This window comes from Flavobacterium cheonhonense, from assembly GCF_035671315.1.
GTDB lineage: Bacteria > Bacteroidota > Bacteroidia > Flavobacteriales > Flavobacteriaceae > Flavobacterium > Flavobacterium cheonhonense.
This window is the reverse complement of the sequence record NZ_JAXAVY010000003.1, coordinates 115344-173014: the sequence shown is the minus strand read 5'-3', so window position 1 is coordinate 173014 and position 57671 is coordinate 115344. Positions and strand designations below refer to the sequence as shown.

The window sequence follows — 57671 nt, the reverse complement described above, 5'->3', positions numbered from 1 at the left end:
TTTTCAGATTAACAAAAGTATTGTCGTCTTTCTCTTGATTGATATCAAGCAATACTGCTGATTTTTTCGAACTTAAATAAGACGATTTACAGGAAACTAAAACTAAAGCAACTAGTATTAAAAGAAGTTTCTTCATGGTTAAATTTCATCGCTGGTAAAGGTGGTAAAACTTCTTTTTTTGTACGGCCGTACAATTAATCTGCCTTCGCGGTCAAAACGAATGTAATTGTATACCCAATTCATAAAAACAACCGCTTTGTTTTTAAAACCGATTAAAGAAAACAGATGCACAAACATCCAAACAAACCAAGCAAAAATGCCGTTAAAATGGTATTTGGGCAAATCTACTACGGCCAAATTCCTGCCGATGGTTGCCATCGAACCTTTGTCGTGGTATTGAAAAGGTGTCATGATTCGGCCACCAATCAATCGGATTAAATTGTCTCCGAGAAGTTGGCCTTGCTGAATAGCCGGCTGAGCCATCATGGGATGTCCTAGCGGATAATCGGGTGTTTCCATCAGCGCGATATCACCTATGGCAAAAATATCTTCATATCCTTTCACTTGATTGAATTCGTTTACCTTAATGCGTTCTACTTTTTCGAGTAAAGCCTCTGCTTTTAAACCGCGAATAGCGGCACCCTGTACTCCGGCAGTCCAAATTACGGTAGCGGTTTCAAAAGTCACATCGGAATTGGTGGTAACTGTCCGTCCGTCGTAATTAGTTACTCGTACATTTTTCCATACTTTCACGCCCAAACCGGTTAAAAAAGCTTCGGATGCGGCCGATGATTTTTCGCTCATCGTGTTCAGAATTCGGTCGCCACTTTGAATCAAATTGATTTCCATCTTGGAGATGTCTAAATCGGGGTAATCTTTTTGCAATATGGCTTTTTTCATTTCGGCCAAAGCACCGGCTAATTCGACTCCGGTTGGCCCGGCACCTACCAATACAAAGTTCATCAATAAACGCTTTTCGCTATCTTCCCGTTGCAAAACAGCTTGTTCAAAATTTTCCAAAATCAAACTGCGAATATTTAACGATTGCGGAATGGTTTTCATAGACATGGCGTTGCGCTCAATCTCTTTATTCCCGAAATAATTGGTTTTGGAACCGGTGGCAATCACCAAATAATCGTAATGCAAATCGCCTATCTCGGAAATGACTTTCTTTTCTTGGGTATCTATTTCTTTGATAGCTGTAAGCCTGAAATAAAAATCAGGGTATTCTTGAATTACCTTTCGAATCGGATAGGCAATAGATCCGGCTTCCAAGCCTCCTGTGGCAACCTGATACAACAACGGCTGAAAAGTATGGTAATTGTGTTTGTCCAGCAAAACCACTTGAACGTTTTTATTCTTGAGTTTTTTGGCCAAAGCTAAACCGGCAAAACCGCCGCCGATTATTACCACTCTAGGTTTATTTGAAGCCGGGATATTCATAGGTTAGTCTTCGTTTGAAAAAGCCACATCGCCTTTCCAATTCATAAAACCACCATCAAGATTATAGGTGTTTTCAAATCCCATTTGATTCATAATCTGACAAGCTTGTGCACTACGCCCTCCGGCTTTACAATACACATAATAGTTTTTGGATTTATCCAATTCGTCTACCGCATAAATAAAGCCTTGTCCTTTATATATATCAATATTGATGGCTTTGGGAATATATCCTTCGCTACATTCTTCTGCTGTTCTGACATCTAAAATAACGGCATCCGGATCTCTATCCAATTGCGTCTTCCAATCTTGCTGTGATAAGTTCATCATTATAAAATATTAACTTAACAAAGATAAAGCATTTCTTGGTTGAGCAAAAACCATTTCTCGCCTATTCCGTTGGGTGTTTTTAAAAATTAACAAAAAAATAACAAAACACTTGTATATACAAATAAAAATGTTTTTACATTTGTACCTACAAATATTGTAATAGTAATTATGAAAATCGAGGAAGTCATAAAATCAAATGTAGCGTTGAAAAATGCCAAAAAGGTGATTTTAAATGTCATGTACACCCAAAACGTGGTTAATGACAAGTTCAACGAAATTCTGAAACCTTACGATTTATCAGGCGAACAATACAATGTATTGCGTATTTTAAGAGGACAAAAAGGGAATCCGGCCAATATGTGTATTATACAAGAGCGCATGTTAGCCAAAAACAGCAACACTACCCGATTGATTGACAAACTCTTATTGAAGGATTTGGTAACCCGTAATGTATGTCCGGATAACCGTCGTAAAATAGAAGTCCTCATCACCCAAAAAGGCTTAGACTTACTAACCGAATTGGATCCGAAAGTAGACGAACACGAAAAGTTATTCGCTAACAATCTTACCGAAGATGAAATAATTCTATTGAATACACTATTAGAAAAATACAGAACTTTAATTTAATTATATATTGCTATGAGTAACTTTATAAAAAATGCCAATTGGCGTTATGCCACCAAAAAATTCGATGCTACTAAAAAAGTATCGGATGCCGATTTACAAACCCTAAAAGATGCTATCCGGTTGAGCGCTTCTTCATACGGTTTACAACCTTACCAAGTTATTTTGGTAGAAAACCCTGAATTAAGAGCTCAATTACAGCCGGCCGCCTGGGGACAAGCACAACTGGTTGATGCTTCTCATGTTTTGGTATTTGCTAATGTTACTAATATTGGAAATGCTGAAATCGATGCTTATCTAAACAATGTAGCCGAAACCAGAAGCTTACCATTAGATGCTTTACAAGGCTATGGCGACTTCATGAAATCGAAAATCAACTCACTAACAACTGAACAAAAAAATATTTGGACTTCTAAGCAAACCTATTTAGCTTTAGGTAACTTATTGAATGCTGCAGCCGAGTTAAACATTGACGTCACGCCTATGGAAGGTTTTGAACCGGAAAAAGTAAATGAAATTCTAAGTTTAAATGAAAAAGGTTTAAACGCAAGTCTTATCGCTACTATCGGTTACCGTCACGCAGAAGACGCCACTCAAAGCTATGCTAAAGTGCGCAAATCAGAACAAGAATTATTTATCAATTTATAATCAATAACTAAAAATTACTTACAATGAAAAATTTAAAAACTATTGCTCTTGCCCTATTCGTAGCTTTCGGTGTTTCATCTGCTACAGCTCAAAACAAAAAAATCAACGTTGAAAAAAGTACCATCAACTGGGTTGGTAAAAAAGTAACAGGAGAACACAGCGGAACCATCAATTTCCAAGAAGGGATGTTGATTTTTAAAGGTAAAAATGTAGCCGGAGGTAACTTTACAGTAGATATGACTTCTATCAACACTACTGACTTAACCGGAGAATGGAAAGCTAAATTAGACGGTCACTTGAAAGCTGATGATTTCTTTGGTACTGACAAATTCAAAACAGCTACTTTAAAATTCACTAAAATTGCTGATAAAGGAAACGGAGTATACGGAGTTACAGCCGATTTAACCATCAAAGGTATTACCAAACCGGTTAACTTCGACTTGAACGTTAAAGGAAACAACGCTACTGCAACTGTAGTGGTTGATCGCGCTAAATACGATATCAAATACGGTTCTAAAAGTTTCTTCGAAGGTTTAGGAGACAAAACCATCTATGATGAATTTGAATTGAAAGTAAGCTTACAATTCTAATTACGGGAAACATTGTTATGAAATCAAAACCTCGATTTTTCGAGGTTTTTTTTATTTTCTGTTTGGATATTCAAAGGCACTTGGCTAACTTTGTCAAAAATCATTCACAATGAACAACATTTTAAACAATACTTGGTGGTGGAATACTTTACGTCGAACGTCGTGAATTGGTCCGCTATGAGTATATTTTAAAATCTAAATATCCAAAAAGGCTTGTCATTCACGACAAGCCTTTTTTTATGCCCAAAAATTACACTATGAAAAATTATCCGCTTCACACTCGTTACAAATCAATTTTAGCCGACACGCTTACACCGGTGAGTGTTTATTTGAAAATTCGCGACAAATTCCCCAATAGCATATTGTTGGAAAGCAGCGATTATCATGCTTCAGACAACAGTTTCTCCTACATCTGTTGCAACCCGTTAGCGTTTATCAAATTAGAAAACAATAGCCTAACCCAATCTTTTCCCGATGGCAAAACGACTGTCGGTACTGTTACTCCTGAAACTGATATCATTCGGGAATTAGCAACTTTTGTGAAACAATTCAAACCCGAACCCAATCCCTTTAAATTCATCAACAACGGTTTATTTGGCTATATCGGTTATGATGCCGTGCGTTATTTCGACAAAATAAACATCAGTAAAAAAGACGGTGATTTGACTTTACCCGATTTGTATTACGCTGTATATCAAAACATCATCGCGATTAACCATTTCAAAAACGAAGCCTATATTTTTTGCCACAGCACCGATAATTCGGATAATACCGCCGAAATCGAAAAACTAATACAAACCAAAGCCTTTGCCAGTTTCCGTTTCTTTAAAGAGGGCAATGTGCAGTCAAACTTAAACGATGCCGAATTCAAAGCGATGGTTACTTTAGCCAAAAAACACTGTCATCGTGGCGACGTATTCCAATTGGTCTTGTCCCGAAGATTTACCCAAGCCTTCAAAGGCGATGAATTCAACGTGTATCGAGCCTTGCGCAACATCAATCCTTCACCCTATTTGTTTTATTTCGATTATGGCAACTTCAAGATTTTCGGTTCTTCGCCCGAAGCCCAATTGATCATCAAAAACAATCGAGCCGAAATCCATCCGATAGCCGGAACATTTTTGCGAACCGGTAACGACGAACAAGATGCCGCACTCGCCAAAAAACTAGCCGAAGATCCGAAAGAAAACAGCGAACACGTAATGTTGGTTGATTTAGCACGAAATGATTTAAGCCGAAATTGTGACAAGGTTACGCTGGAAAAATACAAAGAAGTCCAATTTTTTTCGCATGTGATCCACCTCGTCTCTAAAGTCAGCGGTCATTTAAAAGAAAACACTATGACTTTGGTAGCGAATACTTTTCCTGCCGGTACTTTAAGTGGCGCTCCAAAATACAAAGCGATGCAATTAATTGAAAAAATAGAACCTGTCAACCGAAGTTTTTACGGCGGCGCCATTGGTTTTATGGACTTCGAAGGCAACTTTAATCACGCCATTATGATTCGCACTTTCCTTAGTAAAAACCACCAATTGCATTATCAAGCCGGTGCCGGAATTGTGGAAAGTTCTTCGGAAGTCAACGAAACACAAGAAGTTTACAACAAACTAAACGCGTTAAATAAAGCATTAGAATTAGCAGAAACCCTTTAACTTTACAACATGAAAATAGCCGTTATCGACAATTACGACAGCTTCACTTATAATTTGGTTCATTATCTGGAAGATTTGAACGCCACGGTGACTGTCTTTCGCAACGACGAACTCGAATTGGAAGAATTGGACTCTTTCGATAAAATCCTTCTTTCTCCCGGTCCGGGTATACCCGATGAAGCCGGTTTACTCAAACCCATCATTGCTCAATACGCCGCTACCAAAAGTATCTTAGGCGTTTGTTTGGGCCAACAAGCCATAGGCGAAGTTTTTGGTGGTAACCTAATCAATTTAGAGAAAGTCTACCACGGCGTGGCAACTACAGTCAACCCAACCGTTACCGATGAATCCCTTTTTAAAGATTTACCGTCAGAATTTGAAGTCGGCCGCTACCATTCATGGGTAGTTAACACCGCTGATTTTCCGGAGGTTTTAGAAATCACTTCCACCGACAAAAACGGCCAAATCATGTCGCTCCGACACAAAACGCTTGACGTTAAAGGCGTTCAATTCCATCCCGAAAGCGTACTTACACCACACGGCAAAACCATCTTAAAAAACTGGCTTAACGCTTAGTTTACTGTCTGCCCAACGTCGACAGTAACTTTATTATGCTGTCGACACTTCGGCAGTTCACCTAAACTAAGAATTATGAAACCCATACTCCAACGATTAATCAATCACGAAACCCTCAGTAAAGAGGAAGCCAAAACCGTTTTAGTCAACATTTCTAACGGACAGTACAATCCGAGTCAAATTGCATCATTTTTAACGGTTTATATGATGCGAAACATCACAATTGAAGAACTTTCCGGTTTTCGAGAAGCCTTATTAGAACTCTGCATTGCCATCGATTTTTCGGTTTACAACACCATCGATTTGTGTGGTACCGGCGGTGATGGCAAAGACACGTTCAACATTTCTACTTTGGCATCATTTGTCACTGCAGGCGCTGGAATTCATGTCGCCAAACACGGCAACTACGGCGTTTCTTCTATATCCGGCTCCAGCAATGTAATGGAAACTTTGGGCGTGAAATTCAGCAATGATAAAGCCTTTTTAACCAAATGTTTGGAAGAAGCCAATATCGCCATTTTACACGCGCCGTTATTCCATCCGGCGATGAAAAACGTTGGTCCGATTCGAAAAGAATTAGGCGTTAAAACCTTTTTTAATATGTTAGGACCAATGGTCAATCCGTCGTTTCCAAAACATCAATTGGTAGGTGTTTTCAGTTTAGAATTAGCCCGTATGTATGCTTATCTGTACCAAAACACCTCAGTTAATTACACCATTCTTCACGCTTTAGACGGTTTTGATGAAATTTCACTAACCGCCGATGCCAAAATCATCACCAAGGCCAGAGATAGTATGATCAATGCCTCCGATTTCCATCTTAAGCCGGTGGCACTTGAAGACCTAAAAGGCGGCACTACTGTAGCAGAATCGGCTGAAATTTTTAAGAATATCATTTCCGGTAACGGCACCAAAGCCCAACAAAATGCTGTTTGCGCCAATGCAGCTTTAGCCATCGCCACAGTGGAAAACTGCAGTATTCCTGAAGCTTTTGCCAAAGCGGAAGCCAGTTTACAATCCGGAAAAGCCTTAGAAAAATTACAAAAACTTCAAAAAATCAGCCAGTTAACATGAACATCTTAGACCAAATCATAGTACAGAAAAAACGAGAAGTAGTTTTAAAGAAAAGCCTTGTCTCGGCAAACCAATTGGAAAATACAGCGCTATTCAACAGCCGAACTACTTCATTGAGCAAATCCGTATTGCATTCGCCATTCGGGATTATAGCCGAACACAAACGCCGTTCTCCATCCAAAGCTACTATCAACCACAATTTATTCTTGGAAGATGTCGTTAAAGGCTACGAAGATGCCGGAGCAAGTGGAATCTCAGTATTGACAGACACTAACTTTTTTGGTGGTTCTTTAGACGATTTTTTACTAGCAAAAGCCAGCGTCAAAACACCTTTGTTGCGCAAAGAATTCATTGTCGACGAATACCAAATCTTGGAATCCAAAGCGTATGGTGCCGATGCCATTTTACTGATTGCCGCGGTTTTGACCCAATCAGAAATAAAAACCCTCGCTGCTTTTGCGCATTCCATCGCCTTGGAAGTGCTGCTGGAAGTCCACAACCAAGCGGAATTGGATAAAAGTCTGATACCCGAATTGGATATGATTGGCGTGAACAACAGAAATCTCAAAACGTTTGAAGTGCGTTTGGACACCAGTTTAGCCTTAGTTGATAAAATCCCGATTAATGTTGTAAAGATTTCTGAAAGCGGCTTACACACAGCAGCGGAAATCAAACTACTCAAAAGTGCCGGATTTAATGGCTTTTTGATGGGTGAAGCTTTTATGAAAACCAATAATCCCGGAGCCGAATTAGCCACACTACTACAACAATTGAAAGCGGTATGAAAATTAAAATATGCGGTATGAAATACCCTGAAAACAGTAAAGAAATAGCAGCTTTACAACCCGATTATTTAGGCTTTATTTTTTACGATAAATCGCCTCGCTTGTTGGAAAACGAAATTCCGAGCTTGGAAAAATCGATTGCCAAAGTCGGCGTTTTTGTCAATGCAACAGTAAAAGAAATCAAAGAAAAAGCAAGACAACACCAATTGGAAACCATTCAATTGCATGGTGAAGAAAGTCCGGATTTTTGCCGTTCTGTTCAACTATTAAAACTTAAAGTAATAAAATCATTTAATATAGATAATCAATTTAATTTTAAAACTTTAGAATCATATATAAACTATTGCGACTATTTTTTATTTGACACCAAAGGCAATCATTACGGCGGCAACGGAACCGCGTTCGATTGGCAGCTTTTGAAACAATATCATCTCGACAAACCGTATTTTTTGAGTGGTGGTATCGGACCCGAAAGCCTTGTTGATTTGCAGATTTTCCTCCAAACTGAATCCGCCCGACACTGTATTGCACTCGACCTCAACAGTAGGTTTGAAACACAACCCGGGCAGAAAAATCCCGAAACCTTAAAAACATTCCTTAAAAAACTCAAAGAACAGCTATGAAAACCACTTACAACGTTAACGAAAAAGGCTTTTACGGCGAATTCGGCGGCGCTTTTGTCCCTGAAATGCTTTACCCGAATGTAGAAGCCTTGCGCCAACAGTATTTAACCCTTAGCAACGAGCCATCATTTCAAGACGAATTTAAAGCGCTTTTACGGGACTATGTCGGCCGCCCAACGCCACTTTACTATGCCAAGCGCTTATCAGAGCAATTTGGCGCTAAAATCTACCTCAAACGCGAAGACTTATGCCATACCGGTGCGCACAAAATCAACAACACCATCGGCCAAATCCTACTAGCCAAAAGATTAGGTAAAACCCGAATCATCGCCGAAACCGGTGCCGGACAACACGGCGTTGCCACAGCAACCGTCTGTGCTTTAATGGGTTTGCAATGCATAGTGTATATGGGAGCAGTCGACATTCAACGTCAAGCTCCAAATGTGGCCCGAATGAAAATGCTCGGCGCCGAAGTCAGAGCGGCGGTTTCAGGCTCAAAAACCTTGAAAGACGCCACCAACGAAGCCATACGCGATTGGATCAGCAATCCGGAAGACACCTTTTATATCATTGGTTCCGTGGTAGGACCACATCCTTATCCGGATATGGTGGCACGTTTTCAAAGTGTAATCTCAGCAGAAATCCAACAACAATTACTGGAAAAAGAAAACCGCCAAAACCCCGATTATGTTATTGCTTGTGTTGGTGGCGGAAGCAATGCTGCCGGTGCTTTTTATCATTTTTTAGAGGAAGAAAAAGTAAAATTAATAGCCGTAGAAGCCGCCGGGAAAGGTATTTACAGCGGAGAAAGTGCTGCCACCTCAGCATTAGGCAAAATGGGAATTATACACGGCAGTAAAACGTTATTAATGCAAACGAATGACGGACAAATCACAGAACCTTACTCTATTTCGGCCGGATTGGATTATCCCGGAATTGGTCCGCTACACGCGCATTTGTTCCAAACCCGAAGAGCTGAATTTATCGCTGTAACCGACAAAGAAGCAATGCAAGCCGGAATAGCATTAGCCCAAACCGAAGGCATCATTCCTGCTATAGAAACCGCTCATGCTTTTGCCGTTTTAGAGCAAAAAAAATTCCGACCGGAAGACATCGTTGTAATCAATTTATCCGGGCGCGGCGACAAAGATTTAAACACTTATACGAACTATTTTGATTTATAAAAATGAACCGAATTCAACAACAATTATCAGCTAAAAATAAAATTCTATCTATTTATTTTACAGCAGGTTTTACTAAGTTAAATGGCACTAAAAGTTTAATAGAAGAATTAGCCCGAAACAAGGTAGATATTATCGAAATCGGATTGCCTTTCAGTGATCCTTTGGCCGACGGCCCAACGATACAATCAAGCTCTATGCAAGCCTTGCAAAACGGCATGACTACAACTTTACTTTTCGAGCAATTGAAAGATATCAGAAACACTGTTGATATTCCGTTAATCATTATGGGATATTTCAACCCAATGCTGCAATTTGGAATAGAAAACTTCCTGAAAGCCTGCCGGCAAACAGGAATTGACGGCTTGATTATCCCGGACTTACCGCTGGAAATCTATCTTTCTGATTATAAGAAGCTTTTCGATTCCTATGGCATTCAAATGATATTCCTAATCACGCCGCAAACCTCAGAAGAAAGAATCCGACTTATTGATGACAATTCCAATGCTTTCATTTATATGGTAAGCAGCGCAGGCATAACCGGGAGCAAAGACCAATTTGAGGAAAATCAGCTGCAGTATTTTGAAAGAATTGCTCGAATGAATTTGAAAAATCAGCAGTTAATTGGCTTCGGCATCAGCAACAAAATCACTTTTCAACAAGCTGTCAAACACCAAAAAGGAGCTATAATCGGGAGTAGTTTTATCCAATTCATCAGTAAAAACAAAATATCCGATATAAAAAATTTTATCAATAATATACTTTAGATAATTTTATTTATACAACTGAAAAACAAATTAATAAATATCTACTATAAGATTTATCTATAAGTGTTTTTCTCCTCAAAAATATGTTAAAATTGATTTAAACAAACGTTTAATTTAAACACTTGTTTAACTTTGTGCTCGAAATTAATTCATGACCCTTATGACAGATTTTAACGAAAAGCAAATCGAAATACTTCAAGTTGCCGAAAAGCTCTTTGCTGAAGAAGGTTTCGATGGAACTTCGGTTAGGGATATTGCCAAAAAGGCAAATATCAACATTGCGATGATTTCCTATTATTTCGGTTCCAAAGAAAAGTTGCTGGAAGCTTTGGTTATTTATCGTATCAAAGCGATGAGCATGCACTTGGAGAATTTGTACCAGGAAAACATTTCGCCTTTGGATAAAATGGACAAACTCATCGCCTACTACATCCAACGCGTACACCAAAATCGCAGTATTTACCAAATTTTACACTTCGAGTTATCGAACAATAAAAGAGAAATCAACTTGCAAACCTTTACCGAAGTCAAAAAAAACAACCTGCGATTTCTGGAAAACATCATCAAAGAAGGGCAAGATCAAGGTGTTTTCCAACCCAACATCAATGTGACTTTATTACCTACCATCATCTTGGGTAGCTATAGTCACATGCACATGAACAAAGTGTATTACAAAGAAGTACTGAATTTAAATACTGAGGCCGACTTTGAAAACTACGTACTAACCGAACTCACCGCTCATATTCAGAAAACGATTAAAGCATTGCTGGTTTTTGATTCGAATAACCGATAAATTAAGCAATGGTAGTTGCAAATAACAAAATACAAAACATGAAAAAACAAGCTTCTCTCCTATTTTTCTTGACTCTTTTGAGTTTAGGTTCAGGATATGCTCAAGAAAAAAGAAAGTTGACTTTAAAAGAAGCCATCGAAATGGCTGTGCAAAACAGTACTTCGGCAGAACTGGCTACTACAAAAGTAAAAAGCGCCGAGTTGGCGTTGGCCAACACCAAAAACAATCAATATCCCGGTGCCAAAATCTCAGGGCAATACATGCGCTTGTCGAGTGCTAATGTAAAATCCAATTTACAATCGAATAACAGTTCAGAACCTGCTGCCCCACTCAAAGTAGACCAATTACTGTTAGGCCAAGCCAATGTGACGATGCCGATTTTCAGCGGTTTTAAGCTTAAAAACAGCATCAAAACATCCGAAAGCCTATACCAGGCCGAAACCTTCGCTAAAAAGCACTCTAATGAAGCTATAGGACTTGAAGTAGTAGAATTGTTCGCTTCACTTTACAAAGCCCAACAAATGACACTGCTGATAGCCGATAATATGAAAACTGCGGAACAAAGGGTAAAAGACTTTACTGCGATGGAAGAAAACGGTTTAATTGCCCGAAACGATTTGCTGAAAGCCCAATTGCAGGTATCCAACATAAAACTGGCGTTAGACAATGCCAAAAAGAACGCTGCGGTGGCCAATTATCAACTCATCACTTTATTAAAACTGCCGGAAAGTACGGTGGTCGATATTGATATTGAAGCCATCAAAAAAGATATGGCTGCTCATCCGTACCAAAAATCGGAAGGCGAACGAAACGACCTCAAAGCCTTATCGCTCAAAAAAGCAGCTGCAGATAGCGAGATTAAAGTCGCCAAAAGCAATTACTATCCTTCCCTAGCCCTCAGCGGTGGTTACATTGCCTTAGATTTAAACAATGTGTTGACCGTAACGAATGCGATGAACTTCGGATTGGGCTTTTCGTATGATTTGTCGAGTATTTTTAAAAACGGCAAGCAAGTGCAATTCGCCCAAAGCAAAGCCAAAGAGACTTCTTTAGCATTAGAGCAACTGAACGAACAAGTCAAAGAAGAAGTCTTCCAAGCCAGTGAAAACTATAACTTATCACTCAAACAAAGTGCCGTATACGATGAAGCAGTAGCCCAAGCTTCGGAAAATTATCGCATTGTAAAAGACAAATACGACAACAGTTTGTCGACCACCAATGACTTATTGGAAGCCGATTTTGAACAACTTCAGGCGCAAATCAACCAAGCACTCTCAAAAGCCGATGTAGCTCAGAAATACTACGAACTACAATTTGCTTCGGGACAATTATTGAATTCATTACAACTTACTCAAAACTAAATACAGCCTTATGACAGCTACAAAAACCAATAGAAAATTCACGCTCATTTTTATAGTATTCCTGGTACTCGGAATTGCTTACGGAGGATATAAATACATCCACTCATTGTCGCATGAAACCACAGACGATGCACAAGTATCGAAAAAAATGAACCCCATTATCCCCAGAGTTGGCGGTTACATTAGTCGGGTTTTTGTGAAAGACAATGAGTTGGTTAAAAAAGGTGACACGCTGTTCACCATAGACAACAGCGATTATTTGGTTAAAGTAGCCGAAGCCAAAGCCGCTTTGGTTGCCGCCGAAAACAGCTACGAAGCCGCTAAAGCTGATATTGCCACTTCGGAAGCCAATGTTGCCGTTTCGGATGCCAATGTGAAATCGGCAAGCGGAACCATTGAAACGGCTAAAATAAGATTGCGCAGAGCTACAGCCGATTTCGAGCGCTACAACAACTTGTACAAAAACCGTTCGATTACCAAACAGCAATTTGAACAAGCGGAAGCGGCCAAACAAGAAGCGGAAAGCCAATTGCGTATTTTACAAGAGCAACAAAAAGCTTCTGCTTACCAAAAAACCGTAGCCTCGGCCAAAACCAATGTCAGCAACAAACAAGTGTTAGTCGCTGAAGCCAATGTTAAAAAAGCCAAAGCTTTACTGGATGCAGCCAATTTGAACTTATCATATACTGTAGTAAAAGCTTCAATTGACGGGCAAGTTTCTACCGTAGACATGCAGCCCGGGCAATTGGTACAACCCGGACAATCGTTGTTTTACATCATTAACAACCAAGAAACTTGGGTAGTGGCCAATTTTAAAGAAACCCAACTCGACAAAATGCGTGTGGGTCAGCAAGTAAAATTGAAAATCGATGCGTTTCCGGGTACTGAGTTTGAAGGTGAAATTACGTCTTTTTCGCCAGCTACCGGCTCTAAATTCTCTCTTTTGCCTCCCGACAATGCCAGTGGAAACTTTGTCAAAACAGTGCAAAGACTACCGGTTAGAATCAACTTTACAGCTAACAATGATTCGAAAAAACTACAATTGTTGCGCTCGGGGATGAACGCGGAAGTGGATGTGATTTTGAAGTAAGGGATAAGGCCCTTCGACTCCCGAAGCTTCGGGACAGGGTCACAAAATAATAGATAAGGGAAAAAAATTCATAATTCATAATTTAAAAAAATGGCAACAGCAGTCGTTCAGGAAGATTTGGTTGAATATGGCTTTCGCAGGGTAATTATCACCATTACCGCGGTGCTTTGTGCGCTCTTGGAAATTGTGGACACGACCATAGTGAACGTAGCGCTGAACAACATGCGAGGCAGTTTGGGCGCGTCTTTAACCGATGTGGCTTGGGTGATTACGGCTTATGCCATTGCCAATGTCATTGTGATTCCGATGACGAGTTGGTTGTCGCAGCAATTTGGTCGAAGAAACTACTTTGCCGCTTCAATTATCATTTTTACGGTAGCTTCCTTTATGTGTGGTAATGCCGATAACATCTGGGAATTGGTAGCGTTTCGATTCATACAAGGTTTGGGTGGCGGCGCTTTGTTAGTAACAGCACAAACCATTATAACGGAAAGTTATCCGGTAGAAAAACGCGGCATGGCTCAAGCTATCTATGGTATGGGTGTGATTGTAGGCCCTACTTTGGGCCCGCCATTGGGAGGTTATTTGGTCGATCATTTTTCATGGCCTTATATTTTTTATATTAATGTACCAATCGGTATTATTGCAACTCTTTTGACCTTATCGTTTGTACGAAGTCCGAAATACGGCGAAAAACTCAAAGCCCATCAAGTGGATTGGATTGGGATTGTTTTGCTGTCGGCTTTTATCGGTTCGCTACAATACGTTTTAGAACACGGTCAGCAGGACGATTGGTTTAACGACGAATGGATCGTGAGATTATCGGTACTAAGCGTTGTTGGTTTGTTTTTCTTTATTTGGCGACAGTTGTCTTATGCTTATCCGATAGTAAATTTAAAAGTACTCAAAGACAGTAACCTGCGTGTGGGCGTGGTGATGAGTTTTATAATGGGATTTGGGTTGTATGGTTCGACTTTCATTATTCCGATTTATACTCAATCTATTCTAGGTTGGACGGCAACAGATGCCGGATTGTTATTGGTGCCAAGCTCGATTACTGTAGCTATTATGATGCCTTTTATCGGTAAACTGATCCAGCGCGGAGTGCCACAGACCTACTTAGTGGCCATGGGCTTTTTATCGTTCTTTATATTCACCTATTGGATGCACAACATTATGACACCGGATACTGGTGAAGAACATATGTTTTGGCCGTTAATTGTCCGCGGATTGGGATTGGGACTCTTGTTTGTACCCATAACTACTTTATCGCTTTCGGGTTTGAAAGGCAAAAGCATAGGAGAAGGAGCCGCTTTTACGGGAATGATGCGACAATTGGGCGGTTCGTTCGGGATAGCCATTATCACAACTTTCTTGGCGCGATTCGGGCAAGAACATCGCGTTAACTTGATTGGGTATTTAGATCCTACTCGAGTGGCGGTTCAGGAAAAAATACACGGTTTACAGAACGCCTTTATAGCCAAAGGATACAGCGCTGAAATTGCCTTGCAAAAAGCCTACAAAGTCATGGAATTGAGTGTTACCAAGCAAAGTACCGTGCTTTCGTATATGGATGTATTCCTGTATTTGGGTGTTTTATTCTTGTTCTGCATACCCTTTATCTTATTAATCAAGAAAGGTAAAAACAAAGTCAATCCAAGCGAAGCCATGCACTAAAACACTCTTTTACAAGTTATTAACAATCTGCATTGATTATAAAAACAATTCCCTAAATTTGGTTTAAAACACTCGTTAACAACTATCTAAACCAAAAAAACATGGGACTTTTTACCAATCACGAGAAAAAAGTGATAGCCGAACTTTGTAAAAAAAGTGAAGCCATCAGCAATGACATCAGTAAAGAAATCAATGAATTACTCGATGATTTAAAAACGGAATACGAAGAAAATAAAATCGTTTTAAAAGAATTCAACGCTTTTGTAAACGAATTGGAACAAAAGCTCTCTCCGCAAGATTTAGAAAAGTTACAATCTTTTTCTAGCCGACTGTACAAGGTGAAGCGCTGCGCCAAAAAAGGTGTAGAAGCCATGCAAGAATTGGCCAGAGACCAACGTAAAGCCACTAATGAAACACTCAGAGAATACCAAGAGTATTTGTATTTTTAACTATCGGGTAAAAACTAAGGTATTGCCTTTGCTTAAATTAGCATCAAAAGCATAGCCTTCATAGTTAAAGCCTTTTAAATCGTCGAGAGTTTCAGCATTAGTATCTATAATATAACGCACCATCAAGCCTCTCGCCTTTTTGGCAAAAAAGCTGATCATTTTGAGTTTGCCGTCTTTGTAGTCTTTGAATTCAGGGGTAATTAAAGGTACTTTTAACATTTTGGCATCAACAGCACTAAAGTATTCGTTACTGGCCAAATTGAGAAACAACTCGTCTTTTTGCAACTCATCGTTCAACGCCTTGGTGATGGTTTTCTTCCAAAACTCATACAGGTTTTTGTTTTTCCCTATCGGCATAGTAGTGCCCATTTCCAGGCGATACGCCTGCATTAAATCGAGTGGTTTGAGCAAACCGTACAAACCGGATAAGATTCTAAGTCTTTCTTGTAAAATACTTATTTTATCTTCCGGCAAGGTGTAAACATCCAAACCGGTATACACATCACCGTCGAAAGCATACACCGCTTGACGTGCATTCTCAGCGGTAAAAGGCAAATGCCAATCCTGATTGCGCTGCCAATTGAGTTCCGCCAACTTAGCCGAGATATCCATCAATTCAGACAGTTGGCTAGGCTTTTTCTTTTTTAAAGTATTTTGAATGGTAGCCGCTTGTTTTAAAAACTGCGGTTCGGTATACGTTGTTACCGGAACCGTTTTTTCATAATTCAACGATTTGGCCGGAGAGATAACAATTTTCATAGTACTTTATTTTAGCGTCTCAAAAATACAAATTCGATGCTGAAATCATCCGGTAAAAAATGAATAGTTTCAATAGTTATATCAACAGAATCGATATTATCAAAATGTTAATCTGTTTGGCTTACGCTACAGAAAAAGGTATTTTGCCCATTCAAAAAAAACAGCCATGAGAAAAATAATAATCTTACTCCCTATTCTATTTCTTGCGTCCTGTAAAACCCAAAAAAGCACACCGGAAATAGCGGTAGCCGAAAAAAGAACGGCAGTCATTGTAAAACCGGAAGCTGTGGCAGCACTCAAAAAAGACAGGGCTTATGAATTGGGCAAAAGAGTATTGGAAGCCTGCAACAACTCGCGTTTTAAGGCGTTTACCACTGTCGAAGCTACACCCAAAGTGATTGCCAATGCTACTGCCGAGAAAATTTCTGCCACTTGCCAAAAAATCATCTTGCGCAACGGACGATTTATCGACTTGAAGTTGGTGGAAATTGTACACAACGAAATCACTGACGACTATGTATTTCGATACGATATTCAATACGAAAAACCAATGTTCAAGAGAGAGCTCAAAGTTACCATTGATGCCGAAAACAAAGTATCGGCCCTTGCTACCAAAGAAATCAAGAACAAACCTTTATAAGTATTTGTCCTTTTCGCCAAATTATCGTACATTAACACAATTATCACTATAAGCACTTAAACATCAGTCTATGAATTCACTCTGGGAAAAAATCATTATCGAAACCATACTGAAAAAACCGCGAAAAAAAAGCGGCAAAACCAAAAGCTATTCTAAATACGAATTAGCAAAGGGCTACCGTGAGTTTATCATCTTGGCCAAAAGAAATTCGAAAGATTTTATTTTGATCACTTTGGGAATTTTTTCAGCTTCTTTCGGATTCAAAGGTTTTTTGCTGACCAACCACTTTATAGACGGTGGTGCAACCGGTATTTCCTTGTTAATTTCTATTCTAACCAAGATACCGTTGTACATGCTCATCATTGGCGTTAACTTGCCGTTTGTGATTATGGGATACAGGGTTATGGGAAAAGCTTTTGCCATTAAAACGGCTTTGGCTATTTCAGGTTTGGCCATTTGTTTGGCAACGGTAACCTTTCCCAATGTGACCAACGACAATCTTCTAGTGGCTGTTTTTGGTGGGTTTTTCTTGGGCGCCGGTATTGGTTTATCGGTTAGAGGCGGCGCGGTAATAGACGGAACGGAAGTCTTGGCAATATTCCTTAGCAGAAAATTCGGTACTACCATTGGCGATATCATCATTGTTATCAACATACTAATTTTCTCGGCTGCAGCCTATTTCTTGGGAATTGAAGTTGCATTGTACTCGATGATCACTTATTTAGCCGCTTCCAAAACTTTGGATTTTATAGTAGAAGGTATTGATGAATACATCGGAGTAACCATCGTTTCTTCTAAAAGCAACGAAATCCGACAAATGATCATTGAAGTGATGGGCCGAGGCGTTACGGTTTACAGTGGCAAACGTGGCTATGGCAAACGCGGAGAAACCAAAGAAACCGAAATCATTTATACAGTTATCACTCGCCTTGAATTGAACAAACTCAACACCGAGATCGAAAAAATCGAACCCGATGCGTTTGTGGTTATGAATAGCATCAAAGACACCAAAGGCGGTATGATTAAGAAAAAACCCTTAAAACATTAAGATAACCTGCTCTTTTCAATTAAATCTATGAACAAGATAATACTGTTATTCCTCCTTATTATTACAGCAGTTAGTTGCAAAAAAGACAACATAGAACCGCTCAAACCGAAAGGAAAACCCAAGGGAGAAATTCCGACTAAAACAACCAATCTTTCCGATTGTTACAAAGCTGATATAGCTGGAAATATTATCGAACTACAAATTCAAAACAAGGCCGAAGTAACAACCGGAACTTTGACTTATGCCTTTTCCGGTAAAGAAGTTACTCAGGGAGCTTTCAAAGGAAAATGGGAAAACAATATTTTAGTTGCCAATTACTACTATAAAGCAAAAGGGAAAAGCAAAGAACGTCAAATAGTTTTTAAACGGATTAACAACGAACTTTTAGAGGGTTACGGTGAACGTAAAACGAATAGTACTCAATTTAAAGATGTGACCAAAATAAAATTCAATGAGAATATGCCACTAAAAAAAGTAGTCTGTAATTAGCCATGAAAGAAAGAGCACAAACCCGACAGGAAGAATTAGCCAATGCTTTAACACACGGATTGGGCATTGTATTATGTGTTTTGGCTATGCCGGTCGTTTTAACCATTACTTTTAATCAAGCGGATTTGACTTCTTTTTATGGAATTGCCGCATTTGCTGTGGGTGTATTATTAGTTTACAGTTCATCAACCTTATACCATTTTGTTCAAGAGAAAAAAATTAAAAACATCCTTAAGATTGCCGACCATATCAGTATTTACTTCCTGATTGCCGGTACTTACACGCCGTTGATGATTAAATATCTTCCGACTTCAACTGCTTTTGTATTTCTGACTACCATGTGGTGCATTGTATTGTTCGGCACGCTTTTTAAAATTTTTTTCATCCACAAGTTCGAGTGGTTTTCGGTGATACTGTACCTTGCCATGGGTTGGATGATTGTTTTTGTGATTAAACCGCTGATTCACAATGTGCCTTTGACCGTTTTTTGGTGGATTTTAGGCGGTGGACTGAGTTATACTGTAGGCGTTTACTTTTATGTAAAAAGTCATAAACCCTTTTACCACGCTATCTGGCATGTGTTTGTACTGCTGGGCACCATACTTCACTTTGTGGCCATTTGTAAAAGTCTGTAAGCCATGGAAATATTCATCATTTCCATTACTGCTTTCTTGGTTGCTGTTTTAACCTTTTTTTCCGGTTTCGGATTGGGGACAATCTTAACTCCGGTATTTATGATTTTCTTTCCAACCAACATCGCTATTGGCTTAACCGGTGTAGTTCATTTTTTCAACAATGTTTTCAAGCTATTGTTAGTAGGCAACAAAGCTGACAAAACGGTAATCTTCCGCTTCGGAATACCTGCCGTTATTGCCGCTGCTTTGGGATCATGGTTACTTTTGAATCTATCCGATACCCAACCCCTATTCAGTTATACATTGGGCAACAAACTCATTGCCGTATTTCCGGTGAAATTTATCATTGCACTTCTATTGATTGTATTTGCTTGTATTGATCTTATTCCTTATTTCAACCGTTTAGAATTTAGAAAAGAAAAATTACCTGTTGGCGGAATCTTGAGCGGTTTTTTTGGAGGCTTAGCCGGAGTTCAAGGTGCTTTAAGCAGTGCTTTTTTAATTAAGGCAGGATTAACCAAGGAAGCGTTTATAGCTACAACCGTTGTAGTTTCAACTTTAGTAGACATTACCAGATTGAGCATATACACTACCCAATTCCATAAAGCCGATCTCACCGAAAACTTACCTTTGGTAATTTGCGCTACTTTATCAGCAATATTGGGTGCTTATCTTGGCAATAGATTATTAAAGAAGGTAACACTCCAATTCATAAAAACCATTGTTGCTTTGTTACTAATACTTGTCTCAATTGGTTTAGGTTCCGGATTAATTTAAAACAGCATGTTTTCTTAACCATTTGATAAACCAATTGAAACAAATATACCATCACAGTACTTTAATTTTATATTAAAACGCAACACCATGGAAATCAATTGGATTATTATTGGAATAGTAGTAGCAACACTATTGGCCTTAATCGTTTATCTTATCAAACAAAATCAAAAAGACCAGCAAAAAGTTACCCGACACTTTAACGCTGACACCACTGAATTGTCTGAAGAAGAAGATGAGCTCAACAACAATTAGCTTGTATTAACTTCTTGCAAAGAAAACCATTATCAGTTCGAGAGTTAACTACACCTGTTAATGGCTTTCAGAATCGACAATACTTCTCTATATTTGCTATAACTAAATCGATATAGTAATGGAAGAATGCATTTCGGTATTTGATATGCTAAAAATTGGGGTTGGACCATCGAGTTCACACACTTTAGGCCCATGGCGTGCAGCTGAACGTTTTTTAAACGAATTAAAAGAAGCTAATAAGTTAAGTAAAGTCGCCCATATTAAAGTCGATTTGTACGGTTCTTTATCCCTAACCGGTAAAGGTCACGCCACAGATTATGCGGTAATGCTTGGATTAAGCGGACAAGATCCGGAATACATCCCGGTACAAAATATTGATAGCATCATCCAAGCCATTAAAAAAAACCACCAGATTAATTTAGCTGATACTATGCTCATTCCGTTTAATCCGGAAACTGACATTGTTTTCAATAAAAACTTTTTACCCTTCCATGCTAATGGCATGTCGTTTACCGCAACCACCAATGATGGTAAAACCATAGAATCTACCTTCTACTCTATAGGTGGTGGATTTGTGGTGAAAGAAGAACGTGTCAATGCCAAAAAGAAACACCAAATCAAATGTGCATTTCCGTTTCAAATTCAGAACGCAGCCGAATTGTTAGAGTACACCATCAAAGAAAACAAATCCATTTCTGAAATTGTTTACGCCAATGAAATATCTATGCGAACCGAAACCGAAGTACATCATGAGCTCCTTCGAATTTGGAATACCATGTTGGAATGCATGTACATAGGCTGTCACTCGGAAGGCATTTTACCGGGTGGATTAAACGTTCGTCGTCGAGCATTCGACATGCACCAAAACCTCATCGGTTTAGCCAACTATAATTCCCCTCAAGAATGGCTGGAAACCATTCGCAAAACCGAAGTAAAGTTTCGCCAAATCCTAAAATGGGTTTCTTGTTTTGCACTCGCAGTAAATGAAGTTAATGCCGCATTAGGCCGAGTAGTGACCGCACCAACCAACGGAAGCGCGGGTGTAATCCCGGCTGTATTGATGTATTACATGGTAATTGAAAACCACCAAGCCGATGAAAAGCATATCAAGCAATTCCTAATGGTAGCCGGAGAAATAGGAAGCATCTTTAAAAAAGGCTCCACCATTTCTGCCGCTATGGGCGGTTGTCAAGCCGAAATAGGCGTATCTTCAGCTATGGCGGCCGGCGCTTTATGCGAAGTAATGGGTGGCACTCCTGAGCAAGTATTAATGGCGGCCGAAATCGCAATGGAACATCACTTAGGATTAACCTGTGACCCTATTGGTGGTTTGGTTCAGATTCCGTGTATCGAACGCAACACCATGGGCGCTATCAAAGCTATAAACGCTGCGGAATTAGCTTTGGAAACCGATGCCAAAAACGCCAAAGTTCCTTTGGATAAAGTAATTGATACCATGTGGCAAACGGCCAAAGACATGAATTCTAAATACAAAGAAACTTCGGAAGGCGGATTGGCTGTAGCGGTGAATATGGCGGACTGTTAAAACTCGAACGTCAAACTCGTTGTTATATAAAAATTGTTATTGGTCAAGGAAGCCTCTTTGACAAACACCTTTTCCTGACTGTTTAAATGTCTCGCTTCGGTTCTGAATTTGACTTTATCATTAAGGAGATAATCTATGTTGAATGAGATGCCAAAGGTTTTAAAACTGTCCTCTGTAGTGATAATCACATTGTCATTATCCTGGTAATATTCGGCTCTAAAAGCGGTTTGCCATTTGGGTGTCAAAGTATATTGAACCATCATCACTGGGCTCATCCAAAATAGTTTACTGTCGTTATTTGTAACATCTGTCTGCATTCCGGCATCAAAGCCTAATATGCTTCGCCATTTAGAATTCCATTGTTTGTCCCAATACCAATTACTAAAGTATCGCATTCCCCATTGACCATTGTACAACTCTTTACCTATAAAAGTACTCCAGTTAAAAGTGCTGTTTTCCTTAGGCTTGTAAACAATTTGCGAACCCAAAGCCGGAGAAATATTTTTATCCGGTTTGTTGATGCGTTGCCAACCATTGGTAACCAAACCCGAAAATTGCCATTGGTTATTGGGTTTATAAGTATATTTCACACCGGTCATAAAATAGGGTGAATTTTCAGCCAACATCGAACGAGTTAAGGTCAGATTCGCACCGGTAGTTGCCGATTCAAATCCTATATAACTTGGTAAAATCCCAAATTCAACTGTGTTTTTTTGAGCTTGATCGAGGTACAACCCTACAAAAGCTTCATTGATGATTTTAGTAGTTTCGTTGGCATAATTGTCTTCAACATAAGTTCCGGATTGCAGCGCCAAAGAAGCATAAACGTTATCGTATTCCGCTTTGACTCTTACCAATCCAAGGTTCACATTAAACTCGTTATGACGGTTGTAATTGTACATAAACGGAAGTTTCATTGGTGCTTCAGGTTGGTTAAAATCATAGGAATAGTAAGTTTCCAGATAACCGGAGAAAGACCATTTTACTTCATTTTTCTCTTGGGCCAAACCAATAGTAACTGTTAACAATAAAGCCCATAATTTTAATGATTTATTCATACTAAATAGTTTTTTGCTTTCTGCTCAATTCTAAATTACTAACCGGTGTGTACACCATTGGATATTCTTCTATAGCCACATCACTTTTGTCTAAACCAAAGGCTTTTTCATCAGAAAGCGATAACTTTTTCAACCAAAAATACGAAGTTAATAACCATCCGTCTTTAAAAGCAAACTCATTTTCAACGGAAATAAATTTTTCAATAATGACAAATTTATAATCGGGTTCTGCATTGTATTTGGTTGAACCATCAGGGCGAATATGCAAATTAAGCTCTTTTTGTTCTACCAATTCTTGCACTATCTTCTTAAAATACAATTCCACTTTGGGCTGGATTCGGAAACCAACGTTGAGTACCACTTTAATAACTTTGTCATCCAAAAGCTCAATCACTTCATAATCCAACGTAAACGGTTCATTGGTTCGATTGATGTGTAAAAACCAATAGACATCTGCTCTTTTAGGCTTTTTGGCAAAGATGGATTTGATAATCTTTTCTTCGATTTCGTAGGCTTTGTTAGCTTTGGACAAGTAAATCAAGTGTGTGGCATACTTCGGAATAGCGTCATCAGAACTCAAGGCTTGCAACTTAGGTGTTTCTTCGGCCAAATTGACAAACTTGAGGAAACGATTGTTGATTTTTCGGGAATAATACCAAACATACATGACCATAAAAATAAACAACTCAAAAAACAAGAACATCCATCTTTCTTTGATTTTCACAATATTCGCCATAAAAAACGAAACCTCAATCAAAGCAAAAACGGTCAACATTAAGGCAATCCACCCGATTTTAATTTTCTTGATAAAAAACAGATAATAAGCCAATAATAAACTGGTCATCATCATGGCTACCGTGATAGAAAAACCATAGGCGGCTTCCATATGTGCCGAATTTTTGAAGTACAAAATCATCAATACACAGCCAATCCAAAGTATGGTATTAACCGATGGAATATAAATTTGTCCTTTTAAATTCGTAGGATGTTTTAAAGCCACTCTCGGCCAAAAATTTAAAGAAATAGCCTCATTAATCAAGGTAAAAGAACCGCTGATTAAAGCTTGTGAAGCAATAATGGCTGCCAATGTTGCAATTACAATTCCAACTATCAAAAACCACTCCGGCATAATGGTATAAAAAGGATTCTGACCCTTTAAAAATGCATCGCCTTGATGCATCAACCAAGCACCTTGACCCAAATAGTTAATCAATAAAGCCGATTTTACAAATATCCAAGTAATCCGAATGTTTTGACGACCGCAATGTCCTAAATCAGAATACAAAGCCTCTGCACCCGTTGTACATAGAAACACTGCACCCAACAACCAAAAACCTTGCGGGTATTCAACCAATAATCGATAAGCATACACCGGGTTCAATGCTTTTAAAATATCGGGGTGATGGATAATTTGTGACAAGCCTAAAACCAGCAACATACCAAACCAAACCACCATAGCAGGGCCGAAAATACTTCCTACTTTTTGGGTACCAAACCGTTGAAAAATAAACAAACCCGAGAGTATAGCAATCACTATCGGAATCGTGGGCAAGTTCGGAAAAATGGCTTCTAAGCCTTCAACAGCAGACGCAACCGATATAGGCGGAGTGATAATTCCATCGGCCAACAAAGTTGTAGCGCCTAATATTGTTGGTATCACTAACTTACCTTTACCAAAGCGTTTGACCAAAGCATAGAGCGAAAAAACGCCGCCTTCACCGTGGTTATCGGCAGAAAGTGTCAATAAAACATATTTTAATGTGGTTTGAAAGGTTAGTGTCCAAAAAACACAAGATATCCCGCCATATACTAAAAGTTCGGTAATTTCTCTTTCGCCTACAATGGCTTTCATAACATAAAGCGGACTCGTTCCGATGTCGCCGTAAATAATTCCAAGGGCGACTAACAGCGAAGCCGCAGTAATTTTTTGTTTAGCAGTTGCATTCATTTGAATATTGATTTTTAGTTAAAATTTGGCACAAAAATGCCTTGGCGAAGACCGAAAAGGCTTTCACAAATGGTGAATAAAATGATTTTAGATAATTGTTTTTAACCCGAATTAAAGCGATAACCAACACCGGATTCAGTGATTATGAATTTCGGGCGATTGGCATCTTCTTCTATCTTTTTGCGAAGTTGGGCCACAAAAACGCGTAAATATTGGGTTTGATCAGCATAGCTTTGCCCCCAAATTTCTTTCAATAGGTACTGATGGGTTAATACCCTTCCGTCATTCTTAATCAGTAAAGCAAGTAAATTATATTCGGTAGCCGTAAGCTTGATGATTTCGTGGTTGGCTTTTACAATTCTGGAACTCAAGTCAACGCTACAATTCCCAAAAGTTACTACTGACTCCCGATTAACCGTTGTTTTATTCCTCAATGCGGTTCGGATTCGGGCCAATAATTCTTGGGTGCGAAAAGGTTTGGTCAAATAATCGTTGGCACCGCTGTCTAAAGCTTTTACGATCTCGGTTTCGGCACTTTTGACCGATAAGATAATGATCGGATTTTGGTACCATTCTCTGAGTTTTCTCAGCACTACTTGCCCATCTTCATCAGGCAAACCCAAATCTAACAAAATCAAATCGGGTTGGTGACTGGCAGATATCGCGATGCCTTCCTTTCCGTTTACAGCAAACAGCACTTTGTATTGGTTGGCTTCTAGAGAAATCTCCAGCAACTTTCTGATTTGCGCCTCGTCATCTACGACCAATATGGAAAATGCGTTATTCATGACTTAAAGAATTTATAGGTAAGCAATCCACCACAAAAGACAATTCAAAAACGGCTCCGCCCTCATCAGCATTGTGTAAAGTAATCCAACCGTTTTGGGCTTCGGTAAAACCTTTAACAATGGAAAGTCCTAATCCGGTTCCTCCTGTTTTAGCCGTTTTAAATCGATAAAATTTATCAAAGGCTTTGTCTATTTCCTCGGGTGGAAATCCGTAGCCATCATCGGATATAGTGATTACACATTTTTTAATCAAATCAATATGGGTGTCGTAATCGGCATCGACTTCATATTTAGCACTGATGTTAATTGTAGCGCCTTTAGGTGTATGCTGCGCACAATTGTAAACCAAATTGTAAATAATTTGCTCCATCAAACCATAATCTAATTTAAAAAGCGGCAAATTTTCATTGATGGCATAAGTTATTTTATGGTCTTTGGTTTCTTCTTTTAAACGATCACAAACGTTGTAAATGATTTCTTTAACATCACACCAATCGAGTTTAGGATGAATATAACCTGATTCCAAACGAGACATATTCAACAAATTCTCTACCTGATAATTCAGCTTCATAGAGGCTTTTTCGATTTCATTATGAAGCTTTTGTTGGGTTTCCTCAGAAAGTTTGACATTCTTTTGTTGCAAGGTGTCAATCGAACCCAAAATAGCGGCTATAGGAGTTCTTAGTTCGTGAGATAACGAATCTAATAAAGTGTTATATAATTTTAAAGTACTGGCGCGCGTTTGTTTGACTTGAATAGCGCGTTGCATTCGGCGAAAATTGTTGGTCAACACTGCATTAATTAAGGCAATGATGAAATACATTACCAACAAAAATATATCTTCGGCTTTTTCTATTTGAAGGGTAAAATAGGGCTTTATAAACATAAAGTTCAAGGCCAAAGCACTCAACACAGCACCCAATAGCACCGGTTTGATTTCCAAAAAAATGGCCAACAAAGAAACCACGACCAACAACAAATAACCAACAATCCTATAATCGATTATGTCCCTAACAATCAAACAAGAAAGAGACACTGCGGTAACCGACAAAAAACTGATAAGATACTGGTTCTTAGTGCTCTTTAAAGCGAACTTGTCCATGGCTTTTATTTTTTGACAAAGTTACGGCAATACTTATAAGCACGATATAAAGTAATGTTCGGAAAATATAAAGATTTTATAAAGATTACTTTCGTCGGGTATCGATAAGATGAACGATTTTCCAACCCTCGGCTGTTTTAAACAAGGTAAACGCATTGACGCCTTTATGACTAAACTTACCATTGATGTAGAATTCGTAGGGTGTCCAAGCATGTGCCATAGTGCCGTCGACTTGGATGTTGTAGCTCAAAATGCGCTCTTCAAATTGCATATCAGCCGGAATAGTAGCCATAGAAATCAAAAATTCTTTAGGCGTTTCAGTAGAGAACTTATTGCCTTTAGCCGTCTCCGAAATGGATTGTAAAACCAGTTTATCGCTGCAAGTCGACTTAATTTTCAAGGTATCTTTGGCGTGAAAACCTTCGAAAAAAGTTTGTATGGTTTGCTCCACTTCGGCTTTTTGGGCTTGACCCGAAAAACCAAAAAGCAAAAAGAGTATCAAAAGAGCTTGTCTCATCTTTAGTATTTTGACCATTTGTACAGTTCTTTCCAAGTAGGTTTTTTGCCGTACATTAAAATCCCAACACGATAAATTTTGGCCGCAAACCAAACGACTAAAAGGAAAGTAGCAAACAATGAGACCAAAGAAACGGCTATTTGCCACAACGGCACGCCAAACGGAATACGCATCATCATTACAATGGGAGACGTTAGCGGAATCATGGAAAAAACAGTAGCCACTGTTCCGTGCGGATCATTGATTACGGTAAAAAATCCGATATAAACTCCCAAAATCAGCGGCATGATGATCGGCAATAAAAACTGTTGCGAATCGGTTTCATTATCTACCGCAGCTCCTATGGAAGCGTAAAACGAACTATACAAAAAGTAACCGCCAATAAAATAAAAGATAAATGAAATTAAAATAGTACCTATAGGCAAGTTCCAAATCTCCTTTACATACAAAGCCATAGAACCGCCCATTTCTTGCTGGGCTGTTTGCACCGCTTCCGCATTAACGCCTGAGGTAGCTCCTATTTGGATACCGAAAATGGAAGACAACACAAACATCGCCGTCAATCCGAGAATGGCCCAAATCATAAACTGTAAAATCCCAGCCAAAGAAGTCCCGATAATTTTACCCATCATCAATTGAAAAGGTTTTACCGAGGAAATGATGACTTCGATAATGCGTGATACTTTTTCTTCAATCACACTGCGCATCACCATATTGCCATAGATAACGATAAACATCATAATTAAATAGCCAAAAGCACCGCCAATGGCAATTTTAATTTCGTTTAACCCTTTCAAAGCGGTTTCTCCGGAAGCTTTGGTCAAATTAATGCTGATGTTCGATTGGGCTTTGTCAATAGCTTTGACATCTAAACCGGCTTTATGGTAATTTTCAGTTGTGAGTTTGTTATTGATAACCGATTCTAAATCTTCCACAAACATCACACTCGGGCTGTCGTTAGAGACATACTCAATTTTGGTTGGTAACGAATCTGTTGGCGTTAGTTTTGGAATAAAAAGTAAGCCTTCGTAGTGTTCACTGATAATACTGTCCTTGAGTGTTTTGGTGTCTACTTTCGACAAGTCAAGGTATTTATATTCTTCATCACTCTTGAATTCGTTGACAAACAAACCGCTTTCATCGTGTATAGCGATTGTTTTTTGATCGGCTTTCATAGTGCTCAGATAGCCCACAAAAACACCAATGGCTACAAACAGGAGCGGACTTAAAAAAGTCATAACAATAAACGATTTATTGCGCACTTTGGCCACAAATTCTCTTTTGATGATTAGCGCTAGTTTGCTCATATTTCGGATTTCTTAGATTTGTTAGATCTTTAGACTTCTTGGATTATTAGACTATTAGATTGTGACTGAAAGTCTAAACTGTCTAAGTCAGTCTAACAATCTATTGTGTTACTGTTTTAATAAATATATCGTTCACGCTTGGAATCTTCTCCATAAAATGAGTGACTTGTCCGCGTTGCACCAACGTATTCAACAACTCGTTTGGTGTGGCATTTCCGAGATTGATTTCTAATTTAAGTTCATCATTAAGCGATTTGAAATCGGTTGGCGATAAGGTAAACTTTTGTGACAAATCATACATCAAACCTTCAACATTATTGGTCAGGATACCTACTTCATAATTATTGGTTCGGTACTGCTTTTTAACATCAGAAAGTTTGCCTTCTATGAGTTTATTCGATTTGTGAATCAAGGCAATGTAATCGCACATTTCTTCAACACTTTCCATACGATGCGTAGAAAAAATAATAGAAGTTCCTTGACGGTTCAACTCGATGATTTCATCTTTAATCAAGTTGGCATTCACCGGATCAAAACCGGAGAAAGGCTCGTCTAAAATGAGCAATTTCGGCTTGTGTAAAACGGTAACCACAAATTGGATTTTTTGAGCCATGCCTTTTGAAAGTTCTTGAATTTTCTTGTTCCACCAACCTTGAATCTCTAATCGGTCAAACCAATAGTCTAATTCTCTTTTGGCTTCGGCTTTGGACAATCCTTTTAATTGCGCCAAATACAAACACTGCTCGCCTACTTTCATGGTTTTATACAACCCTCTTTCCTCAGGCATATAACCAATAGCGTGAACATGTGACGGATTAAGTGGTTCGCCATCTAATATAATGGCACCGCTATCGGGCATCGTGATTTGATTGATAATGCGAATAAGAGATGTTTTCCCAGCGCCATTCGGACCTAAAAGTCCGTAAATACTGCCTTTAGGAACTGTTAAAGAAACTTCGTTGAGCGCGGTGTAATCACCGTATTGCTTGACAACTTGTTTGACTTCGAGTATGTTGCTCATGATTGTAAATTTCAATATCAATAACAATAGCAATATGAGCCTGCGCTACTCTTGATTTTCATTTCCATTGCTATTGGATGTTGTAAAAGTAACCAATAAGTAGCACATCTTCATTTTTGTTACAAAAAAAACCCACCCTAATTTTTACAAAAGGATGGGAAAAATTGCTATGAAAAAGAAATTACTTGTTTCCAAGTAATAACCAAATGTAAAACATATTTTTTAATTATGAAAACATATCTTTTACTTTTTCAAAAAAAGATTTATCGCTCTTTTCAGGCTTTGGTGTGAAGTGCTCGTCGGTCATTGCTTTTTCAAAAAACTGACGTTGTTCTTTGGTTAAAGTCTTTGGTGTCCAAACATTTACATGTACTAATAGATCGCCGTTGCCGTAACTGTTTAAGCTTGGGATTCCTTTGCCTTTTAAGCGAAGAATTTTACCGGATTGAATGCCTTCTTCCAGCTTAATTCTAACTTTTCCGTTAACTGCTTCAATTTCTTTTGAAACCCCTAAAGCTGCTTCCGGGAAGCTAATGTATAAATCGTAATGAAGATTTTCGCCTTCTCGTTTTAAAAATTCGTGTTCTTGTTCTTCGATGGCGACAATTAAATCCCCCGGAATTCCATTACCGGGCGCATCGTTTCCTTTGCCGGATACTTTTAATTGCATGCCATCAACCACTCCGGCCGGTATTTTAATCGATACCGTTTCGTCTTCCATAATCATACCGTGAGCATCGGCATTGTTGGGTTTGCTTTCTATGGTTTGTCCGGAACCACCGCAAACGTGACAAGTCGTAGCCGATTGCATTCTACCTAAAATAGTATTGGTAACACGTAATACTTGTCCTTGTCCGTTACAAGTTGAACAAGTTTTATATTGTACACCCGGTGCTTGCACCTTGCGTTTCACTTTGACTTTCTTCTCAACACCATTGGCGATCTCTTCTAAAGTAAGTTTGACTTTAATGCGAAGATTACTTCCTTTTACGCGACGTTGTCCGCCACCGTTTCCGCCAAAACCTCCGAATCCGCCACCAAAAGCACCTCCGAAAATATCCCCAAATTGACTGAAGATGTCATCCATATTCATGTGATGTCCACCACCAAAACCACCGGCGCCGTCGAAAGCAGCGTGACCGTACTGGTCGTATTTGGCTTTTTTATCCGGATCGCTTAAAACCTCATAGGCTTCAGCTGCCGTTTTAAAGTTCTCTTCCGCTTCTTTATTCCCAGGATTTTTATCAGGATGAAACTCGATGGCTTTTTTACGGTAGGCCTTTTTAATTTCTTCAGCAGTTGCGCTTTTAGAAACGCCTAATATTTCGTAAAAATCTTTTTTGCTCATAATATTTATTCTCAAATTTTAGTTGATCCGAAATGGCTTTCGGCACTTTATAAGATCATCGTTGGTTAGTTTCCGATGACAACTTTAGGGAAACGAATGATTTTGTCTCCTAACTTGTATCCTTTTTCCACAACGTCTACAATCTTTCCTTTCAAAGCTTCGCTTGGCGCCGGAATTTGTGTAATAGCTTCAGCGAAATCAGCATTAAAGTCATCGCCGGCTTTCACTTCTACTTGCTCTAAACCTTTGGAAACTAAAGTATTTCTTAATTTTTCATGGATTAATTCGACCCCTTTCAACAACAATTCGTCCTCACTTTTAGCGATTTGCACCATTGCTCTGTCAAAATCATCTAAAACCGGCAACAAGGCTTGCAATACTTCTTGGTTGGCAGTTCTAAATAAATCGATTCGCTCTTTAGCTGTTCTCTTTTTGTAATTTTCAAATTCGGCAAAAAGACGCAAAAACTTATCTTTTTCTTTGGCTAAATCTTCTTGTAATTGGGCTTCAACACTAAGTTCCTCAGCTGTTTCAATTTCGTTGGCTGCATTTTCATTGGCGCTTTCTATTGGCTCTTTTTCCGTGTTATCCGTATTCATTTGTGTTGTATTTTTAAAAATATTTTTGATTTTCATTTGGGAATTTTTCCGGATTCTCAATTAGCAAAAGTACTGCCAATTCTTTTAAAATGTCAAATTGTCATTAATTTTATTCTGATGCCAACAAAGCTGCGATTCGGCAATTTAATATAATTTTAATATAATTTTAAGACTATCACGTTTTCGAAAGCTTTATATTTGTTAGACAACAATTTAAAAACAAACTTTCAGGTTAGCTTTTCGCTGTAAAAATTATTAATTCAACAAACTTTTATAGTAAAAAAAGAGCTGTCAAATGACAGCTCTTTTTTTATTTGTATAAATCTCGAAGTGCGGATTCGACTTCGGGAAACTGGAATTGAAATCCGAGAGTTTGTATTTTATCGGCACTGAGGTTTTTACTCGAGAAAAGCAAATAAGCCATTTCACCCAATATTAATTTCATTACAAATTCAGGCAAATTAGGCAACCAAAGCGGTTTCTTCAAAACTTTGGCTATGGCTTTGGTCAATACTGCATTACTAACCGGATTAGGACTAACCGCATTATAAACGCCTTCCAACTGATTGTCCAGGGCGAAACGGTACATCGCAACCAAATCGTTTATATGAATCCATGATTGCATTTGTTTACCGGAACCCATAGCAGCTCCGAAACCCATTGCTATCGGTTTCACCATTTCAGGCAAAGCGCCGCCTTTTTCAGAGAAGACTATACCGGTTCTGAGTTTGCAGACTTTAATGCCCAGCACTTGAAAAGTATTGACACTGGCTTCCCATTTTTTGACTACGTTCGACAAAAAGCTATCTTCTGTTTGCGTAGCCGACTCATCATACACTTGGCTTACACTTTCAGGATAAATAGCCGTTCCGGAAGCGGTTATGATTTGTTTGACTTGATGCGGTGTTTTTTTTAGCAGATTAAACAGTAATTCACTCGACAAAGTACGGCTTTCAATGATTTCTTGCTTGTATGATTTTGTCCAACGTTTGGCAATATTGGCGCCGGCCAAGTGAATAATGGCATCCACACCGTAAATACAACTTTCCTCAATTTTACCCGCTTGCGGATTCCAATAAAAACCTTTCAAATTAGGTTTCTCTGCCACTTTAGTCTTTGAGGTGGTTAAATAATGCACCGTGTGTTGATTGGCTAACAATAAAGTAACCAACTCACGCCCTATTAAACCCGTTGCTCCCGTAATCAAAATCTTCATTACTGTAATTTTTAATCAAAGTTACAACCTTAGTACACTAAAAAGAGTGGAATTATAATGGGTTTAACTTTTGTTGACTACTTTACTCTAATGCTCCATTCGAAATCCAATTCGGAGACTTGTTCGCCTTTTTCATTAACCCCGACGGATTTCATCCAAAAGGTTTGTCCTTCTCCGGTAGCAATGGTTTGCGAAATGGCTTGGGTTATCAAATGACCGTCATTACAAGTAAAAGTAATTCTTCCGGTGGCTTTCTTTGTAAAATTACCTTTGTTATTGGCGACTAACATAGAGATCTTTTTGCCTGACTTCTTGATTTGCATCATTACTAAAGCACCGGTTGTTAGTTCTGCCGCCATAGCCTGAACCGCAAAATACATGGAATTGAAGGGATTTTGATTGAACCAACGGTGCTTCACCGTAACTACGCATTGTTGCTCTGAAATCGCCTTTACCCTAACGCCGGACCAAAATGCGGAAGGCAATTTAAAAAATAAGAAAGTATTCAATTTTGAAGGCGAAAATTCCATAAGTACTTGATTTTACTGTAAAAGTACAAAAAAGACATGGGTTTAATACGTTTTTTTAAATGTTAATATTTTGTTAATTTTAAGTACTTTGCATTGCATAATACCTTTTTTTTAACCTTATCTTTGTATAAGAAATTAATAGCTTATCTATAGTATTGTGAGCTCGGAGTTTTAATCATCAACTAAAAAAATCAAAAAAATGACAACTACTAACGAAAAAAACATTGCTACGTTCTTGCACTTGAGTGCTTTGACACAATATGTTATTCCCTTTGGAAATTACATCTTCCCGATTGTAATATGGAGTACCAAAAAAAATGAATCTGAATTTGTGGATTACAACGGGAAACAAGTTTTGAATTTCCAATTGAGCATCTTTGTTTACACTGTTGTATTGTGTTTGATTGCTATTCCGATTTTTATCTATTCTATCTTTAAAAATGTACCGGAAGGAGACATTCATATCAATAGAGAATTTGTAATCGACAACTTAAGCATGGGTAACTTAACCGGAATTTCAATATTGGGTATTATTGCCGTGTTGCTGTTCTGTTTTATTAAAGTAATCGAATTTGTACTGATCATTTACGGTGCCGTGAAAACATCAAACGGAGAATTTTACAAATACCCGTTAAGTATACCGTTTTTCAAATAAAAACAATTCATAATCAATCATAATCAATCACCGGTTTCAATCATCACGAAATCAAAAAACGAATGTTAATCAGAAAAATTTAAAATCATGTACTATGAACATTGAAAACACAAAAGCCCAGATGCGAAAAGGTGTTTTAGAATTTTGTATCTTGTCTGTCCTAAAAGAAAAAGACGCCTACACTTCTGAAATCTTAGACACTTTAAAAAACGCTAAACTGCTTGTAGTAGAAGGAACGGTTTATCCGCTATTGACAAGACTTAAAAACGACGGATTACTCAACTACCGTTGGGAAGAATCAACTTCGGGGCCGCCCAGAAAATACTATGGCTTAACCGAATTAGGCAAGACATTTTTAACTGAATTGAACGGCACTTGGACCGAATTATCAGACGCCGTGAACATCATAACCAATCAAAAATAACAATCATGAACAAAACAGTAAATATTAATATAGGTGGTTTATTCTTTCATATCGATGAAGATGCATACCAAAAATTATCAAGATATTTTGATGCGATAAAACGTTCGCTTTCTAATTCTTCCGGTAAGGACGAAATCATGAAAGACATTGAAATGCGTGTGGCTGAGCTTTTAACCGAAAAACAAAAATCAGACAAACACGTAATCAATAACAAAGATGTTGACGAAGTGATAGTGGTTATGGGACAACCGGAAGATTACCGCATTGACGACGATGGTACCGAAAGCAAATCGGAACCTTTCTTCGCAGCGACAGGCAGAAAAAAATTGTACCGTGACAAAGACAGAGGCTTAATTGGCGGTGTCTGTACCGGTTTAGGACACTACTTTGGGGTAGATGCGGTTTGGATTAAAATTATCTTCTTATTGTTAGCGTTCACCAGCTTTGGAGTCATCGCTTATTTGATCCTTTGGATTGCTACTCCGAAAGCAGTAACTACATCCGAAAAATTAGAAATGACCGGAGAACCGGTAACCATATCCAACATTGAAAAGAAAGTCAGAGAGGAATTTGAATCAGTTTCCAACAAATTCAAAAATGCCAATTACGACGAAATGGGCAACCAAGTCAAAAACGGAGCTGAAAGAGTAGCCGGTGGTTTAGGCGATGTGATCATGAAAATCTTCGGTGCTTTTGCCAAAGTATTAGGCGCTATTATTTTAGTATTCTCGGCTATGTCTTTAGCCGGATTGTTCATCGGATTGTTTACCTTCGGGACAACTTCCTTTATTGACGCGCCTTGGCAACGTTATGTAGAAGCGGTTAATTACACCGATATTCCGCTTTGGGCGTTCGGTTTGTTGGCCTTCTTAGCCATCGGAATTCCTTTGTTCTTCTTCTTATTGTTAGGATTAAAATTATTGGTTAGCAACATGAAATCGTTGGGCGCTGCCGTAAAATACAGTTTATTGGCCATTTGGATTTTCGCCGTAGGTTCACTGGTAGTTATTGGAATCAAGCAGTCCACAGAGTCTGCCTTTGAAGGCAAAGTAGTGACCAAAGAAACCATCAATATCCAACCAACAGATACACTAAAAATTAAGTTTGTGAGCAACGATTTCTTTTCTAAAAATGTATATGAACACGAAGAGTTCATCTTCACACAAGATTCCGCCAAAAACGAAGTAATATACTCCAATCAAATCAGTTTTGAAATTAAAAGCACTGATAAAACCGAACCTTATCTGCAAATTGAAAAACTAGCTGATGGAAAATCATTCAAAGAAGCCAATGAAAGAGCAGAAAAAATCAAATACGGCTTCAAGATTGTTGGCAATCAATTGCTTTTAGACAACTATCTGTTAACCGAAATGGCGAGTAAATTCCGCGACCAACGTGTAGAACTGTATTTGTATCTTCCTAAAGGAACTGTATTTGTAGCTGATGAAACCGTGCAACACTTTGATGAATCCGACAACGACTTCTTCAACTTACACCATAGTTCTGATGAATACATTTATAAAGTTGATGAAAACAAAGTTAAATGCTTGAATTGCCCGGCCGATGAGAACGAATACAACGATGTGGAAGGCGGCGTTCAAACCGAAGAAATTAATATCATAGATGAAACTGACTCCTCTGAAACCGTTACTGTTAAAATTAACGGCAAAGTAGTAACCGAAACCAAATCGGGTAAAAAAGACAAAAAAGGAAAACTCACTGTGGGAAGTGATGGTGTAATCATTAAAACTGAATAGTCATGACAAAAATTGTAGTTTTATTTTCAAAAATAGTAACGGCTGCTCTGGTAGCCTTAACATTAGCTTCTTGTAATGCCAATTTCGATTTGGGCAACAGTATCAAAGGAAGCGGTAAAGTAGTGACCGAAAAACGCAATCTGAGTAATTTCGACAAAGTTACGGTAGCCAATGGCTTAGAATGCGAAATCGTACAATCGAATAACTTCGATGTAATGGTAGAAGCTGATGACAACTTAATCAACGGTATCAAAACTAAGGTTGAAAACAATACCCTGGTGATTTACTCGGAGTACAATAATTACATCAATATCACCGCCAAAAAAGTAACTGTAAAACTACCTAAAATTGTGAGTTTGGAAAGTTCAAGCGGTTCAACCTTAAAATCAGGAAATCTGCTAACCGGCGAAGACATTACTCTTAAATCAAGTAGTGGCAGTAGTATGGAAATAGCCGTAGAATCGGATAAAGTTACCTTAGAGACTTCCAGCGGTAGCGAACAACAAGTGACCGGTAAAGCCCTAAAGCTATATTCAGCTTCATCCAGCGGAAGCCATATCGACGCCGATGAACTATTGGCTAATGAAGTGTATGCCCAATCATCCAGCGGCAGTTCGACCACTGTAAATCCGATAGTATTGTTAGACGGAAAAGCCTCCAGCGGCAGTTCTATAACCTACACCAAAACACCAAAAGAAGTCAGAGTCGATGAAAGTTCCGGCGGCAGCGTTTCGAAAGAATAAGTTAATAAAACATCTCAATAACCATTGGGATGTTTTTTTTTCTATTTTTGACATCGAGGTCATTGCACCCAATTGATGTAACAACCAAACAGCCACAGTCATGAAAAAACAGCTACTAATCACTTGTCTTTTATTAACCGTTCTAGCTTTCGGACAAAAAAAAGAAAAAGTAAAAGGGTCGAAAATTGTCAAGTCGGAACTCAAAACCATCGATAATTTTGAGAGCATCGAATTGGAAGACAACCTCGAAGTATTTCTGGTGAAAGGAAACGACTGTGCTTTGGAGATTGAAGCCGATGACAACCTGATTCCGTTCATCGAATACAAAATAAACGGAAGCAACCTCCGAATTTCAACCGCCAAAGACATCTCAAGCTACAAAAAACTAAGCGTTCGCATCACTTACACCGACAAGCTCAATATGGTAATCGCTAAAGATGAAACCAACGTGACAGCTTTATCCGATGTGGTTTTAGACAATGTAACCTTCAAGAGTTACGATTACGCCAAGTTATTTCTCAATGCCAACACCAAAAGTTTCACCTTAATGGCTAACGATAAATCGAAAGTGGAACTGAACTTAAAATCGACTAAAACGGCTATCGACTTAAGCAAAAGCGCCTACGTTAAAGCCTTAATTTCTTCGAGCGAGATGAAATTCGATTTGTACCAAAAATCGGCCGCCGAAGTCGAAGGCGACATCATAGACCTTAAATTAAGACTAGACAACAACACCGATTTTATCGGCAAAAAATTAACGGCCAAAAACGCTTTATTAGAAACCGGAGGATATTCGAAAAGCAGTATCAATGTTAGTAACATCGTCACCATAGATGCTTCAGGCGACAGCGAAATCGAACTCTACGGCGAACCCATCAAAATCGAAATGAAACGTTTTGCCGACAGTGCCGAACTACTCAAAAAACCAAGCAAATAAAAAAATCCCGTCTCGAGTAAAGACGGGATTTTTTTTATAAATAATTTGTTTTAGTCTAAAGCAGCCAAATATCTTTCGGCATCCAAAGCAGCCATACAACCCGTTCCAGCGGCCGTAATTGCCTGGCGGTATACATGATCGGCAGCATCACCGGCTACAAAAACTCCGGGAACATTGGTTTTGGAACTGCCCGGAACATTAACAACATAACCGGTTTCATCTAAAGTGATATAATCGGCAAAAATATCGGTATTCGGTTTGTGTCCAATAGCTACAAAGAAACCGGTAGCCGGAATGGTAATAGTTTCTCCTGTAGTTTTGTTCAACGCTTTGATTTCAGTCACCACTTGTCCGTCGCCAATCACCTCAACAGTGTCATGGTTCATCAAAATATCAATATTCTCGGTTTTGCGTACGCGTTCTTCCATAATTTTAGAAGCTCTGAATTTCTCACTTCTAACCAACATCGTTACTTTTTTACACAATTTAGAAAGGTAATGCGCTTCTTCACAAGCCGAATCTCCGGCACCTACAATTACCACTTCTTGGTTGCGGTAGAAAAACCCGTCACACACCGCACAAGCCGAAACACCGCCACCCATTTGTAAATAATGCTGCTCTGAAGGCAATCCTAAATACTTAGCCGAAGCTCCGGTAGAAATAATCACCGTTTGTGCGTGGATTTCTTTGGTATCATTGACCCAAACTTTATGCACAGGCCCCGAAAAATCAACTTTAGTCACCCAGCCATCACGAACATCGGTTCCAAAACGCTGCGCCTGCGCTTGCAATTGCACCATCATCTCCGGTCCGGTTACACCATCAGGATAACCCGGAAAATTTTCCACTTCATTGGTAGTCGTTAATTGTCCGCCCGGTTGCGTTCCTTGGTACAATACCGGATTCATATTGGCTCTGGCCGCATAAATAGCAGCCGTATAACCCGCAGGCCCCGAACCTATAATAAGGCATTTGATTTTTTCTATAGTCTCTGACATGATTTGAAGTTTATTTAGGTTGCAAATGTATGCGATTTCATTAAAAAATAATAAGACAACCCAATCGCTTTACGCAATTTGTGAATAAGATGCAGTTATTGTTAAAAACAAGTTTGGTTTTATAATTAGGAGCACCACATTGGGTATCGCAGGACAAGTCGTCCCGCTGTCCGCACTACGCGGTAGTTTGCTCCCATCGGGGCTAGGATTGACGTTTTGGTAGTGTTTAACAACGTATTTGGACTTGCTAAAACAGGCTGAATTATATACCCTGAAACTGGGCTCTATAAAGTAAATCCTTTCGGATGTAACTACTAAAACAAATAACAATTCAAAACGCCATTGTCACACTGAGCCTGTCGAAAGTGCCTACATCTTAAAATACATCTCAAATTAAAAAGCAGGATTACGCCGTGATCCTGAGTGTAGGCTCTATCTCAAGTAAATCCTTTCGGATGTAACAACTAAAATAAATAACAATTCAAAACGCCATTGTCACACTGAGCCTGTCGAAGTGCCTACATCTTAAAATACATCTCAAATTAAAAAGCAGGATTACGCCGTGATCCTGAGTGTGGGCTCTATATTAAGTAAATCCTTTCGGATGTTACAACTAAAATAAATAACAATTCAAAACGCCATTGTCACACTGAGCCTGTCGAAGTGCCATAATCACAAAACACTTATCAAATAAAAAGCAGGATTACGCCGTGATCCTGAGTGTAGGCTCTAACTCAAGTAAATCCTTTCGGATGTAACAACTAAAATAAATAACAATTCAAAACGCCATTGTCACACTGAGCCTGTCGAAGTGCCTACATCTTAAAAATACATCTCAAATTAAAAAGCAGGATTACTCCGTGATCCTGAGTGTAGGCTCTATTTCAAGTAAATCCTTTCGGATGTAACATCCGAAGATTTTTTTATGGAACAAAAAAGTTGCAACGAGTTGCACTTTTTTGTTCCATAAAAAAATCCTTTCTGCTTTGGCAGAAAGGATTTACTCGTCGGGGTGGCAGGATTCGAACCTGCGACCTCCTGGTCCCAAACCAGGCGCGATAACCGGGCTACGCTACACCCCGAGTTCCCTCAAATGGGAGTGCAAATATAAAACTATAAATTAGTTTACAAAAAGTTTTTCCCTTTTTTTAATTTTCAAAAAAACAAAAGGCGCTTTCGATATAATTTCTATTTTTGTGTTCAGTAAAAATAACACAACTCTTTATGCTGATTATCGGAATTGCCGGCGGAACCGGAAGCGGAAAAACAACTGTGGTTCATCAAATTATGAATGAATTGCCCCAAACCGAAGTGGGCGTTATTTCTCAAGACTCTTACTACAAAGAAAACAACAACTTGAGCTTTGAAGAGCGAGCCTTGATTAATTTCGACCATCCTCGTGCTATCGATTTTGATCTTTTGGTGCAACATTTAAAAGATTTGAGAGCAGGAAAAACCATCGAACAACCGGTATACTCCTTCATCACGCACAACAGAACCGACGATTCTATCATTACGCATCCGAGAAAAGTAATGATTGTGGAAGGAATTCTAATCCTTACCAATCCGGAACTCCGCGAATTGTTTGATGTGAAAATCTTCGTGCATGCCGATTCTGATGAACGTTTAATTCGTCGTCTAAAAAGAGACATTGCCGAGCGCGGACGTGATATGGAAGAGGTATTGAATCGTTACCAAACCACGCTTAAGCCAATGCACCAACAATTTATCGAACCTACCAAAGCTTTTGCCGATATCATTATTCCAAATGACAAATACAATACGGTAGCTATCGATGTGGTTAGAGCTGTAATCAACCAAAGAATTACCTAATTTTACACCAATGAGCTTCTTTAAAAACTTAACCGATGCCTATCCTATCCTAAAAATCTTGGGTAACCGATACGTTATCGTGTTGTGTTTTTTTACCATCTGGATGCTTTTTTTAGACAATACCTCTTATATGGAACATCGGGTGTTAGACCAACAACTCGATGAACTCGAAGACAATAAAAAATACTATCAGGAAGAAATCAAAAAGGACGAAGAAAATATCAAACTCCTCAAAAATCCTGACCAAATAGAAAAATACGCCCGCGAAAAATACTATATGAAACGCGATAGCGAGGATGTTTATATCATCGAATTTGAAGAAGATTCCCTGAAAGAAGAACAATCCAAGTCAAAATCTTTATAAACCCTGACCATGGCTGACAATTTATTCAATGAGTTCGAACCGGTGTCTTCCAAACAATGGAAACAACAAATTCAATATGAACTCAAAGGCGCCGACTATAACGAAACCCTAGTTTGGGAAAGTCCGGAAGGTATCAAAGTCAAACCTTTTTACCACATAGACGAAACGGAAATCAATTTTTCCGCACCACCTAAGGAAAACGGATTTTCAATACTACAAAACATCTTTGTTCACGATGTGGTAAAATCCAATAAAAGAGCTTTAGAAACCTTGAATCGCGGTGCCGAAAGCATTCGTTTTACCATAGAAAATGATGCGGTTAATTTGGAAGCCCTGATGCAAAATCTGCCGCTAACCAACACCCAATATTTTTTTTATTTGCCTTTCCTTTCAATCGATTTCGTAACTAAAATCAACGATTTCGCCTCTAAGCACAAAGCCGATATCGCAATTCAAATCGATCCGATCGGCCAGTTGGTAAAAGACGGTAATTGGTTCGAAAACTTGGATAAGGATTTTGAAAAACTCAACCAAATCGCTTCCAAAACAACGATTCCTTTCTTAAACATCAACAGCGGTACTTACCAAAATGCCGGAGCCAATATGGTGCAACAGTTGGCGTATATTTTGGCACAAGTGAATGAGTATTTCCATAGGGTGACAAACCTCAACCAACCTATTACAATTGAAGTTTCCGTAGGCACCAATTACTTCTTCGAGATAGCCAAATTGCGCGCCTTAAAATTGTTGTTCAGTACTTTGGCGAAAGAATACAATCACAATACAGATTGCCACATCATCGCCACGCCAACCAAACGCAACAAAACACTGTACGATTATAACGTAAATATGCTGCGTACTACAACCGAATGCATGAGTGCTATTTTAGGCGGTGCCGATAGCATAGCCAATTCGCCTTACGATGCGTTATACCACAAAGACAATGAATTTGGCGATCGAATTGCGCGTAACCAATTATTGGTGTTAAAGCACGAAAGTTATTTTGATAAAGTCAACAACGCAGCCGACGGTGCTTATTACATCGAAGCCTTAACCGAACAATTAGCCGAAAAAGCTTTACTCCTATTTAAAGATATCGAAGCCAACGGTGGTTTGATTACCCAATTAATCGAAGGTACTATCCAACGAAAAATCAGCGAAAGTGCCGCCAAAGAACAAGAGGCTTTCGACAATGGCAAAGAAATTCTATTGGGCACCAATAAATACCCCAACAAAAACGACAAGATGAAACACGACCTCGAGCTGTATCCGTTTGTCAAACAAAATCCACGCAAAACCTTAATCACTCCGGTGATTGAAAAGCGTTTGGCCGAGAAACTGGAACAAGAACGTTTATCGCAAGAAGCCTAGTCATGAGAAAAAACATCCAACATATACAATTAGATAATTTAGTTGTCACCCCGAGCGCAGTCGAGGGGCAAAACTTCCTAACTGCCGAAGGCATCGAAGTCAAACCAACGTATACTGAAGCCGATATCAAAAACTTAACACATTTAGATTTCGGAGCCGGATTTGCCCCCAATTTACGCGGTCCTTACGCCACCATGTACGTACGTCGTCCTTGGACGATTCGCCAATATGCCGGATTTTCTACGGCAGAAGAAAGTAATGCTTTCTATCGCAGAAACTTAGCCGCCGGACAAAAAGGCTTGTCGGTCGCTTTCGATTTGGCCACACATCGAGGTTATGATTCTGATCATGAGCGCGTAGTGGGTGACGTTGGTAAGGCCGGAGTTGCGATAGATTCTGTAGAAGACATGAAAGTGCTCTTCGATCAAATTCCGCTCAACGAAATGTCGGTTTCCATGACCATGAACGGTGCGGTTTTACCTATTATGGCGTTTTACATAGTAGCAGCTGAAGAACAAGGTGTGGCTTCCGAATTACTTTCCGGAACCATACAAAACGATATTCTGAAGGAATTTATGGTGCGCAATACTTACATCTATCCGCCTACGCCTTCCATGAAAATCATCGCCGATATCTTTGAATATACCAGCAAAAAAATGCCGAAATTCAACTCGATTTCGATTTCAGGCTACCATATGCAAGAAGCCGGAGCTACCGCCGATATTGAGTTGGCTTACACTTTAGCCGATGGCTTAGAATACATCCGAACCGGATTGGCTGCCGGAATGAAAATAGACGAATTCGCGCCTCGCCTTTCGTTCTTTTGGGCGATTGGAATGAACCACTTTATGGAAATCGCCAAAATGCGCGCCGGAAGAATGTTGTGGGCGAAACTGTTAAAGCAATTCAATCCTCAAGACGAAAAATCACTGGCATTAAGAACGCATTGTCAAACTTCAGGCTGGAGTTTAACCGAACAAGATCCGTTCAACAACGTGGCTCGTACGACTATCGAAGCGGCTGCAGCGGCTTTTGGCGGAACGCAATCCTTGCATACCAACGCATTAGACGAAGCCATTGCCTTGCCAACAGATTTCTCTGCGCGCATTGCCCGAAATACCCAAATCTTTTTACAAGAAGAAACCAAAATCTGCAAAACCGTTGATCCTTGGGCCGGCAGTTATTATGTGGAAAGCTTAACCGCCGAGATTGCCGAAAAAGCCTGGGCTTTGATTCAAGAAGTGGAAGCCTTAGGCGGCATGACCAAAGCCATTGAAGCCGGTATTCCGAAATTGAGAATTGAAGAAGCTGCTGCTCGTAAACAAGCCCGCATCGACAGCGCACAAGATATTATTGTAGGCGTCAACAAATACCGTTTGGACAAAGAAGATCCGTTACACATTTTGGATGTAGACAACCAAATGGTGCGCCAACAACAAATTGAACGTTTGAACCAAATCAAAGCCACTCGAGATACCGCTAAAGTAAAAGCCAGTTTAGCAAAGATTACCGAAAGTGCCCAAAATGGTGGCGAAAATTTATTATCTTTAGCCGTAGAAGCAGCCCGAAACCGAGCCACTTTGGGAGAAATCAGCGATGCCTTGGAAGCAGTTTTCGGACGCTATAAAGCACAAATCAGAAGTTTTAGCGGCGTGTACAGTAAAGAAATCAAAAACGACGAGAGCTTTGAAAAAGCCAAACAATTAGCCGACGTTTTCGCCAAAAAAGAAGGCCGTCGACCACGTATCATGATTGCCAAAATGGGACAAGACGGTCACGACCGTGGTGCCAAAGTGGTAGCCACCGGTTATGCCGATGTAGGTTTCGACGTAGACATTGGACCGCTATTCCAAACACCCGAAGAAGCCGCCAAACAAGCCGTGGAAAACGATGTGCATATTTTAGGAGTTTCTTCCCTAGCGGCCGGACACAAAACCTTAGTCCCGCAAGTGATTGAAGAACTCAAAAAATACGGTCGCGATGACATTATGGTCATAGTAGGTGGCGTTATTCCTGCGCAAGATTACCAATTCTTATTCGATGCCGGAGCTGTTGCAGTATTCGGACCAGGTACAAAGATTAGCGATGCCGCGATTCAGATTTTGGAGGTTTTGTTGGAAGAGTAATCGATGCTTTCCATTAAGATTTGATTAAGAAACCGTTGAAATGTGTTTTTGTGACATAGGTCATGTGCATTGGAAGTGAAACTTTAGTAAATTTGTTTCTGTCAATTCAATTTTCCATGCGAAGAGTATTAGCAATCTTGCTTTTATCATTATACGTTTCTTCTTCAACCGAATGTTTCGAGTTGTTGAAGATTCCGGCTTTGGTGGAACATTTTTACGACCATAAAGAAGAAAATAAAAACATGAGTTTATGGTCATTTTTATGTTTGCACTACGGTCACGGCGATGTAAATGATGCTGACCGAGAGGAAGACATGAAACTGCCTTACAAAAGTGTAGATTGCAACAATGGCCTAACTTACTTAACCTTGTTACCCGAAATTCATTTTGAAATCAGTCGCCCTAAATTCCAATTAAAAGACAAATCGGAAACCGACTTTTATCTAAGTCGTATTTATTCTTCCGACCAAAGTTCCATTTGGCAACCGCCTAAAATAGCTTAATTACCTAGTGTTTGTTGGTTAATCAATGCCAACAGTAAAATAGTATTCATTAAGTTATTTAAAAATCATGTTAAATAAAATTATCGCTTTTTCCGTTAGGAATAAGCTCATCGTGGGTTTGTTTACCATAGCTCTATTGCTTTACGGTATCTATGAAACCACCAAATTACCTATTGATGCCGTTCCTGATATTACCAATAATCAGGTGCAAGTCATCACCATTGCGCCTTCTTTCGGAGCGACCGACATAGAGCGCTTGGTTACCTTTCCGGTAGAACAAGCCAACAGCAACATTCCGGGTTTAAAAGAAATCCGAAGTTTTTCACGTTTTGGTTTATCGTTAGTCACCATCGTTTTCGACGATGAAACCGATATTTATTGGGCACGCCAGCAAGTAGCCGAACGCCTGCAACAAGTCCAAACCCAAATTCCCGCCGGTATCGGAACTCCCGAACTTGGTCCGGTTTCAACCGGCTTAGGCGAAATATACCAATACGTAGTACGTCCTGAAAAAGGCTACGAAGACCAATACGATGAAACTGAACTCAGAACCATACAAGATTGGATTGTCCGCCGACAACTCTTAGGCGTAAAAGGCGTTGCCGAAGTGAGTAGTTTTGGTGGAAAATTAAAACAGTTGGAAATTGCCATTGAACCGGGCAAACTGAACGCACATGGCTTAACCATCAACGATGTTTTTAACGCTTTAGAACAAAACAATCAAAATACCGGTGGCGCGTATATCGAAAAAGGCGCTACCACTTTGTTTATCCGAAGCGAAGGATTAATCGGTAAGATGGAAGACATTGAAAATATTGCCGTTAAAGCGACACCAAGCGGTACACCCGTATTTTTAAAAGACATCGCTAAAATTACTACCGGACATGCCACTCGTTACGGCGCACTTTGCTATAACGACGAAGGCGAAGTAGCCGGAGCTATCGTAATGATGCTCAAAGGCGCCAACAGTAGTGAAGTGATTAAAAATGTGAAAGAACGCATCGAACTCATCAAAAAAACACTACCGGAAGGCGTGACTATCGAACCGTTCCTCGACCGAACCAAAATGGTGAACAATGCCATCGGAACAGTAGAAAAAAACCTTTTGGAAGGTGCGTTGATTGTGATTTTTGTATTGGTTTTGTTCTTGGGTAATTTCCGTGCCGGCTTAATCGTGGCTTCGGTAATTCCGCTAGCGATGCTATTTGCAATCATCCTGATGAATACCTTCGGCGTGAGCGGTAACCTGATGAGCTTGGGTGCACTCGATTTCGGTTTGATAGTCGATGGTGCCGTAATTATCGTAGAAGCGGTAATGCACCAACTCACCCACAGTAAAAAGTTCAGCCATATCAATAGTATATCGCAAAGCAAAATGGACAAAGAAGTAGAAACTTCTGCCGGAAAAATGATGAACAGCGCGGTATTCGGCCAAATCATCATTTTGATTGTGTACCTACCTATTTTTACTTTGGAAGGTATCGAAGGTAAAATGTTCAAACCGATGGCACAAACTGTAGCCTTCGCTTTATTGGGAGCGTTCTTGTTATCGCTGACCTATATTCCGATGATGAGCGCTTTGTTTTTAAGTAAAAAAATCAAGCACGAACCGAATTTCTCCGATCGTATGATGTTCAAATTGGAACGCCAATACCAACACTGGTTGCAAACGGCTTTGAATTATCAAAAAGCCATAATCGGTAGTGTTATTGCGCTTTTCGTCATGGCTGTATTTGTGTTGAGCTCTTTGGGAGGTGAATTCATTCCGGCTCTGGAAGAAGGTGATTTTGCGGTTGATACTCGAGTCCTAACCGGCAGTAACCTGAATACTACTATAGAAAGTACCCAGAAGGCTGCGCACATCTTAAAAAGCCAATTCCCGGAAGTAGAAAAAGTGGTGACCAAAATCGGTAGCGGCGAAGTACCAACCGATCCAATGCCGATGGAAGCCAGTGATATGATGGTCATTCTGAAAGACAAATCGGAATGGACTTCCGCAAAAACCTTTGACGAATTGGCCGAGAAAATGGGGAAAGCCTTGCAAGATGTACCCGGAATTACCGCCGGTTTCCAATATCCGGTGCAAATGCGTTTTAACGAACTCATGACCGGTGCGCGTCAAGATGTGGTTTGTAAAATATTTGGCGAAAATTTAGATACACTGGCAGTTTATGCTGAAAAATTAGGCAAAATTGTCAACACAGTTGAAGGAGCCGAAAACCTGTTTATAGAACCGATAACCGGCATGCCGCAAGTGATTATCGAATACAATCGTCCTGTCATTGCCCAATACCATTTATCTATCGCCGATATCAATCGTGTAGTGAATACCGCATTTGCCGGACAAAGTACCGGATTGGTTTTTGAAGGCGAGAAGCGATTTGAATTGGTCGTTCGCCTCGACAACGAAAAACGCAAAGACTTAGAAGACGTGAAAAACTTACTGATTCCAACGCCAAACGGGACTCAAATTCCACTATCGCAATTGGCTGATGTGTCTATTAAAAATGGTCCGAATCAAATCCAACGCGAAGATGCCAAACGCCGAATTGTTGTCGGATTCAACGTGAATGGACGCGACGTGGAAAGCATCGTCAACGAATTGAAAACCAAAGTCGACCAACAAATCAAACTCCCTGCCGGCTATTACACCACTTACGGCGGTGCTTTTGAAAACCTCAACCAAGCGAAAGATCGTTTGATGATTGCGGTTCCGATTTCTTTATTGATGATTTTCATCTTGTTGTTCTTCGCCTTCAAATCGGTGAAACATGGCTTACTGATTTATTCCGCTATTCCGCTTTCGGCCATAGGCGGTATCTTCTTTTTGGCTTTGCGCGGTATGCCTTTCAGCATCAGTGCCGGCATTGGTTTTATTGCCTTATTCGGAGTTGCTGTTCTGAACGGTATCGTTTTGGTATCCGAATTTAACCGACTCAAAGCGGAAGGTATGGACGACTTACATCGCATCGTTTTAATGGGAACCAAAGTGCGTTTGCGTCCGGTGTTGATGACTGCTTTCGTGGCTTCTCTAGGATTTTTACCGATGGCCATCAGCAACGGTTCCGGTGCCGAAGTGCAACGACCGCTGGCGACTGTAGTAATTGGTGGTTTGATGATTGCGACCTTATTAACTTTATTCGTTTTACCTATACTTTATGTCACTTTTGAAAAAGGATTCAAAATGAAACTTTCCTCTAAAACTACCTTACTGCTTTTATTGCTTTCATTGGCAGTAATTCCGGCGAACGCCCAAACTAAACTAACGTTGGACGAAGCCATTAAAACGGCTCTTAGCAATAATCAATCGGTAAAAATTGACCGACTGAGAGCGAATTACCAACAAAAACTGATTCGTACTGCAGCCAATTTGCCGACCACCAACCTCAACTCGGAAATCGGGCAATTCAACAGCAGTTTTACTGATACTCGCTTTGGCATTTCACAATCGTTCGATTTTCCAACCGTTTACAACCGCCAAAAAAAGGTGCTGACCTCGGAATGGAAAACAGCTTCGGCCTTAGTAACTTTGAAAGAAGCGGCATTGAAAAAAGAAGTCACTCTTACCTTTTATGCGATAGTAACATTGACCGAAAAGGAAAAATTGTTGCAGAAAAGCGATACGTTACTAACGGAATTCTTGCGAAAAGCGACCTTGAGACTTCAAAAAGGAGAAAGTAATCTTTTAGAGAAAACCACTGCTGAAACACAATTAGGCCAATTGAAATTGCAATTATTACAACTGCAACAAGACAAAGCGCTTTGGAACAGCAAACTGCAATTGCTGTTAAATTCGGAACAAACCGTCATTCCAACAGCCGGTTCGCCCAAAATCGAATTCAAAAGTGAAGCAACATCGGGTGTAGAACAACATCCGTTATTGCAAAGTTTAGAGCAACAAAAAGCCACAGCTACTGCACAAACTCAGTTAGAAAAAGCTCGAAAATTGCCAATGCTGACTTTGGGTTACAACAATATGTCGATTACCGGTACCGGCGCGGATAATGTGTTGTACGACAAATCGACCCGTTTCCACTCGGCGCAAATTGGCTTAGGCATACCATTGTTAGGCGGTTCTCAAAGTGCAAAAGTCAAAGCAGCTAAAGTACAGGAACAAATGGCTGCCGAAGAATACCAAAGAGAGAAAAACAGCCTGGAAAGACAACTTTTGCAAACCCAATTAAGGATTAAAAACGAAGCTGAAAAGCTGGCTTATTTCGAGAAAACCGGTTTACCGAATGCGATTCTAATTTCGGAAACAGCTAACCGTCAGTTTTTGGGTGGCGATATCAATTATCTTGATTGGGTGATGTTGGTCAACCAAGCCTTAACCATCCATAACAGTTACATCGACACGGTAAACTTGTACAACGAAAGTGTCATCGAATGGAATTACCTTACTTCAAAAAATTAAACATGAAAACAAACATCATATTAGCAGCTTTGGCCTTTATTAGTTTGAGCTGCAACTCAAATAAAACCGAATCGGAAACGAACACCAATAATGTATCCGAAAAAATAGTATCGCTTACCGACAAGCAATATCAAAATGCAGGTTTAGTAATTGAATCGACTGAGGAAAGAACGGTATCTGCTACTGTCAATTTGAACGGCGTTATCGATGTACCACCGCAAAACCTAGTTTCCGTGAGTATGCCTTTAGGCGGTTATTTAAAAAGCACCAAACTCCTTCCGGGTATGCACGTTAGCAAAAATGAAGTAATTGCCGTGATGGAAGACCAACAGTATATTCAGTTGCAACAAGAATACTTAACCACGCAATCCAAATTGTATTTTGCCGAAAAAGAATACGAGCGCCAACGCGATTTGAATCAGAACAAAGCCAGCAGCGATAAAGTCTATCAAATGGCAGATGCCGAATACAAAAACTTACGCATCACACTCAATGCCTTAGCCGAAAAACTGCGATTAATTCACATCAATCCGAGAACACTTTCGGAGAAAAACATCTCTAAAAGCGTGAACATCCTCTCACCTATTGATGGCTTTGTTTCAAAGGTGAATGTGAACATTGGGAAGTATGTCAATCCGGCCGACATCTTGTTCGAACTCATCAATCCGGATGACATTCATTTGAACCTAAAAGTGTTTGAAAAAGATATTAACGGACTGTTTATCGGGCAAAAAGTGATGGCTTACACCAACAGTCAACCCGACAAAAAACACGAATGTGAAATCATTCTCATCAGTAAAGACATCGCTACCGACGAGCACAGCACCGAAGTTCATTGCCATTTTTCTAAATACGACAAAACGCTTTTACCGGGCATGTATATGAATGCCGTAGTTGAGTTAAAACGCCACGCGGTTCCAACGTTACCCGAAGATGCCCTAGTGACTTTTGAAGGAAAAGAATACGTTTTTGTAAAAGTGAACGAACGCCAATTTGAAATGACCGCAGTCAAAACCGGAAACAGCGAAAACGGCTTCACAGAAATAATCAATCCCGAAGTTTTGAAAGATAAAAAAATAGCGGTCAAAGGTGCTTACACTTTACTGATGCAGTTAAAAAACAAATCGGAAGAGTAAATTCTTCTTCACCATTAAAAAAAGCACTTCAATCGAGGTGCTTTTTTTATCTTTACCAAAAACAAAAGCATGTCAAAACTTCCGCATATCGGCACCAGCATTTTTACCGTAATGTCGCAAATGGCCACCGAACACCAAGCCATCAACTTGTCGCAAGGCTTCCCTAATTTTCCGGTGGATGAACGATTGACCGCTATACTGGCCAAACTCGCCACAGCCAATGTACATCAATATACGCCCATGAGCGGTTTGCCTTCGTTGTTGGACAAAATTGCTGTCTTAACCCAACAATCCTATGGCAGAGCGGTTACTCCTAAAGAAGAAATCCTGATTACTGCCGGAGCTACCGAAGGCATTTTTGCTACCATTCAGGCCTTAGTCAAAGCCCAAGAAGAAGTCATCATTTTAGACCCGAGCTACGATTGCTATGAAGCCCCGATTTTGTTGAGTAATGCCAAACCGGTTCGCGTTGCCCTCAATATCGATTTTACACCGAATTGGGAAACTATAAACGCAGCGGTAAACGAAAAAACCCGACTGATCATCATAAACAATCCACACAATCCTACAGGAAAAATGTGGACTGCATCTGATTTTGAACAGCTGGAAAAACTCGTCCATGCCTTCCCTAACCTTTTGGTTTTATCCGATGAAGTGTATGAATACATTACCTTTGAACAGCCGCATATTTCAGTCCATCACCGTCCCAAATTGTGGGAACGCAGCATTTCAATTTCTTCTTTCGGAAAATCGTTTCACATTACCGGCTGGAAAATTGGTTATGTGATTGCGCCGGAGGATTTAATGCGTGAGATCAAAAAAGTACACCAGTTTTTGGTATTCAGCGTGAGCAGTATTGCCCAACATGCCTTGAATGAGTACATAGATTTAGTCGACATAAAAACTTTAGGCCAATTTTACCAACAAAAAAGAGATTTCTTCCAAAGCCTTATGAAAGATACCAAACTCAAACTACTGCCTTGTGAAGGTACTTACTTTCAAGTGGCTTCGTATGCGGCAATTAGTGAGGAAAACGACATCGATTTCACAAAAAGATTGGTGACCGAATTTGGTGTAGCTACCATACCGATTTCTATTTTTTATGCCAATGGAGATGACCATCAATGCATTCGCTTTTGCTTTGCCAAAGATGAGGAAACTTTGACAAGAGCGGCCGAAAGACTTCGCCAATTATAATTAAAACAATATATTTACTAAAAATAAAAAACGATATGGATTTTTCAGCAAAAATGCTACGCGATAACGCCTTAGCAGACAAAGTAATTGTAGTAACCGGAGGCGGAAGCGGCTTGGGTAAAGCCATGACCAAATACTTTTTAGAATTAGGCGCTAAAGTGGCCATAACTTCTCGCGATTTAGAGAAATTAAAAACCACGGCAACTGAATTGGAAACCCAAACCGGCGGACAATGCTTGCCGTTGCAATGTGATGTGCGTCATTATGACCAAGTGGAAGCCATGTTGGCGGAAGTTTTAAAAACCTTCGGTAAAGTCGATGTGCTTTTGAACAACGCTGCCGGAAACTTCATTTCGCCTACCGAAAGATTATCAGCTAATGCTTTTGACACCATCATCGACATAGTGTTGAAAGGTTCCAAAAACTGTACGCTGGCCTTCGGAAAACATTGGATTAACACCAAACAAACCAATTGCAATGTGTTGAATATAGTTACTACTTACGCTTGGACCGGTTCTGGCTATGTAGTGCCTAGTGCTACAGCTAAAGCCGGTGTTTTAGCCATGACCCGTAGTTTGGCTGTAGAATGGGCCAAATATGGTATCCGCATGAACGCCATCGCACCGGGACCATTTCCTACCAAAGGGGCTTGGGACAGACTCTTACCTGGCGACCTAGCGGAAAAATTCGATATGGCAAAAAAAGTGCCTTTGCGCCGCGTGGGCGACCATCAGGAATTAGCCAATTTAGCTGCTTATTTGGTTTCGGATTTCTCAGCTTATGTTAACGGAGAAGTCATTACCATAGACGGTGGCGAATGGCTGCAAGGCGCGGGTCAATTCAACATTCTGGAAAAAATCCCTCAAGAAATGTGGGATATGTTAGAGGCGATGATAAAAAATAAAGGCAGTAAATAATTACAGCTGTTGTAGCACTGGAATTTCCGACTGTAATTAGTGACTCTAACTGAAAACTAAGGGCTTAAAAACTTTACCTAAATGTTAACAAATAAGCCTTGACAAAGCCATAATTAATCGTATTTTTACGGCTTAAAATTGATAGAAAATAAATGGGTAAAATCATTGCAATTGCCAACCAAAAAGGTGGTGTAGGAAAAACAACAACGTCTGTAAATCTTGCCGCATCTTTGGGTGTTTTAGAGAAAAAAGTACTGTTAATCGACGCTGATCCTCAAGCGAATGCCAGTTCCGGATTAGGAATTGACGTAGAAAGTGTTGAAATCGGAACCTATCAAATTTTGGAACACAGCAACACGCCGCAGGAAGCCACAATTACTTGTTCGGCGCCGAATGTTTCCGTGATTCCGGCTCACATCGACTTAGTGGCAATTGAAATTGAATTGGTGGACAAAGAAAACCGCGAGTACATGCTTAAACAAGCCTTGGAAAGTGTGAAAGACCAATACGATTATATTTTGATTGATTGTGCGCCATCATTAGGATTGCTTACCCTAAACGCCTTAACAGCTGCCGACAGTGTCGTAATTCCGATTCAATGCGAATACTTTGCTTTGGAAGGTTTAGGCAAATTGTTGAATACTATCAAAAGTGTGCAAAAAATCCACAACCCGAATTTGGATATCGAAGGTTTGCTACTGACCATGTACGACTCGCGCTTGCGTTTGTCCAACCAAGTGGTGGAAGAAGTACAAAAACATTTCAACGATATGGTATTCAAAACCATCATCCAGCGCAACGTAAAATTGAGCGAAGCACCAAGTTTTGGTGAAAGCATCATCAACTTCGACGCCACCAGCCGAGGTGCAACCAACTATTTGAGTTTGGCGCAAGAAATCATCAAGAAAAACAGCAACTAAGCCATGGCAAAAGCAATAAAAAAACAAGCCTTAGGAAGAGGATTATCGGCTTTACTGAAAGATCCGGAAAACGACATCAAATCAGTAAACGATAAAAATGCCGACAAAGTAGTCGGAAACATCATCGAATTGGATATCGAGGCGATTGAAATCAATCCGTTTCAACCCCGAACCAATTTCAACGAAGAACAATTACAGGAATTGGCTTCTTCCATCAGAGAATTAGGGCTAATCCAACCGATTACCGTTCGTAAATTAGATTTTAATAAATACCAATTGATTTCGGGAGAGCGCCGTTTACGTGCTTGTAAAATCGTTGGTCTAACAACGGTTCCGGCTTACATTCGTATTGCCAATGATAACGAATCGTTGGTCATGGCTTTGGTCGAAAACATCCAACGCCACGATTTAGACCCTATAGAGATTGCGCTTTCTTACCAACGTTTAATTGACGAAATCCAATTGACTCAAGAACAAATGAGTGAACGCGTGGGTAAAAAACGTTCTACTATTGCCAACTACTTGCGTTTGTTAAAGTTAGATCCGATTATCCAAACCGGTATTCGTGACGGCTTTATCAGTATGGGCCACGGTCGTGCGATCATCAACATTGAAGACCAAGACATCCAAACCGATATTTACCACAAAATCATCAGTCAGAATCTTTCCGTACGTGAAACTGAAGCTTTGGTAAAAAACTATCAAGACAGTCGCAAACCGGCACCGGCGAAAGCTAAAAAAGGAGAAAGTTTTGCGGTGGCGGATGACCAGAAAAAAGCATTTGTGAATTTCTTCGGCACCAAAATCGATGTAAAAGTGGCTGCTAACGGCAAAGGAAAAATCACTATCCCATTCCATTCTGAAGAAGATTTCAATCGCATTATCAAACTAATTAAAGGATAGTGAATCGCTTTTACTACATACTTGTATTGTTCTTTCTTTTGGGAAAACCCTCGCTTTATGCCCAGCAAATCGCTGAAGGACTAGTGGCTAAAGACACCATTAAAACGAAAGAAATAGATCCGTTAACCCCTTCTAAAGCGGCTTTTTACTCGGCTGTATTGCCCGGATTAGGACAAGCTTACAATAAAAAATACTGGAAAATCCCCATAGTATACGGTGCTATTGGAACCAGTATGTACTTCTATTTAGACAATAACAAAAAATACCACAGTTACCGCGACGCTTACAAAAGACGTTTGGCCGGTTTTAACGATGACCAATACCAATATTTGGACGACAGCCGTTTGATTCAGGCACAACGATTTTACCAAAGAAATCGCGACTTATCCTTATTGGTGACTTTAGGTTTTTATGTTTTAAACATAGTAGATGCCAATGTAGATGCGCATTTGATCCAGTTTAACGTGAACGAAAAACTCACGGTAGCGCCTGATGTTTACCAAAATGATTTTACCGCCAAACCCAATCTCGGTCTAACCCTAAATTATCGATTCTGATGAAAATTGCATTACTCGGCTACGGAAAAATGGGAAAAGTAATCGAAAGAATTGCTTTGGAAAGAGGTCATGAAATAGTTTTAAGAAAAGGTCAGTCCGATACTTTTGAAGGTTTAGCGCAAGCAGATGTTGCCATTGATTTTAGTGTGCCTACTGCCGCTGTTAGCAATATTTCTACTTGTTTGAACCAAAACATCCCGGTAGTTTCCGGAACAACGGGTTGGTTGGAACAGTACGACGACATGATTAGTTTGTGCGAGGCCAAAAACGGAACGTTTCTTTACGGTTCCAATTTCAGTTTGGGTGTGAATTTATTTTTCGAACTAAATGAATACTTAGCCAAAATGATGGCGCGTTTTGCCGATGTTTATAAAGTTTCTATGGAAGAAATTCACCATACCCAAAAATTGGATTCTCCCAGTGGTACTGCCATTTCCTTAGCCAAAGGCATTATGCAAAATTCGACTTATGATGCATGGACTGAAGGTCAAGCCCAAGAGAGTCAAATTCACATTGACGCCAAACGCATCGAAAATGTACCCGGAACGCACAGCGTTTTTTACAAATCCGAAGTGGATTTTATTGAAATCAAACACGTAGCGCATAATCGTGAAGGCTTTGCCTTAGGATCGGTTTTAGCAGCCGAATGGATTCAGGGCAAAAAAGGCGTTTTCACTATGAAAGATGTCTTAAATTTAAAATAGAAACTGAATAATTGTAACAAATCCCGGTTATAGTAAACCTATAGCTGTTTAAATAAAAAATAAGCCTTATGTCAGCAACTCAATGGTTAATTTTCCTTTTAATTGTACAAGTCATCCACGGCTTGGGAACTTGGAAACTATACGAAAAAGCAGGTAGAAAAAGATGGGAAGCTTTTGTCCCCGTGTATAACGCCATTGTTTTGATGAAAATTATCGGAAGACCGACTTGGTGGACCGTATTGCTGTTTGTTCCGATTATTAACTTACTGATGTTTCCGGTAGTTTGGGTAGAAACCTTGAGAAGCTTCGGACGCAATTCGACTGCCGACAGTTGGTTGGGCGCGCTAACATTCGGTTTTTATCTATACTATATTAACTACACTCAAGAAGTTACTCACATATCTGACCGCGATTTAACTCCGAGAACCAAAACCGGAGATACCATCAGTTCGTTATTGTTTGCAGTAATTGTGGCGACTTTGGTACATACCTATGTAATGCAACCGTATGTAATTCCATCTTCGTCTTTGGAAAAATCATTGCTTACCGGAGATTTCTTGTTTGTGAGTAAATTTCATTACGGCGCCAGAACACCAATGACCTCAGTGGCAGCGCCTATGGTTCATGATACTTTGCCTTTTATTAAAACCAAGTCGTACCTGTACAACGACCACGATGCCAATTCATGGGAAAACAAATTACAATTGCCTTACTTCCGTTTTCCGGGCTTCGAAAAAATTAATAATGCTGATATCGTAGTTTTCAATTGGCCGCGTGACACCCTATTCCACATGTATTTACCGGCTGATCGCAGATACAACAAACCTATCGACAAGAAAACCAACTACGTAAAACGTTGTGTGGCCATTCCGGGTGATAATTTAGAAATCAAAAAAGGTGTGGTTTACATCAATGGAAAAGAGTTGATTTTACCGGAGAGAGCCAAACCACAGTTCGGGTTCAACATTAAAATGAAAGAACCGATTACACAAGAGTTTGTAGACCAATATGGTGTAACCGAATTCAACACCTTAATCCAAATAGAAACCAAGTTGTGGGACAATAATTTGGTACAACAATATTTAAACAAAGAAGGCTATAGTTTTGCTGTGATTGAAAAAGACAGCACCAATACTTTTCTTTTAGGAGCAGTTGACAAAGACTTGGTAGACAAGTTAAAACTGACTTCCTCTAACTTAATGTTCCAGGCCAATCTTACTCAAGCTAAAGCCGATGAATTGAAAAAAGACCCTCGCGTAGCAGCAGTAGAACGCTATTTAAAAACCGGTGCCGAAGATGGAATCTTCCCGGATTACAAAGATGGACATCCTTCGACTACCCGCAACTGGAACAGCGACAACATGGGACCGATTTACATGCCGGAAGCCGGAAAAAACATTAATCTGACTTTAGAAAACCTACCGTTATACAAAATCATCATCACTGAATACGAAGGCAATACTTTGAAAGTAGTTGGCGATGACATTTACATAAATGACGTAAAAACCAATAGCTACACCTTCAAACAGAATTACTACTGGATGATGGGAGACAATAGAAACAATTCGCTTGACGCGCGTTATTTTGGCTTCACACCGGAAGACCACATTGTAGGGAAACCGGTATTTATTTGGATGAGTTGGGACAGCAGTGCTTCAGGTTTGAATAAAATTCGTTGGGACCGATTGTTTACTACAGTAAGTGGCGATGGCCAACCGCAATCTTATTTCAAATTCTTCTTAGGATTGCTGGTATTGTACTTTGTGGGTGAGTATTTCTGGAAAAAAAGAAAAGCCAATTAATTTAGAATATTGGTGAAATGAATAACATTCTGATTCATCCCGGTTATTTCCCTTCCATCAGTCATTTTGTGGCTATTGCCCAAAGTGATTTGGTGACTTTTGAAATGGATGATAACTTCCAAAAGCAAACTAACCGTAACCGAATGTACATTTACAGTCCGAACGGCATT

58 protein-coding genes and 1 tRNA gene (2 of these 59 cut by a window edge) are annotated in these 57671 nt (G+C 39.6%); 42 read left to right on the top strand and 17 right to left on the bottom strand.

Translation table 11 applies throughout. From position 1 onward, the window contains the following. The 3 genes in view from SK086_RS09460 to SK086_RS09450 are tightly spaced (at most 3 nt apart) and all read right to left on the bottom strand, a layout consistent with a single transcriptional unit that may run on beyond the window. Positions 1 to 136 carry the beginning of a M15 family metallopeptidase gene (locus SK086_RS09460; protein ID WP_324691213.1) on the bottom strand. It extends 524 nt beyond the left edge of the window, so only the first 136 of its 660 coding nucleotides appear in the window; its start codon is at positions 134 to 136; its stop codon lies off the left edge, out of view. A gap of 2 nt (positions 137 to 138) precedes the next feature. Then, a complete protein-coding gene (locus tag SK086_RS09455) occupies positions 139 to 1443 on the bottom strand; it encodes an NAD(P)/FAD-dependent oxidoreductase (protein ID WP_324691211.1) in 1305 nt (434 codons plus the stop codon). 3 nt (positions 1444 to 1446) lie between these two features. Continuing rightward, entirely contained in the window at positions 1447 to 1767 is a 321-nt protein-coding gene (locus tag SK086_RS09450; RefSeq protein WP_324691325.1) for a rhodanese-like domain-containing protein, read from the bottom strand. 171 nt (positions 1768 to 1938) lie between these two features. Here SK086_RS09450 and SK086_RS09445 point away from each other — a divergent pair, with 171 nt between their 5' ends. The 15 genes from SK086_RS09445 to SK086_RS09375 all read left to right on the top strand — a co-directional run bounded on the left by SK086_RS09445 (position 1939) and on the right by SK086_RS09375 (position 15660). Beyond that, positions 1939 to 2397, top strand: a complete 459-nt coding sequence (locus SK086_RS09445) for a MarR family winged helix-turn-helix transcriptional regulator (protein ID WP_324691209.1) — start codon at positions 1939 to 1941, stop codon at positions 2395 to 2397. Between the two features lie 12 nt (positions 2398 to 2409). After that, the gene (locus tag SK086_RS09440; protein WP_324691206.1) at positions 2410 to 3042 is read left to right on the top strand and encodes an NAD(P)H-dependent oxidoreductase; all 633 of its coding nucleotides are present in this window, start codon (positions 2410 to 2412) and stop codon (positions 3040 to 3042) included. Positions 3043 to 3065: 23 nt separating this feature from the next. After that, a complete protein-coding gene (locus SK086_RS09435) occupies positions 3066 to 3632 on the top strand; it encodes a YceI family protein (RefSeq protein ID WP_290872946.1) in 567 nt (188 codons plus the stop codon). Between the two features lie 257 nt (positions 3633 to 3889). After that, a complete protein-coding gene (locus SK086_RS09430) occupies positions 3890 to 5284 on the top strand; it encodes an anthranilate synthase component I family protein (RefSeq protein ID WP_324691200.1) in 1395 nt (464 codons plus the stop codon). Positions 5285 to 5293: 9 nt separating this feature from the next. Next, entirely contained in the window at positions 5294 to 5860 is a 567-nt protein-coding gene (locus SK086_RS09425; RefSeq protein ID WP_324691199.1) for an anthranilate synthase component II, read from the top strand. 75 nt (positions 5861 to 5935) lie between these two features. Further along, positions 5936 to 6934, top strand: coding sequence for an anthranilate phosphoribosyltransferase (gene trpD / locus SK086_RS09420; protein ID WP_324691197.1), 999 nt, complete (start codon positions 5936 to 5938; stop codon positions 6932 to 6934). Then, positions 6931 to 7719 (top strand): indole-3-glycerol phosphate synthase TrpC, encoded by a 789-nt coding sequence (gene trpC / locus SK086_RS09415; RefSeq protein ID WP_324691194.1) that lies wholly within the window; start codon positions 6931 to 6933, stop codon positions 7717 to 7719. The genes trpD and trpC overlap by 4 nt, the downstream gene beginning before the upstream one ends. Further along, positions 7716 to 8342 carry a phosphoribosylanthranilate isomerase gene (locus SK086_RS09410; RefSeq protein ID WP_324691192.1) on the top strand — a complete coding sequence of 209 codons (627 nt, stop codon included), beginning with the start codon at positions 7716 to 7718 and terminating at the stop codon, positions 8340 to 8342. The genes trpC and SK086_RS09410 overlap by 4 nt, the downstream gene beginning before the upstream one ends. Further along, entirely contained in the window at positions 8339 to 9526 is a 1188-nt protein-coding gene (gene trpB / locus SK086_RS09405; RefSeq protein WP_324691190.1) for a tryptophan synthase subunit beta, read from the top strand. The genes SK086_RS09410 and trpB overlap by 4 nt, the downstream gene beginning before the upstream one ends. Positions 9527 to 9528: 2 nt before the next feature. Beyond that, the gene (gene trpA, locus SK086_RS09400) at positions 9529 to 10290 is read left to right on the top strand and encodes a tryptophan synthase subunit alpha (protein WP_324691188.1); all 762 of its coding nucleotides are present in this window, start codon (positions 9529 to 9531) and stop codon (positions 10288 to 10290) included. Between the two features lie 160 nt (positions 10291 to 10450). Further along, positions 10451 to 11083, top strand: a complete 633-nt coding sequence (locus tag SK086_RS09395) for a TetR family transcriptional regulator (RefSeq protein WP_324691186.1) — start codon at positions 10451 to 10453, stop codon at positions 11081 to 11083. 38 nt (positions 11084 to 11121) lie between these two features. Continuing rightward, positions 11122 to 12444, top strand: a complete 1323-nt coding sequence (locus SK086_RS09390) for a TolC family protein (RefSeq protein ID WP_324691184.1) — start codon at positions 11122 to 11124, stop codon at positions 12442 to 12444. Positions 12445 to 12454: 10 nt separating this feature from the next. Beyond that, on the top strand, positions 12455 to 13534 hold the full coding sequence (locus SK086_RS09385) for an HlyD family secretion protein (protein ID WP_324691182.1): 1080 nt from the start codon (positions 12455 to 12457) through the stop codon (positions 13532 to 13534). A gap of 90 nt (positions 13535 to 13624) precedes the next feature. Further along, entirely contained in the window at positions 13625 to 15211 is a 1587-nt protein-coding gene (locus tag SK086_RS09380; RefSeq protein ID WP_324691180.1) for an MDR family MFS transporter, read from the top strand. A 101-nt stretch (positions 15212 to 15312) separates the two neighbouring features. Continuing rightward, positions 15313 to 15660, top strand: coding sequence for a hypothetical protein (locus SK086_RS09375; protein WP_290872981.1), 348 nt, complete (start codon positions 15313 to 15315; stop codon positions 15658 to 15660). On the opposite strand, the gene yaaA is transcribed toward SK086_RS09375, so the two are convergent. Further along, positions 15661 to 16419, bottom strand: a complete 759-nt coding sequence (yaaA, locus tag SK086_RS09370) for a peroxide stress protein YaaA (RefSeq protein ID WP_324691177.1) — start codon at positions 16417 to 16419, stop codon at positions 15661 to 15663. It lies immediately after the preceding gene. Positions 16420 to 16585: 166 nt separating this feature from the next. Here yaaA and SK086_RS09365 point away from each other — a divergent pair, with 166 nt between their 5' ends. From SK086_RS09365 to SK086_RS09335, 7 genes are all read left to right on the top strand, one after another. Further along, on the top strand, positions 16586 to 17059 hold the full coding sequence (locus SK086_RS09365; protein WP_324691175.1) for a hypothetical protein: 474 nt from the start codon (positions 16586 to 16588) through the stop codon (positions 17057 to 17059). 70 nt (positions 17060 to 17129) lie between these two features. Continuing rightward, positions 17130 to 18107 carry a YitT family protein gene (locus SK086_RS09360; protein ID WP_290872990.1) on the top strand — a complete coding sequence of 326 codons (978 nt, stop codon included), beginning with the start codon at positions 17130 to 17132 and terminating at the stop codon, positions 18105 to 18107. Positions 18108 to 18134: 27 nt separating this feature from the next. Then, positions 18135 to 18596 (top strand): hypothetical protein, encoded by a 462-nt coding sequence (locus tag SK086_RS09355; RefSeq protein WP_324691171.1) that lies wholly within the window; start codon positions 18135 to 18137, stop codon positions 18594 to 18596. A 2-nt stretch (positions 18597 to 18598) separates the two neighbouring features. After that, positions 18599 to 19231 (top strand): PAQR family membrane homeostasis protein TrhA, encoded by a 633-nt coding sequence (gene trhA / locus SK086_RS09350; protein ID WP_324691170.1) that lies wholly within the window; start codon positions 18599 to 18601, stop codon positions 19229 to 19231. Positions 19232 to 19234: 3 nt separating this feature from the next. Next, a complete protein-coding gene (locus SK086_RS09345) occupies positions 19235 to 20008 on the top strand; it encodes a sulfite exporter TauE/SafE family protein (protein WP_324691168.1) in 774 nt (257 codons plus the stop codon). 87 nt (positions 20009 to 20095) lie between these two features. Further along, entirely contained in the window at positions 20096 to 20260 is a 165-nt protein-coding gene (locus SK086_RS09340; RefSeq protein WP_290873003.1) for a hypothetical protein, read from the top strand. A gap of 118 nt (positions 20261 to 20378) precedes the next feature. Then, positions 20379 to 21806, top strand: a complete 1428-nt coding sequence (locus SK086_RS09335; protein ID WP_324691165.1) for an L-serine ammonia-lyase — start codon at positions 20379 to 20381, stop codon at positions 21804 to 21806. Here SK086_RS09335 and SK086_RS09330 read toward each other — a convergent pair. The 11 genes from SK086_RS09330 to SK086_RS09280 form a co-directional block, all read right to left on the bottom strand. Then, positions 21803 to 22864, bottom strand: coding sequence for an outer membrane beta-barrel protein (locus SK086_RS09330; RefSeq protein WP_324691164.1), 1062 nt, complete (start codon positions 22862 to 22864; stop codon positions 21803 to 21805). The genes SK086_RS09335 and SK086_RS09330 overlap by 4 nt on opposite strands. A 1-nt stretch (position 22865) precedes the next feature. Continuing rightward, positions 22866 to 24812 (bottom strand): KUP/HAK/KT family potassium transporter, encoded by a 1947-nt coding sequence (locus SK086_RS09325; RefSeq protein WP_324691162.1) that lies wholly within the window; start codon positions 24810 to 24812, stop codon positions 22866 to 22868. A gap of 101 nt (positions 24813 to 24913) precedes the next feature. After that, the gene (locus SK086_RS09320) at positions 24914 to 25600 is read right to left on the bottom strand and encodes a response regulator (RefSeq protein WP_324691159.1); all 687 of its coding nucleotides are present in this window, start codon (positions 25598 to 25600) and stop codon (positions 24914 to 24916) included. Beyond that, the gene (locus SK086_RS09315) at positions 25593 to 26702 is read right to left on the bottom strand and encodes a sensor histidine kinase (RefSeq protein WP_324691158.1); all 1110 of its coding nucleotides are present in this window, start codon (positions 26700 to 26702) and stop codon (positions 25593 to 25595) included. The genes SK086_RS09320 and SK086_RS09315 overlap by 8 nt, the downstream gene beginning before the upstream one ends. An 85-nt stretch (positions 26703 to 26787) precedes the next feature. Next, a complete protein-coding gene (locus SK086_RS09310) occupies positions 26788 to 27219 on the bottom strand; it encodes a nuclear transport factor 2 family protein (RefSeq protein WP_324691156.1) in 432 nt (143 codons plus the stop codon). A gap of 2 nt (positions 27220 to 27221) precedes the next feature. Continuing rightward, positions 27222 to 28526: an ABC transporter permease gene (locus tag SK086_RS09305; protein ID WP_324691155.1), complete on the bottom strand. Its 1305-nt coding sequence runs from the start codon at positions 28524 to 28526 to the stop codon at positions 27222 to 27224. A 100-nt stretch (positions 28527 to 28626) separates the two neighbouring features. Beyond that, positions 28627 to 29547: an ABC transporter ATP-binding protein gene (locus SK086_RS09300; RefSeq protein ID WP_324691152.1), complete on the bottom strand. Its 921-nt coding sequence runs from the start codon at positions 29545 to 29547 to the stop codon at positions 28627 to 28629. A 226-nt stretch (positions 29548 to 29773) separates the two neighbouring features. Next, positions 29774 to 30895, bottom strand: coding sequence for a molecular chaperone DnaJ (gene dnaJ / locus SK086_RS09295; RefSeq protein WP_324691149.1), 1122 nt, complete (start codon positions 30893 to 30895; stop codon positions 29774 to 29776). A 65-nt stretch (positions 30896 to 30960) separates the two neighbouring features. Further along, positions 30961 to 31530, bottom strand: a complete 570-nt coding sequence (locus SK086_RS09290) for a nucleotide exchange factor GrpE (RefSeq protein ID WP_324691147.1) — start codon at positions 31528 to 31530, stop codon at positions 30961 to 30963. A 274-nt stretch (positions 31531 to 31804) separates the two neighbouring features. Further along, positions 31805 to 32710 carry a TIGR01777 family oxidoreductase gene (locus SK086_RS09285; RefSeq protein ID WP_324691146.1) on the bottom strand — a complete coding sequence of 302 codons (906 nt, stop codon included), beginning with the start codon at positions 32708 to 32710 and terminating at the stop codon, positions 31805 to 31807. A 77-nt stretch (positions 32711 to 32787) separates the two neighbouring features. Continuing rightward, on the bottom strand, positions 32788 to 33240 hold the full coding sequence (locus tag SK086_RS09280; RefSeq protein ID WP_290877455.1) for a DUF4442 domain-containing protein: 453 nt from the start codon (positions 33238 to 33240) through the stop codon (positions 32788 to 32790). 199 nt (positions 33241 to 33439) lie between these two features. Here SK086_RS09280 and SK086_RS09275 point away from each other — a divergent pair, with 199 nt between their 5' ends. From SK086_RS09275 to SK086_RS09255, 5 genes are all read left to right on the top strand, one after another. Further along, a complete protein-coding gene (locus SK086_RS09275) occupies positions 33440 to 33895 on the top strand; it encodes a DUF4870 domain-containing protein (RefSeq protein WP_324691143.1) in 456 nt (151 codons plus the stop codon). Positions 33896 to 33989: 94 nt separating this feature from the next. Next, on the top strand, positions 33990 to 34319 hold the full coding sequence (locus tag SK086_RS09270) for a PadR family transcriptional regulator (protein ID WP_121314380.1): 330 nt from the start codon (positions 33990 to 33992) through the stop codon (positions 34317 to 34319). Between the two features lie 5 nt (positions 34320 to 34324). Continuing rightward, entirely contained in the window at positions 34325 to 36076 is a 1752-nt protein-coding gene (locus tag SK086_RS09265; protein ID WP_324691140.1) for a PspC domain-containing protein, read from the top strand. Between the two features lie 2 nt (positions 36077 to 36078). Next, positions 36079 to 36819 carry a head GIN domain-containing protein gene (locus tag SK086_RS09260; protein ID WP_324691138.1) on the top strand — a complete coding sequence of 247 codons (741 nt, stop codon included), beginning with the start codon at positions 36079 to 36081 and terminating at the stop codon, positions 36817 to 36819. 100 nt (positions 36820 to 36919) lie between these two features. Continuing rightward, entirely contained in the window at positions 36920 to 37756 is an 837-nt protein-coding gene (locus SK086_RS09255) for a GIN domain-containing protein (protein ID WP_324691137.1), read from the top strand. Between the two features lie 50 nt (positions 37757 to 37806). Here SK086_RS09255 and trxB read toward each other — a convergent pair whose 3' ends face one another. Together trxB and SK086_RS09245 are read right to left on the bottom strand one after the other, a co-directional pair. Next, complete coding sequence (gene trxB / locus SK086_RS09250; protein ID WP_324691136.1) at positions 37807 to 38754, bottom strand: thioredoxin-disulfide reductase; 948 nt, start codon at positions 38752 to 38754, stop codon at positions 37807 to 37809. A 1007-nt stretch (positions 38755 to 39761) separates the two neighbouring features. Next, positions 39762 to 39836 (bottom strand) — tRNA-Pro (locus tag SK086_RS09245). A gap of 142 nt (positions 39837 to 39978) precedes the next feature. Here SK086_RS09245 and udk point away from each other — a divergent pair. The 15 genes from udk to SK086_RS09170 form a co-directional block, all read left to right on the top strand. Further along, positions 39979 to 40587 carry a uridine kinase gene (gene udk / locus SK086_RS09240; protein ID WP_290873837.1) on the top strand — a complete coding sequence of 203 codons (609 nt, stop codon included), beginning with the start codon at positions 39979 to 39981 and terminating at the stop codon, positions 40585 to 40587. A gap of 10 nt (positions 40588 to 40597) precedes the next feature. Continuing rightward, a complete protein-coding gene (locus tag SK086_RS09235) occupies positions 40598 to 40951 on the top strand; it encodes an FtsB family cell division protein (RefSeq protein ID WP_290873840.1) in 354 nt (117 codons plus the stop codon). Between the two features lie 9 nt (positions 40952 to 40960). Next, positions 40961 to 42322 carry a methylmalonyl-CoA mutase subunit beta gene (locus tag SK086_RS09230; protein WP_324691133.1) on the top strand — a complete coding sequence of 454 codons (1362 nt, stop codon included), beginning with the start codon at positions 40961 to 40963 and terminating at the stop codon, positions 42320 to 42322. Positions 42323 to 42324: 2 nt separating this feature from the next. Next, the gene (gene scpA, locus SK086_RS09225) at positions 42325 to 44448 is read left to right on the top strand and encodes a methylmalonyl-CoA mutase (RefSeq protein WP_324691130.1); all 2124 of its coding nucleotides are present in this window, start codon (positions 42325 to 42327) and stop codon (positions 44446 to 44448) included. Positions 44449 to 44564: 116 nt separating this feature from the next. Continuing rightward, positions 44565 to 44951, top strand: a complete 387-nt coding sequence (locus SK086_RS09220) for a hypothetical protein (RefSeq protein WP_324691129.1) — start codon at positions 44565 to 44567, stop codon at positions 44949 to 44951. Between the two features lie 67 nt (positions 44952 to 45018). After that, positions 45019 to 49365 carry a CusA/CzcA family heavy metal efflux RND transporter gene (locus SK086_RS09215; protein WP_324691128.1) on the top strand — a complete coding sequence of 1449 codons (4347 nt, stop codon included), beginning with the start codon at positions 45019 to 45021 and terminating at the stop codon, positions 49363 to 49365. Positions 49366 to 49367: 2 nt separating this feature from the next. Further along, positions 49368 to 50501, top strand: a complete 1134-nt coding sequence (locus SK086_RS09210; RefSeq protein ID WP_324691126.1) for an efflux RND transporter periplasmic adaptor subunit — start codon at positions 49368 to 49370, stop codon at positions 50499 to 50501. A gap of 69 nt (positions 50502 to 50570) precedes the next feature. Continuing rightward, complete coding sequence (locus SK086_RS09205) at positions 50571 to 51698, top strand: methionine aminotransferase (protein WP_324691125.1); 1128 nt, start codon at positions 50571 to 50573, stop codon at positions 51696 to 51698. A 35-nt stretch (positions 51699 to 51733) separates the two neighbouring features. Next, a complete protein-coding gene (locus SK086_RS09200; RefSeq protein ID WP_290873860.1) occupies positions 51734 to 52615 on the top strand; it encodes an SDR family oxidoreductase in 882 nt (293 codons plus the stop codon). Between the two features lie 152 nt (positions 52616 to 52767). Further along, complete coding sequence (locus tag SK086_RS09195) at positions 52768 to 53535, top strand: ParA family protein (RefSeq protein ID WP_290873863.1); 768 nt, start codon at positions 52768 to 52770, stop codon at positions 53533 to 53535. Between the two features lie 3 nt (positions 53536 to 53538). Further along, positions 53539 to 54438 carry a ParB/RepB/Spo0J family partition protein gene (locus SK086_RS09190; RefSeq protein WP_324691123.1) on the top strand — a complete coding sequence of 300 codons (900 nt, stop codon included), beginning with the start codon at positions 53539 to 53541 and terminating at the stop codon, positions 54436 to 54438. Continuing rightward, the gene (locus SK086_RS09185) at positions 54438 to 54995 is read left to right on the top strand and encodes a DUF5683 domain-containing protein (protein WP_324691121.1); all 558 of its coding nucleotides are present in this window, start codon (positions 54438 to 54440) and stop codon (positions 54993 to 54995) included. Before SK086_RS09190 ends, SK086_RS09185 begins: the two co-directional genes overlap by 1 nt. Continuing rightward, positions 54995 to 55699 carry a 4-hydroxy-tetrahydrodipicolinate reductase gene (gene dapB / locus SK086_RS09180; protein WP_324691120.1) on the top strand — a complete coding sequence of 235 codons (705 nt, stop codon included), beginning with the start codon at positions 54995 to 54997 and terminating at the stop codon, positions 55697 to 55699. The genes SK086_RS09185 and dapB overlap by 1 nt, the downstream gene beginning before the upstream one ends. 68 nt (positions 55700 to 55767) lie before the next feature. Further along, positions 55768 to 57501, top strand: a complete 1734-nt coding sequence (lepB, locus tag SK086_RS09175; protein WP_324691119.1) for a signal peptidase I — start codon at positions 55768 to 55770, stop codon at positions 57499 to 57501. Positions 57502 to 57518: 17 nt separating this feature from the next. After that, positions 57519 to 57671, top strand: the 5' end (the start) of a protein-coding gene (locus SK086_RS09170; protein WP_324691117.1) for a WbqC family protein. The gene runs 462 nt beyond the window's last position; the window shows 153 of its 615 coding nt (coding positions 1–153); it begins with the start codon at positions 57519 to 57521; its stop codon lies beyond the right edge, outside the window.

Bases quoted from the DNA above. Each gene is read 5' to 3' on its own strand.
- SK086_RS09320 (WP_324691159.1), bottom strand. From the start codon at position 25,600: ATGAATAACGCATTTTCCATATTGGTCGTAGATGACGAGGCGCAAATC.
- dapB (WP_324691120.1), top strand. From the start codon at position 54,995: ATGAAAATTGCATTACTCGGCTACGGAAAAATGGGAAAAGTAATCGAA.
- SK086_RS09315 (WP_324691158.1), bottom strand. From the start codon at position 26,702: ATGGACAAGTTCGCTTTAAAGAGCACTAAGAACCAGTATCTTATCAGT.
- SK086_RS09290 (WP_324691147.1), bottom strand. From the start codon at position 31,530: ATGAAAATCAAAAATATTTTTAAAAATACAACACAAATGAATACGGAT.
- SK086_RS09275 (WP_324691143.1), top strand. From the start codon at position 33,440: ATGACAACTACTAACGAAAAAAACATTGCTACGTTCTTGCACTTGAGT.
- trhA (WP_324691170.1), top strand. From the start codon at position 18,599: ATGAAAGAAAGAGCACAAACCCGACAGGAAGAATTAGCCAATGCTTTA.
- SK086_RS09230 (WP_324691133.1), top strand. From the start codon at position 40,961: ATGGCTGACAATTTATTCAATGAGTTCGAACCGGTGTCTTCCAAACAA.
- SK086_RS09395 (WP_324691186.1), top strand. From the start codon at position 10,451: ATGACAGATTTTAACGAAAAGCAAATCGAAATACTTCAAGTTGCCGAA.
- SK086_RS09285 (WP_324691146.1), bottom strand. From the start codon at position 32,710: ATGAAGATTTTGATTACGGGAGCAACGGGTTTAATAGGGCGTGAGTTG.
- SK086_RS09455 (WP_324691211.1), bottom strand. From the start codon at position 1,443: ATGAATATCCCGGCTTCAAATAAACCTAGAGTGGTAATAATCGGCGGC.
- SK086_RS09190 (WP_324691123.1), top strand. From the start codon at position 53,539: ATGGCAAAAGCAATAAAAAAACAAGCCTTAGGAAGAGGATTATCGGCT.
- SK086_RS09450 (WP_324691325.1), bottom strand. From the start codon at position 1,767: ATGAACTTATCACAGCAAGATTGGAAGACGCAATTGGATAGAGATCCG.
- trpA (WP_324691188.1), top strand. From the start codon at position 9,529: ATGAACCGAATTCAACAACAATTATCAGCTAAAAATAAAATTCTATCT.
- SK086_RS09410 (WP_324691192.1), top strand. From the start codon at position 7,716: ATGAAAATTAAAATATGCGGTATGAAATACCCTGAAAACAGTAAAGAA.
- trxB (WP_324691136.1), bottom strand. From the start codon at position 38,754: ATGTCAGAGACTATAGAAAAAATCAAATGCCTTATTATAGGTTCGGGG.
- SK086_RS09305 (WP_324691155.1), bottom strand. From the start codon at position 28,526: ATGAGCAAACTAGCGCTAATCATCAAAAGAGAATTTGTGGCCAAAGTG.
- SK086_RS09380 (WP_324691180.1), top strand. From the start codon at position 13,625: ATGGCAACAGCAGTCGTTCAGGAAGATTTGGTTGAATATGGCTTTCGC.
- SK086_RS09270 (WP_121314380.1), top strand. From the start codon at position 33,990: ATGAACATTGAAAACACAAAAGCCCAGATGCGAAAAGGTGTTTTAGAA.
- lepB (WP_324691119.1), top strand. From the start codon at position 55,768: ATGTCAGCAACTCAATGGTTAATTTTCCTTTTAATTGTACAAGTCATC.
- SK086_RS09220 (WP_324691129.1), top strand. From the start codon at position 44,565: ATGCGAAGAGTATTAGCAATCTTGCTTTTATCATTATACGTTTCTTCT.
- SK086_RS09255 (WP_324691137.1), top strand. From the start codon at position 36,920: ATGAAAAAACAGCTACTAATCACTTGTCTTTTATTAACCGTTCTAGCT.
- scpA (WP_324691130.1), top strand. From the start codon at position 42,325: ATGAGAAAAAACATCCAACATATACAATTAGATAATTTAGTTGTCACC.
- SK086_RS09280 (WP_290877455.1), bottom strand. From the start codon at position 33,240: ATGGAATTTTCGCCTTCAAAATTGAATACTTTCTTATTTTTTAAATTG.
- SK086_RS09345 (WP_324691168.1), top strand. From the start codon at position 19,235: ATGGAAATATTCATCATTTCCATTACTGCTTTCTTGGTTGCTGTTTTA.
- trpD (WP_324691197.1), top strand. From the start codon at position 5,936: ATGAAACCCATACTCCAACGATTAATCAATCACGAAACCCTCAGTAAA.
- SK086_RS09385 (WP_324691182.1), top strand. From the start codon at position 12,455: ATGACAGCTACAAAAACCAATAGAAAATTCACGCTCATTTTTATAGTA.
- SK086_RS09445 (WP_324691209.1), top strand. From the start codon at position 1,939: ATGAAAATCGAGGAAGTCATAAAATCAAATGTAGCGTTGAAAAATGCC.
- SK086_RS09195 (WP_290873863.1), top strand. From the start codon at position 52,768: ATGGGTAAAATCATTGCAATTGCCAACCAAAAAGGTGGTGTAGGAAAA.
- SK086_RS09425 (WP_324691199.1), top strand. From the start codon at position 5,294: ATGAAAATAGCCGTTATCGACAATTACGACAGCTTCACTTATAATTTG.
- SK086_RS09335 (WP_324691165.1), top strand. From the start codon at position 20,379: ATGGAAGAATGCATTTCGGTATTTGATATGCTAAAAATTGGGGTTGGA.
- SK086_RS09260 (WP_324691138.1), top strand. From the start codon at position 36,079: ATGACAAAAATTGTAGTTTTATTTTCAAAAATAGTAACGGCTGCTCTG.
- yaaA (WP_324691177.1), bottom strand. From the start codon at position 16,419: ATGAAAATTGTTATCTCTCCGGCCAAATCGTTGAATTATGAAAAAACG.
- SK086_RS09440 (WP_324691206.1), top strand. From the start codon at position 2,410: ATGAGTAACTTTATAAAAAATGCCAATTGGCGTTATGCCACCAAAAAA.
- SK086_RS09200 (WP_290873860.1), top strand. From the start codon at position 51,734: ATGGATTTTTCAGCAAAAATGCTACGCGATAACGCCTTAGCAGACAAA.
- SK086_RS09210 (WP_324691126.1), top strand. From the start codon at position 49,368: ATGAAAACAAACATCATATTAGCAGCTTTGGCCTTTATTAGTTTGAGC.
- trpB (WP_324691190.1), top strand. From the start codon at position 8,339: ATGAAAACCACTTACAACGTTAACGAAAAAGGCTTTTACGGCGAATTC.
- SK086_RS09265 (WP_324691140.1), top strand. From the start codon at position 34,325: ATGAACAAAACAGTAAATATTAATATAGGTGGTTTATTCTTTCATATC.
- dnaJ (WP_324691149.1), bottom strand. From the start codon at position 30,895: ATGAGCAAAAAAGATTTTTACGAAATATTAGGCGTTTCTAAAAGCGCA.
- SK086_RS09375 (WP_290872981.1), top strand. From the start codon at position 15,313: ATGGGACTTTTTACCAATCACGAGAAAAAAGTGATAGCCGAACTTTGT.
- SK086_RS09360 (WP_290872990.1), top strand. From the start codon at position 17,130: ATGAATTCACTCTGGGAAAAAATCATTATCGAAACCATACTGAAAAAA.
- SK086_RS09235 (WP_290873840.1), top strand. From the start codon at position 40,598: ATGAGCTTCTTTAAAAACTTAACCGATGCCTATCCTATCCTAAAAATC.
- SK086_RS09340 (WP_290873003.1), top strand. From the start codon at position 20,096: ATGGAAATCAATTGGATTATTATTGGAATAGTAGTAGCAACACTATTG.
- SK086_RS09365 (WP_324691175.1), top strand. From the start codon at position 16,586: ATGAGAAAAATAATAATCTTACTCCCTATTCTATTTCTTGCGTCCTGT.
- SK086_RS09330 (WP_324691164.1), bottom strand. From the start codon at position 22,864: ATGAATAAATCATTAAAATTATGGGCTTTATTGTTAACAGTTACTATT.
- SK086_RS09300 (WP_324691152.1), bottom strand. From the start codon at position 29,547: ATGAGCAACATACTCGAAGTCAAACAAGTTGTCAAGCAATACGGTGAT.
- SK086_RS09390 (WP_324691184.1), top strand. From the start codon at position 11,122: ATGAAAAAACAAGCTTCTCTCCTATTTTTCTTGACTCTTTTGAGTTTA.
- udk (WP_290873837.1), top strand. From the start codon at position 39,979: ATGCTGATTATCGGAATTGCCGGCGGAACCGGAAGCGGAAAAACAACT.
- SK086_RS09325 (WP_324691162.1), bottom strand. From the start codon at position 24,812: ATGAATGCAACTGCTAAACAAAAAATTACTGCGGCTTCGCTGTTAGTC.
- SK086_RS09430 (WP_324691200.1), top strand. From the start codon at position 3,890: ATGAAAAATTATCCGCTTCACACTCGTTACAAATCAATTTTAGCCGAC.
- SK086_RS09435 (WP_290872946.1), top strand. From the start codon at position 3,066: ATGAAAAATTTAAAAACTATTGCTCTTGCCCTATTCGTAGCTTTCGGT.
- trpC (WP_324691194.1), top strand. From the start codon at position 6,931: ATGAACATCTTAGACCAAATCATAGTACAGAAAAAACGAGAAGTAGTT.
- SK086_RS09215 (WP_324691128.1), top strand. From the start codon at position 45,019: ATGTTAAATAAAATTATCGCTTTTTCCGTTAGGAATAAGCTCATCGTG.
- SK086_RS09310 (WP_324691156.1), bottom strand. From the start codon at position 27,219: ATGAGACAAGCTCTTTTGATACTCTTTTTGCTTTTTGGTTTTTCGGGT.
- SK086_RS09355 (WP_324691171.1), top strand. From the start codon at position 18,135: ATGAACAAGATAATACTGTTATTCCTCCTTATTATTACAGCAGTTAGT.
- SK086_RS09205 (WP_324691125.1), top strand. From the start codon at position 50,571: ATGTCAAAACTTCCGCATATCGGCACCAGCATTTTTACCGTAATGTCG.